We start from the raw sequence: 56,523 nt of genomic DNA on the forward strand, positions 1-56,523 counted from the left end.
GGCCGACATGGTGGCCGAGGTGGCGCAACAGGCACTGCGACCGGCCACGACCCGCGCCCCCGCACCACAACCACAGGCGGCCTGAAAACAGACGGTGCGGGACGTCATGCGGGACGTAACACAATTCGCTCAAAAAATTGTGTTACGTCCCGAATTGTCTTACGTATTGAATTTCCGGAATTCTCAGGTGGACGGGTCCGCCGCCGACCCGCAACGCCGCACCAGTTGCTCGAATTCGGCCAGCGGCAAGGGCCGGCCGAACAGATAGCCCTGGTAGTGCAGGCAGCCGGCCGCTTCCAGCCGCTGGCGCTGCACCTGCGTCTCCACCCCTTCCGCGATCACGTCCAGGTTCAGGCTGGTCGCCATCCCCGTGATGGTGCTGACGATGGCCTGGTCGCTGCCATCGGTGGCCAGGTCGCGCACGAACGATTGGTCGATCTTGAGCTGGTCCAGCGGCAGCCGCTTCAGGTATTGCAGCGACGAGTAGCCGGTGCCGAAATCGTCGAGCGAGAACTTGATGCCCAGCGCCTTCAATTCCTTCATGGTGGCGATGGTTTCCTCGATATTGTCGACCAGGATGCTCTCCGTCAGTTCCAGCTTGAGCACACCCGGCGGCAGATGGTAGCGTTGCAGCGCATGCCGCACATGCTCGACAAATTGATGCTGGCGGAACTGGCGCGCGCTCACGTTAATGGCTAAGACCAGCTCGCACATGGCGGGATCGCGCCGCCACGCGTGCAACTGGGCGCAAGCCTGCTCCAGCACCCAGTCGCCGATCGGCAGGATCAGGCCCGTTTCCTCGGCCAGCGGAATGAACTGGGCCGGCGACACGAAACCGCCATCGGCCTGCTCCCACCGGATCAGCGCCTCGGCGCCCAGCGCGCGGCCCTGCCGGTCCACCTGCACCTGGTAGTACAGGCGGAACTGGTCCTGCTCCAGCGCCAGGCACATCTGCTCCTCCAGCTGGGCGCGCGCCGTGATGTTATCCTGCATCTGCTGGTCGAAAAAGCGCATCGCGTTGCGGCCCGCCTTCTTGGCCTGGTACATGGCGATGTCGGCCTGCACCAGCACTTCATCCGGCATTTGCCGCTGGTCCGCGAACAGGGTGATGCCGATGCTGGGCGTGCTGCGGCAGTTGTGATGAGCCAGCTGGTACGGCAGATTCAGGCTGGCCAGGATCTTGTGCGCCACCATCTCGGCCTTGGTGGCCGCGCCCATCGGGTCGATGTCCAGTCCCTCGATCAGCACCACGAATTCGTCGCCGCCCAGGCGCGCCACCGTGTCGCCCTCGCGCAGGCACGCCTGCAGCCGTTCGGCCACCTGCTGCAGCAGCATGTCGCCCACGTTGTGGCCCAGCGTGTCGTTGAGGGTCTTGAAGTTATCGAGGTCGATGAACATCAGCGCGTTGATGCTGTGGCTGCGCGACAGCACATGCAAGGCTTGCTTGAGGCGCTCCAGCAGCAGGCGCCGGTTGGGCAGGCGCGTGAGCGGATCGTAGAAGGCGAGGTTCTTGATCTCGTCGGTGGCGGCCTTGCTGAGCGTGATGTCGCTCAGCGAGGCCACATAATGGGTGGCCAGTTGGTCGGCGTCGCGCACGGCCGTCACGGTCAGCCGCTCCGGATACACTTCGCCGTTCTTGCGGCGGTTCCATATCTCGCCATCCCAGCGGCCGCGCACACGCAAGCTTTGCCACATGGTCTTGTAGAACTCGGGGCCATGGCGGCCCGAGCTGAGCACGGCGGGAGTCTTGCCCGTCACCTCGTCCTGCGCGTAGCCGGTGATGGCCGTGAAGGCCTGGTTGACGCGCAGGATCACGCCATCGGCGTTCGTCACCAGCATGCCTTCCGTGGTTTCAAACGCGATGGTGGCGATGCGCAGCGCTTCCTCGTTGCGGCGCGCGTCCGTGATGTCGGCCACGGTGACGATGGCGCCAGGCCAGCCCTGCCCCACAGGCACGGCGTGCAGACGGAACCAACTGTCCGGCCGCGGCAGGTCGCAGCGGTACGCCAGGCTATAGCTGTCGCGCCGGCCCGCCAACACATCGCGGACGCCGTCATGGACGCCCTGCGCGCCAGCGCCGGCGCCGCCGTCCAGCTCCGCGAGGAACTGGACCAGGAAATCGCTGCCCACGGCGGCGCAGGCGGCGCCGGCAGCGCCGTCCGCCGCCACGTGGCGGCGCCAGGCCGCGTTGATGGCCACCACCATGCCACTGCTATCGAGCACGGCCACGCGCTCATCGAGCGCGTCCAGCACGGCCCAGGCGAAGCCGGGCCGGCCATCCGGTTGGTCGTGGGGAGCGCCACCGGGCAAGGCGCCGCCGGCCTGCAACAAGTCGCAATTGTGCGCATACGGCCCGAAATCGGGGTCGCATGGGTTATCGGCCATACTGTTGCGGCGCTGCAGCGCGCCATGGCCGGGCGAGGCATCCGCCAGCGGCGACAAGTCCGGTGGCAGCGGTGGTGTGGTCATGATGACAGCGATGAGGGTAGACTGGGGAAGATGAACAGTGTATTGACTCTAATCAAAAAATAACTTGATCTAGATCAAAACGGCCAAAATATTGCCATAAACAAATATTAACATGAGGAAAAAATCACACTTGCACGCCGTCTCTTGTAAAATCCGCCGCCACCCCTATCTGGTGCCCATCTCTCACGGAGGTTTTAACCATGACTGCACTTAAATTCGTCCGCACCACCCTGATCGCGTCCGCGCTGGCGCTGAGCGCCCCCGTGTTCGCGGCCGATCCCACCATGCACGAAGTGTATCTTGCCGCCGAGGCGGGTAAATACACGGAAGCGCAGGCCATGATGGACCAGGTGCTGCGCGATCACCCCAACAGCGGCAAAGCCCACTTCGTGGAAGCGGAACTGCTGGCCAAGCAAGGCAAGATGAGCCAGGCCCAGGCTGAACTGAGCAAGGCCGAACAACTGGCCCCCGGCCTGCCGTTCGCCAAACCAGGCACGGTGGAAAAACTGCGCCTGGTGCTGTCCCAGCCCACTCCCGCCCAGCGCGGCGCGGCCGCCACGGCCGCTGCGGCGCGCCCCAACTATGGCCAGCAGCAACCAGCGCCCCGCCCCGCCGATAGCGGCCTGCCTTGGGGCATGCTGCTGATCCTGGGCGCCGGCCTGGTGGGCTTCATCGTACTGGCCAGCCGCTTCATGTCGCGCCGCCAGGCCCAGGCACAAGGCCCGGCCGGCATGGCGCCTTATGCGCCCGGCGCGCCGCAGGGGTACAACCCCGGCTACGGCCAGCCGCAGGGCTGGGGCCAGCAAGGCGCCAATATGGGCCAGCCACAAGGTCCCGGCATGGGTTCGCGCATCATGGGCGGCCTGGCCACAGGTGCGGCGGTTGGCGCCGGCGTGGTGGCGGGCGAAGCGCTGATGCGCCACTTCACCGAGGGTGACAACGCCAACCGCGAACGCGGCCACGGCGACACCCGCAACGACATCGTCTACGATGACCCGGCCCAGCGCAACCAGGCCGGTAACGACATGGGCGGTAACGACTTCGGCGTCAGCGACAGCGGTTCGTGGGACGACAACAGCGGCGGCGGCGGTGGTGGCGGCAGCGACGACTGGTAATCCCCTCCCCGCCCCAACCGGCGGCCGCGCATAAAATCGGGACGTAACACGCTGCGCTCGCGTAATGTGTTACGTCCCGAATTGTTTATGGCAGGCCGATGACGGTGCCTTCCTTCGGATAGCTGATGGCGTAGCCGGCGCTGATCTTCAGCGTTTCATGCGGCGCCAGTTGCTGGTCCCAACCAACCACACCCTGGCGCTGCTCCCATCCCGTCACGGTGGGCTGCGGCGCGAACGTGGTACGCACCTTGATTTCGTCGGAGGTGCTGACGGGCGACGCTTCCAGCACCAGCAATCGCACCGGTGCGGTGTGGGCGCTGGTGATGGTGTACACGTCCGTCACCTCGCGTTCGCCGTGCTGGGATAACAGCCCGCCCGTGCCGGACTGCTGGCTGGCCCGGTCCACCGCCACCCGGATCAACTCGTCGCGCCCGAACGGCAGCACCAGCCGCTCCGACGCCTGCGGGTTCCAGTGCGTGGCGCCGACATAGCCGCCATCGCGGAACAACTGCACATTCCCCGCGAGCCACACGCCGGCCGGGCGCGCCGCTTCGGCCGTCACCACGGCGGCCTTGTCCTGGCGCGGCACCACGCGGATGCGCTGGGTAACCGCCACCGGCTGGCTCGATAGCGCCACCGTCACTTCGCGTCCATCAGCCGGCAAGGTGACGCGATTGGGCACGCTGAATTCCGTGTCGAACATGCCCTGCTCCTCGATCACGGGCGCGATGTAGTAGTCCGATGCCGCCGCACTTCTGGTCATCATGGCGATCGGCGCCGGGGCGGGCGCGGCCATCGGCGCATAGCCTGACGCCTCGGCCATCTTGTTCAGGGCCGCCGGCTTGTAATAGGACAGCAGGCGCGGTTGCGGGTCCGGCGCGTCCGGCGAGCGGCGTGGCTGGCCCGTCGACAGTTTCAGCGTAACGCCATTCCAATCCTCGCCCGTCTTTTGCGACACGCTGGCCAGCCGTTCCAGCTCCACCCGCGAGGCGGCCGCGTCCAGGCTGGCGCGGTAGGCCGGTTTCCAGCCCGCGCCGTTGACCTGGTAGGACAGCCGTACCGTACCCGCCTGGCGCACGGCCAGTTGCACGCTGATGCTGCGTTGTTCGCGCCCGCCGCCCCGTACCTTATCCAGCTCCCCCTGCAGCACGGCGATCTTGCGGTCAATCTCGCGCACCTGCACCTGGGTGCGCTGGATCTGGCTGAAGGCGTCATGCGCGCCGCGGCGGATGGTATCGAGCATGGCGCCCATGGCCTTGCCGTCGGCGGCCACCGGCGCGCGGTCGGCCGGCCCGGCGCCGTTCAAGTGTTCCAGGTAGTTCTGCACCAGCGCGGCCGACTTGGCGTCCACGTTGAGCACGTCCTTGCTGTCCTGCAGCGTCTGGATGCGCGCTTCCAGCTCAGCCTGGCGGACGTTGGCCGCCTCCTCTTTGCCCACGTCGCGCGTGACGATCTGGCCCACCTGGATACCAGCCGAAGCTTGCACCCGCAGCGTGCGCAAATCGAAACCGGCCGGCAGGCCGCTGACGTCGAGGTGCGTCGTGCCGGGCTGCACCTGGCCGCTGCGCTCCACCATGGCGCTGCCAGGGTACAAGGTCACGGTGGTGATGGGCGCGTCCACGTCGGCCCAAGCCGGTGCGGCGACGTTGAAACAGAGGGATAGCAAAGCGGCGATACGGGTCGGTGTCATGTCGGGGAGGCTGGATAAATGGTTGGGCAATACTGCTGGCCTTTTGGTGAAATGTCAATTTTGCCTTTGATGGCACGAAATAATAAAATCGGTCGCTTGACCTAATTTTGGAAATGGCCCACCATGGTCTTTTGGAGCCGGGGATCAGGCCATGCTCGTTCAAGCACTGCGCAGCGAGGTGCCCGCCCCATGCGGAACTGGACGGACTACGGCAAGCCACAACCATAAAAAAACGGAGACCCCAACCATGACCAACCCCGGCAACGCGCCGCCCAAGCGCAAACGCAGCGACATCTTCAGCGCTGACGAAATCGCCGCCCTCACGGCCCGTTCCGACCTGATGGGCTGGCGCGCCGTGTTGTTCACCTGGGGCGTGATCGCGCTGTGCTTCGTGGCGCTGGCGCGCTGGCCCCATCCGCTCACCTGGCTGCTGGTGATCCTGGTGCTGGGCGGACGCCAGCTGAGCCTGGCGATCCTGATGCACGATGCCTCCCACAGCACGCTGTTCAAGAGCCGCCGCCTGAACGAACTGGTGGGCGACTACGCCTGCGGCAGCGCCATCGGCGTGGACTTGCGGCGCTACCGGCGCCACCACCTGCAGCACCATGTCAAGACCGGCACGCCCGAGGACACCGACCGCAGCCTGGCCGCGCCCTTCCCCACCACGCCCGCCTCGCTGGCGCGCAAGCTGCTGCGCGACATGGCCGGCATCTCCGGCCTCAAGCGCGAATTGGGCCTGCTGCTGATGAACGCGGGCGTGCTGCGCTGGACCGTGGCCAGCGACGTGGAACGCCTGCCGCAGGCGGGCCGCACGTGGCGCAAGCGCTTGGGCGATCTGGTCCGCAACAGCTGGAAATACTGGCTGTTCCAGGCCCTGCTGCTGGGCGTGCTGGCCGCCAGCGGCCACGCCTGGCTCTACCTGGCCTGGCTGGCCGCCTACTTCACCACCTACAGCCTGTACATGCGCATCCGCTCCATGGCCGAACATGGCTGCACCGAGCAGAGCACGGACATGCTGCGCAACACCCGCACCACGCGCGCCGGCCTGCTGGCCCGCGCCACGGTGGCGCCGCTGCGGGTGAACTTCCACATCGAACATCACTTGATGCCGGCCGTGCCCTACTTCCGCCTGCAAGCGACGCACCGATTGTTGCGCGCCCGCGGCCTGTGCGCCGAACCGCCCGGCTACCTGGACGTGCTGGCCCTGATGTGCAAGGCCGCTGCCTGAATTTCTCCAACCTCCCCGCCATCAACATGGCACGAAAGGACCGCTATGACCTATGAAACCTTGACCGTACACCTGGAAGACCACATCGCCGTCGTCAGGCTGAACCGCGCCGACAAGGCCAACGCCATGAACCTGGCCATGTGGCACGAACTGCGCAAGGCATTCCAGTGGGTGGACGCCACGCCCGAGGCGCGCGTGGCCATCCTGGAAGCGGACGGCAAGCTGTTTACGGCCGGTATCGACCTGCAAATGATGATGGGCCTGGGCGGCCAGATCCGTAACGATTGTGATGGCCGCACCCGCGAAGCGCTGCGCCAGGTCATCCTCGACCTGCAGGACACCCTGACCAGCCTGGAACGCTGCCGCAAGCCCGTGCTGGCGGCCATCCATGGCGCCTGCGTAGGCGGCGGTATCGACCTGATCACCTGCGCCGACATGCGCTACTGCTCGGCCGACGCCTATTTCACCATCAAGGAGATCGACATCGGCATGACGGCCGACGTGGGCACGCTGCAGCGCCTGCCGCGCCTGATCGGCGAAGGCATCACGCGCGAACTGGCCTACACGGCGCGCAAGGTGGACGCAGCCGAGGCGCGCGAGATCCGCCTCGTCAACCGCGTGTTCGAATCGAAGGAAGCGCTGCACGCGGGCGTGCGCGAGATCGCCGCCGTGATCGCCAGCAAGTCGCCGCTGTCGGTGCGCGGCTGCAAGGAGATGATCAGCTACGCGCGCGACCACAGCGTGGCCGACGGCCTCAATTACGTGGCCACCTGGAACGCGGCCATGCTGATGTCCAATGATTTGCAGGAAGCGATGATGGCTGGCATGGCCAAGCGCGAAGCGAGCTTCAAGGACTAAGCCAGCATTGCAACGCCGGCGCTGAATGTGAAAGTGGCCGCGCAAGGCGGCCACGGTGCGATCTGGGTGGCGCGATGGTGGCCACGGTCGGGCGGGTCGCGCGTTGGCGGCCACGGTTGCGCATGGGCCGCGCGTTGGCGGCCTCGGCGTTGCTATCGGGACGGACGCGCCGTCAGGCCGCGATGGCTTGGGCCGCCACCTGGCCGTAGGCGCGATTAACTTCGGCCAGCGAGAAGGCGGACGGACTGTCAGTGAGCGCCGCCTGCCGATCGCTGCTGCGATAAGTGAGGGGCGCGACATAGCGCATGCGCTCATCGTCGCTGATCTTGCCGTCGTGATTGGTATCGGCCGCCATGTCGTCGCCGGTTTCTGCCAGCACTGGCGCGGGCGCCGGCTTGGCCGGCTTGGCCGCCTCGCTGTCATTGGCGGCCGGCGTGGACTGCGGGTCCGCCACCGGACGCACCTGGCCCGCCAGGCGCGCTTGCAGAATCTGGGTTTCAGGCCGGCTGGCCAGGCGTTGCAGGGCCGCGTCGAATTGCTCCCGGGCCTGGCGTGCGGCATCATCGGCAGTTTTGCGCGCCACATCGGTGCCCGTCTGCGAGGCGGCCGCATATTGCACCGGCACGACATTCGCCCCGTCCTGGGCCGGAATGGCCGGATGGGCGTGCGCCGCCGCCGTATGGCGGGACGCAATCTGATCCGTGGTAGGGGTACGCTCGGGGTATGTGCCAGTCGCGGTTACGGTGGCCGCGAAGGACGGTCCGTTCATCTGCATAGTCGGCTCCGGAAAAAGAGGCAAAACGCGCTGCGCGGCACGCTGATCGCGCCCGCGCCAGCTAGTGACCAATAAGAACACTAACTCACACACATTGTAACAGCGTTTTACCTCATATTTCCCAAAATCCAGACAAGTAGCACGAAGTTGCTTGCATGAACGCCACACTTATTTGCCGCACGGAAACTAACTAGCAACCGCCTTAACTATCGAACTACTAGCTGCCAGCTGCTAGCTGCTCAAGGCTTGCAGCAGTTTCTGCCCATCCGGGCAACCCCAGCCCGTGCAGGCATCCCAGCCGCTGGCCGCTTGCTGGTCACCATTGTTGCCCACCGTAATGTCGCGGGTGACGCCCTGACTGCGCAGCGATCCATACAACAGCGGGTTGATGAAGCCCACCGGGTGCCCCAGTTGCTGGTTGACCAGCGCCAGCAAGCCGGCCCACAGTGGCGATACGGCGCTGGTGCCGCCAAACACCAGCTCGCGCCCATCCACCCGCACCCGGTAACCGGTGGCCGGGTCGGCGTCACCAGCCACGTCCGGCACGCCGCGCATGGTCACCTCCTCGCCCAGCACGGTCTGGTAATCGGGACGGGGGAAGAACGCGCTGAAGCCGCCGCCGGTGGCGCTGTTAGGACCTTCGTTCCACACGGTTTCCGTGGTCGCGCCGTCGGGCGTCACGTCCAGGCGGGTGCCGCCGCAGGCCAGCGCGTGGGGCGCCGAGGCGGGAAAGTCCACATGCTGGCGGCCATCCGTCTCGCCGTCCGCGGAGCCGTTGTCGCCGGCCGCGCACAACACCGTCACGCCCATGGCAGCCGCTTCCGCGAACGCTTGTTCAAAGGCCGTCATGGCTTGCCCGGTCCAGCGCGACTCCGGCGCGCCCCAGCTGATCGACAGCACGGACGGCCGGTTCACCTTGTCGTGCACGGCCGCCGTGATGGCGTCCAAAAAGCCCCGCTCCGAGTTGGGCGCGAAATAGACGGCGATCACGGCTTTGGGCGCGATGGCGCCCGCCACTTCGATGTCGAGCATCACTTCGCCATCGGCGCCGTCGGCCGTGGTGGGACGGTTCTTGGCGTGGTCGACGGAAATGACCTTGACCACCGGCAGCGGCAAGCCCAGCTCCTGGAAATACGTCTTCAAATCGCGCGGCCGGCTGCCGCCGCCCAGCTCGATGATGCCGATGCATTGGCCCGTGCCATCCAGCCCCGGCGGGAAGTTATACAGCCTGGCCAGCTGGGGCGGCGTGAACGCGGTGCCGACGGCGGCGGCCTGCGCCATACCGTCCGGCACCATGCGCTGCAGCTTGGGCGTGGCCACGGGACGGTCGTCCAGCCCGAACACGCCCTCCACCACCCCGGCCAGCTCGGGCGGCACATGCAATTCGCCTTCGCGGCCCCGGTAGGTGCCGTCCGGGAATTCGTAGTCTTGCAATTGGACGCCGAACGCATGCTCCATGGCCGCGGCCTTGCCCGACAACACCACGCGGCGCTGCCCGGCATCGCTTTGGATCACGGCCATGCCGTGCTGGCGTGCGAACGTTTCCACGGTCACTACGTCACTATGGCTGGCGCCGTGCCGCTGGCTGTAGGCTTCGCGACTCAGGTAGCGCCGGCTGGTGGGCGCCTGGTCGGCGGCCAGCGCCTGGAGGTCGGGCGTCTGGCGATCCGGCGCCGCCCGCAGGCGCACGGTGATTTCGATGATCTGCTCGGGATCAACCGGCCCCAGTGCCACGGCGCCTGCCAGCGCCGTCTGCGTGCTGCCCGGAATGACATGGGTATGTGCGGTGGTAACCATCGAATTTCTCCTGTGCAGGGTCTCGTCACGCCGCCGCGGGCGGCGCCTCCATTGACGATACCGGCCGCGCCGAAGCGGCCATTGATACAGCGCAGAAGTACGCCGGGCGGGCGGCGCGGACTTGCGTCAAAAGCGCAACACAAAATGATCACAAACACAACATATGTTTGTTTATGGAAACTTTAGCCGTGAAATGGTCTATACTGGTTTGGCAGTCACCACGCCGCCTGGCGCGGGCCGCCGGCGATCGTCGCGATCGCGCCGAACCAAGAAAGTGAGCGCCACATTGACCACCGACCATGTGCTGATGCAGTCTGAACAAGCAGCCGTGCAAGCCCTGATGCAATTGCTGCCCGTGTGGTATGACGAAGCGGGCCTGCCCGGCATGCTGCGTGCGCTGGAAGCGGCGCTGTCCGAGTGCCTGGCCATTCGCGACGAGTTCGCCCAAGACAGCGACCCGCTGCGGCGCGCCGAACGGGGCGCCGTCAGCCAGCACCTGAATTTCCTGCACACCTTGTGCGTCAACTGAGCGCGCCGCGGTCGCGCGCCCTCGCAGCGCGGGACTTAGTGCGGCCGTAACGAAGCCATCGCCGCGCGCATAAAATCGCGCATCGCCGCAGTGACAAAGCCGGCATTGGTCAGTCCCGGTTCATTGGTGAGCGCGTCGCGGATTTTCTGCTGGGTTGACGGATTGTCGCCAGCGAAGGAGCGGAACAGCTCGAACCAGTGACGCGCCAGTACCTGCACTTCCGGGGCGTTCGGTGCGCAGCCCTTGTCCATCGCGCTCTGCACTTGGGCGATCAGCGATGGCCATTCCGAGGCGCGCTTGCCAATGTTGGCGCGTAGAAAAGTGAACTCCTCGTCCGACAGATACTTGCGGTAGATGGACAGCTTATGCTGGCCGGAGGCCGCAATGACGAACTGCATCAGCGCGGGCGTGATGCCGGTCTTGTTCTGCATTACCGGTTCCTGCTCGTGCATTGTGTTCAGTTTGGCGAACAGCACAGGGTTGGCGGCGGTATCGCGCACCACCATCGTCATCCACTGGTTTGCGAGTGCCTGTGCCTGCGGATGGTCCGGCCCGGCACCAGAGTCCATCAGCGCGCGCACCGACTCCACCAATGCGGCCCATTCCGCATTCACAGCGGCGGTGGCGTTATAGAGGGGCAATTGCTTGAGTTCGTCTTTCGAGAAATATTTATCGTACATCGTCATGAGCTCCAAAGTAGTTAGCCAATCGGCCAGCTCAGGCTCCTGCCCCTGTGTCAATTGCTGATGCAAATCGGACAGGCGCGCGCGCAAGGTGTTCGCCTGGTCGATTTGCCGCGTCAGCATGGCAATTTGCTGGGCAACGACGGTGGCGAGGGGCAGGTCAGGTCTGGCCAGGTAAGCCCCGATTTCGGCTAGCGACATGCCGAACTTGCGCAAGGCCTGGATGTGATGCAGCCGGGCGATATCGGTTCGGTTGTAGAGCCGGTAGCCGGCATCGGAGCGCGCAGAAGGCGTGAGCAGGCCAATGGCGTCATAGTGGTGTAGCGCGCGCACCGTCAAGCCTGTGTGCTTGGCAAGTTCACCAATTTTCAACAGCATCGGGATGCTCCTTTCTTCGTGCGTGCAGCTAGGTTGGAGCCTGACGTTGGGTGAGGGTCAAGAGGGAAATTCCAATAAATCTCCGTTTTGTCACTACTGGCGTTATGGCCGAGCCGCGCGGAGCTGGAGCGCACAGTGAGATATCACGGCATCAAGGTTGATTGTGCGTTGGGAATGGCCGGACCGACGCATGCTTAATTGGTGTAGGTGGTATAGGTGGTATATGGCGCGTCAGCCGTCGCCTGCTGATTCAACCGGTCGACGCAACACTATTTACTGCTTAGGCAGGAGGAGTGTTGCAATGAAACGCAAACCACAAATCTGTTAGCGGCAGCGGTGATGTCTACGTCACCGCTTGTGGCGGCATTGGAAAACAACCGATGTGCACAGCATAAGCGCGCCGAGGCTAAATAACTTCAATTTCATACTTGGTATCTCTATATCCGTGACAACCATCTGACTATTTTTTGAAATGGTCTGCTCCTCGCCGTGACACGACAAGACTGCTATCGCACAGCAGACACTTTCGCCCGCAGATTATTTCCAAGCTTCGCACCGAACCAAACAAGCACTGCAAAGGCGGCCAACAAGGGAAGCGCCAGTAAAGCAAATCCGTATGTGGCCATCACTACCGGCGACCATAATATCAGTGTGCCGATAAAAGTACCAATGCCGATAGTTCTATGCCACGGTCGTCCGATAAAGATCCCTTCCAACATCCCTGTTGACAGTCCAATCATGACGACAACGAGCCACTGAACTGAACCAGAAAAATCCTCAAAGGCAGTGTGTACGATAAAGGCGACGAGAGGATTTACCACAGCACTGAACACGCCTATTATCACTGTCTTGGGTATATTCATTGCTTTCGAACAGTCAGAATTATTAGGAAAGTTATAGGGCGGCTTCTGGCCGCTCTCAGCCAAGCCTGTCCAGATAGCATTTTCCCTATCTGGAAGATCCCCCATTGTCACCTTGGATGGATTTAAGCTAGTCATTGAAACGCATAAATGCCGTTGCGCGGAGTTGATTCCCCCTCCAGCGGCAGGGCAAGCCTAAAGTGCAGAGGGAAAAGGTCCTGTATCGCGAGAGATAGTTGCGCAGCCGCCTCCGCAGCGCTTTGCTTCGCGCCGCCATAGCCTGGCCAAGGTATGAAAACATAATCGCTATTTGTAAAAATAGCGCCGTGCACAGTCTCAAACTCTCCAACCGTATTTACGCTGATAAAACCGTGGAGCAGGTTTCCTGTTGGCGTCAGAAATTGCGCACGTATAGAAAGTGAATATGAATCCAAAGGTATCAAACTCGCCTTTGACGGTCGAACCCACGTCTCGTCACGGCCAGGATGACCTTCCTCGTCCGTGGCAAACTCCCAAATCGGAAATGCTTCGAGGTCTGCCCGCGTTAATGAAGCGATAGGCTTCCGAGTTAGAAAGGTAGTCATATTCGTCTATTCTTGTTTAATTATGCCGCCTTTTCCGGGCAACCCAACGTCAGCTAATGTCGTTAGCCGCGCCAGTCATGGCAAAGGTTTTCCAGCGATAAGAATACGCAGTCGCTCAGCGAAAAAACCCGCTCGCTGCGCTCCATAAATAGCTTTGCCAATAGCCTCGTAATGAGTGGAATCATCTTTTTCAATGGAAATAGTTGCATCTGGTTCTTGGTCTCTAATTTTTACCAGAGCTTCCGCAACCTCATTTGTTGATCGCAGTGTCACCCCATCCAAAAGCACACTGTCATCATCGGAAATTCGCAAAACGATTATCTCACTCAAAATCGTTGCTCCAAATTTTAGTAGTTTTATCAGCGAACGGCGGGTCTTGGCGAACACGGCCAAAGATAGTCAAAATCGCATCTTGCTTGTATAAAAATTTCACGGTTTGTCATGACACTGCAGAAGTCGCCCCTTATAGAGGACGCTTCTTGCTGCGCTACTCAGGCTTGTGGGCTACGCCCGAGCCGGTTCGCCGCTGATTGCTTGCGCCCAGTCGCCGCTTCCAGACTGCCGGCACGGCCCAGCCCAAAGGCAGGCATGTTGACATATACACTCTCGTAGGCCCCGGCAGCTACGGCGAAGGTTTCGTGCCAGATGCCGACTGTTCCATCAGTACCGACGGACTGATTGAACGCTTTCCACGCCGGCAGATGAGCCGCCTCCTTGCTGGTGGCATAGGCCATCAATTGGTCCATTGAGCGCCAGTACTGAACCATGATGAGCGTCCTTGAAAACCACATCTCCGCATGCAGCAAGCCCAATTCGGGCTGGCGCCGCAGCTCGCTAATCATCCCGGGCATCGCGGCGGCAACTGGCCACCACTTGTGCACCTTCCATGGCTGATTAAGACGCATGCCGATGAGGAAAACGACAAAGTCGCCGTCGATTGTTGCGGTGAGTCGTTCACGGTGAATCATGCTGCTCCTTACAAACGAGTTTAATGGTCCGCTGCTGCCCGGTTACGGTCCGCCTGCTGAACCATTTCTTTGATCTTCGTCGCTTTTTCAAAATGGTCCAGTTCATGCTCGCGTATCCACCATTCCGCGGCTTCCATCAGCAACTCAGGATTGTCATTTTTGTTAGCGAAAAAGGCGTAAAAAGACAGTCCGACACCTGGCCCCTTTTTGGCTATTTTCTCGTCGCAAACCGCAATCACCTTCTTCCTTAATGCATCTCTCATTTCCTCAACACCTACACGCATTACTCCAAGCTGGATGTACTCACCGAACGCCCGAAAGTGGCCGCGATACCGTTAATTGCTATGCCAACCACATCAGCTCAAGGCTGAACGCCGCCGTCGGCAGGATAGCAGCTTGCCAGATTGTAAAGTACACACTTTGTCACACCCAGACGATATCCATGGGCATTCCCGCTATTCGCGCAAAATCCACCTGAGCTCAGTGCGAGGCCGCGCCGGCCAGCTCCGGATGCTCACGCAAGATGCGACGGCGCTGCTGTTCGATGCGGCGTATCTTCTCCTCCACCTTGGCGATCTGTTCGGCCGGCACGCCGGCTGCGCGGCCCCGCTCCATGTCCGCCTGCAAGCGCGGCAGCTCGGCCGCCGCCGCTCCCGCGAACGCGCCCAGCACGCGCAATTGCTGCCCCTGCTGGTACTGTTGATAGGCTTGGGGATCGGCCAGTTCCGCCGCCGTGGGTGGCGTGCGGGCTTCGTCGCGCTGTATAGGGGGCGTGCGCGCGTCGCCATGTTCGCGCGCATCGGCCATGCTGAGCCACGCGGAACCGCTGCTGTCGACGGGCGTCAATGGCACCCGCTGCAACTGCGCATCGTGCTCCGGCACGGCTTCGAACCATTGCCGGCCGCCCGTGCCCGCGTCCGCGCCACCCGCGCGCGCGGGGGCGGCGCCGATGCCACCCACCATGCCGGCCTGCCGGGCGATGGACGGCCAGGCCACCCAGCCCGCCACTGCGGCGGCCACCACGGTCGCCACGATCACCGCGCGCCTCATGACCGCGACTCCAGCACACGCAGCGGCTGATCCAATATGCTGCGGTTGATGTCGATGCGGGCCGCGCCCAGCAGGCGCTGGCGCAGCGCGGCCAGCTGGGCCGCCGCCTTCTCACGCGCCACCGCGTTGCCGGCCACATAGCGCACCGTTTCGGACGCGGGGTCCTGATAACCCTCCACGCGCTGATCGACCAGCACGATCTCCCACACCGCCTTGTCGTTCGGCCCCACCGGGCTGCGGATCGGGCGCGAAGGCTGGCCCTCGGCCTGCGAGAACGCCAGCTGCGCCAGCCAGTCCGGCGCGCCGCTGTGCTGCAGCCATCCCAGTTCGCCGCCGGTCTGGCTATCCGGCGCGGACGAATAGCGGCGTGCCAGCGCGCCAAAATCGGCGCCGCCGCTCAACTGTCCGGCCACCGTCTGTGCCGTGCGCTCATCCAGCAGACGGATATGGCGCGCCTTCACTTTCTCGATGCGGCGGAATTCCTCGCGATGATGGCGGTAATACTGCTCGATCTCGCCCGCGCTCACCTGGGCCGACAATTGTTTGACGACGGGACTGGCCGCGTCGATATCGTTGCCGATGCCGTGCAACTGCTGCAAGGCCTGCACCGTGTCCTGCTCGTCCAGCACGCGCCGCAGGTCGGCCATGGCGGCGGCGCCAAAGCGCTGCGCGCTCCAGTGCTGCACATACAACGCCGCCAGCGCCAGCATGGCCTGCTGTTGCAGGTGGGAGGACTGGCGCCCGAACAGCGCCACCCTGCCCTGCACGTTCTGGCGCCGGTACACGTCGGCCAGGGTGATGGTGCCGGCAGGCCCTTGCGGCAGCTGGTAACGCAGCACGATCACGTCCTGCGCGCGCGCCAGCTGCCCGGCATCGAGCGTGTACTCCAGTCGCAACTGGCCGGGGCGCCCGAACACGACGTCCAGCATGGCCGGCGTGATGGCCGGTTGCGCCGTCACCAATCCGGCCAGGCTGGCGCCCGGCAGGCGCTGCATGGCCTGCTCCAGCTCCTTGCCGTACAGGCCACGCAAGGTGGCGACCAACTGGTCGTCCACCATCACGTTATGCGCGAACGCCACGCGCTGGCTGGCGAACAGCGTCGCCTCGCCATAGGTCGCGCGCGCCGATCCGGCCAACAGGCGGTTGACGACGGCCTGCTCCAGCACTGCACTGCGGCTGGCCTTGGCGTCGCCCTGGCGCGCCGTGCGCCACAACGCGTCCACGCTGAACGCGAGCAGCGGCGCTCCATCTATCCGCGCGGCCAGCACGGGGTCATTGAGGCGGTAGGCCACGGCCGCCTGCGCGCTGCATGGCACCAGTACGGGCGCGAACGACAACGCGGCTGTGAGTGTGGCCGTCAGCGCACGACGGCGCCAGCCTGTAGTCCGGATCATCATGGCGCTTAGTTCGCCAAACGCTCGGCGGCGCGGTTCAGAACATGCACCACCATCGCGATCGAGTGCGGAATCATCTGCTGGCCCACGCGGCGGCGGTCATTCTGGTCGGTGGACGACAGCACGATGCCGCCATTGGCGTACGAGTAGGTGCCGCCCTGGGTCAGCAACGGACGGATATCGACGGCCGCTGGCGCCACCGGCGTAAAGTCGGCCATCGCCGCCGCCACCAGCGCCGGATCGTTCAGGTGCTCGCTGTCGTAGTAGTCCTGCACCCACTGCTCCCACGACGAGTGGTTGTTGGCCGAGGTGGTCCAGGTGTGGTGCGGCTGCAGCAGGTCGGTGGTGTGCAGCGTGAAGCCCAGGCTTTGCGCCGTCGGCTGTGCCAGGAATTGCTGGAACCAGTACTGGCCCAGATTGTCGATCGGCTGGAACGGCATGGTTTCGAAATCGGCGTACTGGCTGTTGCTGGACACGCCGCCAAAGCGGTAGTGCGCTTCCGTCAGACCATAGCTGTTGTACTTGGTGCCGTCGCCGAACCAGCCGCCGTTGCCGCCGGCGCCGTCATCGAGGTAGTCGCCATACAGCCAGCTGGCGGCCATGTTGTCGATATCGCCGGCCACCGTCAGCTTGGCGTAGTTGTAGCCGCCGAACGGATTGCCATGCACGTCCTTGCCGGAAGTGTGGTTCTGGAAGTGCCAGTACGAGGTGTACTTGACGATGCCCGAGCCCAGGCCCCACACGGGCGCCATCTGGCAATTGCCGGTGGTGGCGCCGCAGATGTAGGTGTCGGCAAAGTCGTCCACATCGTAGGCGCCCTGGCCCAGCGCCTGCGCGAACTGGTCGACGCTGTAGCCGGCCCGGGTCACGCCCGCCACCAGCTTGTTGTAGTTGGTGCTGCCCGGATTGTTCTTCATGAAGGTCACCGCGTCCAGTACGATGCGGCGGTGGGTTTCTTGCTGCCATGCGTGCGCGGGTGCGCTCACGAGCGTTGCCATAGTTGCCAGAGCCAGGCTAGTGGCCATCAGTCCAGTCTTTTTCATTATTTCCCCATTTAACAAATCGCACGGGTGTGCGTTTTTTGTTAAAACAGTTTAACAATGGAATATGACAATATTGCGATTTCAGTATTAGAATTGTTGCTCGATTGAAACAAGGTGAAGCTTTCCATGTCACGGAATTGTCATTTCCATCCTGTACGCTGCAGCAGCGCGCGCTCAACGTCGCGGCATCTTCTCCACTCCTTCCAACCACGAACACACACATGAAAAATCGGTCCACTCCCCTGCCCCTGCTGCGTACCCTGGTGCTGGCCTGCTGCCTGACCGGCGCCGGCGCGCACGCGGCCACGCCCGCCGCGCCGCCTGTCGCCGCGTCCGCGCAACCCAAGCTGGTGGTGGTGCTGGTGGTGGATGGCCTGCCCAACGAGCAGGTGCAGCGCTACCGCGAGCAATTTGGCCAGGGCGGCCTGCGCCGCCTCATGGACCAGGGCGCCTACTACAGCAACGCCCACCAGGCCCACGGCGTGACGGTGACGGCTGTCGGCCACAGCGCCGTGCTGACCGGCGCCTATCCCTACCAGCATGGCATCATCGGCAACAACTGGATCGATCCCGTCACCAAGCAATCCATCTACTGCACGGAAGACCACGACTACCACTACATCGGCGCCCCCACCAAGGCCGACGACGGCACTTCCCCCGCACGCCTGCATGTAAGCACGGTGGGCGACGAACTGCGCTACGCTACCGGCAACCGCGCCAAGGTGGTGGCCGTGTCGGGCAAGGACCGGGGCGCGATCCTGCTGGCTGGTAAAACGGGCACCGCCTACATGTACATGGAAAGCACGGGCGACTTCGCCAGCAGCACCTATTACATGCGGAACCACCCGGCCTGGGTCCAACGCTACGACGCCGGCAAGCCGCAGAACCGCTACTACGGCAAATCGTGGACCCCGCTGCTGGCCGACGCGGCCTACGCGGGCGACGCCGCCGACAGCCTGACGCCGTCCAAGCCGGGCGTGCGCAACACCTTCCCCTTCGCCTACTACAGCGAGAGCGGCGAACTGGATGGGAACTACTACAAGCGATTGAAGAGCGGCCCCTTCCTCGACGAGCTGACGCTGGACTTCGCGCGCGCCGCCATCGAAGGCGAACAGCTGGGCGCCAACCCGGCCGGTGTACCGGATCTGCTGGCCGTGAGCCTGTCGGCACACGACTATGTGAACCACGCGTTCGGCCCCGAAAGCAAGATGTCGCACGACCACCTGCAGCGTCTGGACCGCATGCTGGCCGGCTTCTTCGGCTATCTGGACCAGCGTATCGGCCTCGATAACGTGCTGGTGGTGCTCACGGCCGACCATGGCTTTGCCAACGTGCCCGAATTCGCCCAGGGCCAGCACCTGGACGCCCAGCGCCTGGACGGCGACAAGCTGATCGCCGCACTGAACCAGCACCTGGAGTCGAAATACGGCCAGGCCAAGCTGGTGAACGCCTGGTCGCTGCCCAATGTGCACCTGGACTATATGCTGATCGACAAGAGCGGTTTGCGCCGCGAAGACGTGGAGAATACAGCCGCCCGCTACCTCGAACAGCAGGCAGGCGTGGCCGACGTCTACACCCGCACCCAGTTCGAACATGGCGCCGTGGCCGGCACCCGCATCGCCACCTTGATGCGCCGCGCCTGGAACCGCGAAGCGTCGGGCGACCTGATGGTGGTCACCAGGCCGTACTGGTATTTCGGCACCGGCACCACCGGCACCTCGCACGGCTCGCCATACGCCTACGACACCAACGTGCCGCTGATGATCATGGGTAAGCGCTGGATCAAGCCCGGCTACTATGGCCAGTATGCGGAAGTGGTGGACCTGGCGCCCACCCTGGCCAACCTGCTGCACGTGCGTCCGCCAGCGGCCGCCGAAGGCCGCGTGTTGACGGAAACGCTGCGCTAACACCAAGAAAAATCGGGGACGTAACACCATATTCCCAGCGGGGAAAACCGTGTTACGTCCCGGGTTCTGTCAATCCGTCACCTCGAACGCGGCCGGGTCGAGCGCGGCCAGCGGGCGGGCGCCGCCCAGCGCCGGTCGGCCGGCCTGGTGCTCCAGCCGCTCGCGCAGCTTGGCCAGGTAGTCGGCGCGGCAGCGGCGCAAGGCGAAATCGCGGAAGTTGTCGTGCTCCAGGTCATGCCAGGCTTGCTCGCGCGCGGCGTCCGAATGGACTTTCGCCTGCAATACCATGGCCGGCGTGATGACGGTGGCGCCCGGCGTCATCGGCGTGTAGCCATAGCGCCGCATGTATTCACCCGTCACCGTCTCGATCACGCCGATCTCCTCCTGCGACAACTGCTGCTTGAACTTGTCCGCATGGGCCGGTATCGGCGCGTAGCAGTTCGACGACCACAGCGCCGACAACTGCGATATCTGGCGCGCTTCCTGCGAATGCGCCACATCCAGCATGCCCGGCTGGTAGTCGATCTCCATGAAGCGGCACAGCGCCTGCAGCGTGGCCTGCTGTTGCGACAGGAAGTCCTCGTAGCGGATGGTCAGCACGCGCTGCGGGAAGCGCTGCATCACGGCATCGGCGGCGCGGTGCGCGGCCAGCCAGGTGCGGGCGTTAAGCAAGGTGTCGAAGTCGTGGATGATGGCGCGGTTCATCGACGCCACCTGCGCGCGCGGGTCGCGCACCACGTTCACGAACAGCATGTCGGGCAACAGCGCCATCAGCTCGGCGGCGTAGTGCACGCTGTCGAGCGATTTATCCATCACCACGCTGGCGCCTTGCGCCTCGCCCGAGCGCAGCAGCAGTTCCCACACCACGCGGTGCACGCTGCGCGGCTGGTGGCGCAAAGTCTCGAAGATTTCCACCGGATCGAACACCAGTTGCGGCCATTTGACCATGCTCACCGCCTGCAAGCCCACCACATCGACCACCAGCCGGAAATAGGCCCGGTCGTCGGCCAGGTCGCCATACAGCGGCAGCATCGGCATGAAATCGACGATGTGCAAGGGATACGGTGAATAGAACTGCGGCGACATGTTCAGGCGCAGACGCAGCGCGTGGCTGCCGCAACGGCGCAGCGGGATCATCATGACGGGACGCGGACGCTTGCCTGGCTGGACTGCTTGTGATTCGGGACTCATTGCGCTCTCCATACGGACTGACGGTGTGTCGGAAAAATCGGTACTAGCCGGCCTGGCAGGCCATGCCTTCCAGCTCGAAGTGCTGGCGGAATTCGTCGATGAAATGGTCCAGCCGCGCGCCCGGCAGGCGGTTGATGCCGGCCGCCGCCATGCGCCCGCCGCCCGTCTCGAAGCGGCGGCACAGGTCGCAGGCGCTGTACGCGCCCGGCATGCCCGAACGCACGCTGACCATGTAGCTGCCATCGGCACGCTCGCCCAGGATGGCGAACGAGGCGCCCGGATGCTGCACCGCCAGCCGGTTGGCCAGCACCCCACTGATGCGGCGTGCCCAGGGCGCGTCCGGCAACAGGTAGACGGCGCCGCCGTTGCGCTCCCAGTGCGGCCGCAGCGCCTGCAGGCGCGCGCAGTCGTCATGGTAGCCGGCACACAGCAGGCGGTATTCCTCGCTGTCGGCGATGAACTGGAGCGGGTCGGCATACGGCGCCAGCGCGCGGTACAGGGCGGCCGGCGCCACATGCAGGTCGGCCACGCAGTCGCCGTAGGCGTTGTAATTGATGACCTGGCCCAGTTGCGCCAGCGCGGCCGCGTCCCGCTCGCGCACGCCGGCGCCGCGCGCCAAGGTACTGGCCACGCCCATCAGGTTGTCGCCAAAGGCGCCCACCACGGCCCAGCGCCGGTAACGCCCGCCCAAGCGGCGGTCGACCAGGATGCTGGTGCACACATCGGGCGTCGGGTCCCAGTGCAGGCGCAGGCCGGGATGGGGAAAAGCGTCGTCGGCCGCGTGGTGGTCGTAGTAGTCGACGGTGGCGCCGCCGTCCAGCACGCGCCTCAGCTCGGGCGTGTTGGCGTCCAGCGAAATATCGAGCACCACCACATGGCGGGCGCCGGCGGGCACCTGGCGCAGCAGCGCGATGTCGCGCTTGACGCCGGTCACCAGCACGGCGTCGTCGGCCGGGCGCACCAGCCGCAACTGGTGCAGCGCGCAGATGCCATCGGCGTCGCCGTTGAAAACGTCATAGCGCGCGGCGGGAGTGAGGGTCGCGTGCATGGCGTCAGATGTAGCGTTTGGCCAGGTGTTCAAACAGCAGTTCGCAGGCGTGCGCCAGCGGCATGCCGCCCGTGTCGATGGTCAGGGCCGGATGCTCGGGCGCCTCGTACGGCGCCGAGATGCCGGTGAATTCCGGTATCAGCCCGGCCCTGGCCTTGCGGTACAGGCCCTTGGGATCGCGCTCCTCGCACACGCCGCACGGGGTGCTGATGTGGGTTTCGATGAAATCGTCGGCGCCGATGATGCCGCGCGCCAGTTCGCGGTCGCGCCGCAGCGGCGAGATGAAGGCGGCGATCACGATCAGGCCCGCGTCGTTCATCAGCCGCGCCACTTCAGCGCTGCGGCGGATGTTCTCCTGCCGGTCCTCCGGCGTGAAGCCCAGGTCCCGGTTCAGGCCATGGCGCAGGTTGTCACCGTCGAGCACATAGGCCGGGCGGCCCGCCTCCACCAGCATCTTCTCCAGCGCGCAGGCCAGCGTCGATTTGCCGGCCCCGCTCAATCCCGTCAGCCACACGGTGGCCGCGCGCCGGCCCACGCCGCCCATGCGCGCCTGGGCCGTGACCTGGCCCGCATGCCAGTAGATATGGGGCGTCTGGCCGGGGGCCGGTTCGGGCTTGCGCAGCAGCGCATCCAGCTTCTCCAACTTGCTCATCGCGTTCTCCTGGCCGGCCCCGTGGCCGGCATGATTGCCTTGCCTGGACCGCCATGGTCCGGATCAGAACTGCTCCCACTCGGCGTCGGCCGGCGCGGCGGCGCCATGGGCACGGCGCGCACCGCTGGCGGCCAGCGCCTTCCTGGCCGGCGCGGGTTTGGATGGCGCCACCCTGGCCGGCGCCGCCCGTTGCGGCAGCACTTGCAACGCCGGCGCCGGCGGCAACAGCGGCCGTCCCGACTCGGCCTCCAGCCGGAAGATACCCACCACCTCGGTCAGGCTGTTGGCCTGGTCGCGCATGGCCTGGGCGGCGGCGGCCGCCTCCTCCACCAGCGCCGCGTTCTGCTGGGTCACTGAATCCATCTGCATCACGGCCTGGTTGATCTGTTCGATGCCGCTGGACTGTTCCTGGCTGGCGGCCATGATCTCGGACATGATCTCCGTCACGCGCCGCACGCTGTCGACCACCTCGTGCATGGTCGATCCGGCCTGCTCCACCAGCCGGTTGCCCGCCTCCACCTTGTTGACCGAGTCGCCCACCAGCTCCTTGATCTCCTTGGCGGCGGCAGCCGAGCGCTGGGCCAGGTTGCGCACTTCCGTGGCCACCACGGCGAAGCCGCGGCCCTGTTCCCCGGCGCGTGCCGCCTCCACGGCCGCGTTCAAGGCCAGGATATTGGTCTGGAACGCGATGCCGTCAATGACGGCGATGATGTCGCCGATCTTGTGCGCCGACAGGTCGATGGCGGCCATGGTGTCGACCACCTGGGCCACCACGGCGCCGCCACGCACGGCCACGTCGGAGGCTGACACGGCCAGCCCGTTGGCGGCGCGCGCATGGTCGCTGTTGATGCGCACGGTGCTGGTCAGTTCCTCCATCGAGGACGCCGTCTCCTCCAGCGTGCCGGCCTGCTGCTCGGTGCGCGAGGACAGGTCCAGGTTGCCCGACGCGATCTGCCCGGCCGCCGTGGCGATGGTCTCTGTGCTGCTGTGCACCTGGGTGACGATCAGCGCCAGGCTGTCGCGCATGGATTTCATGGCGTGCAGCAGGCTGTCGGTGTCGCCGTCACGCGTCTCGATGGTGATGGCCAGGTTGCCGGCCGCGATCTGGCCGGCGATGGCGGCCGCTTCGGCCGGTTCGCAGCCCAGCTGGCGCACCACGCCACGGGTGATCAACAGGGCCGCCGCCGCGCTGGCCAGCAGCGCCAGCGCGCCGATCACCAGCATCTGCGTGCGGGCCGCCGTGTAGGCGCCGGCCGCTTCGGCGGTGGCCAGGTCGTTCTGCTTCTCCTCCACGGCGATCAAGCGGCGCAGCAGTTCCCACCAGGCTTTCTGCACGGGCCGGAACTGGTAGCGCAGCAGCTGGAAGGCCTCATCCTGCTTCTGTTCCAGCGCCAACGCGGCCGCCTTGTCGATGAAGGGCAAGGCCAACTGGCCCTGCTTGCGGATCTGCTCGAGCAAGTCCTTTTCCTCGGCCGAAGTGCCGGGCATGGCGAACATCTGGCCCAGCTTGTCCTGCGCCGCCGCGTACTTCTTGCCTTGCGCGGCGAGGCGGTCCACCTCGATCTGGATTTCCTTGGCTTCCTTCAGCAGGATCAGGTTGCGCAAGGCCAGCGCGCGCTCCGTCACCGTCAAGTCCATGGCCGCGGCGAGCTTGGTTTCCACGTCGTTGACCTTGGTGATATCGTCCAGCCGCTGCTGGATCTGGCCCATGCTCGACAAGCCCAGCGCGATCACCACCAGCAGCAGCAGCGACACCACCCCGAAGCCCAGGCCAAGCCGCTTGGCGACCCCCATGTTACGCATCTTCATGCTCACCTCCTGAACACTGCGATCCACGTCCCGGCAGCTATGCGGCCAGCGCATATGAGACGACATGCAACGATCTTAGACGATTCCGTACGGCAAAATTGTCTCGAAAAATCACCCACGAGCACGCCAGCAACGGCATCACGACAGGCATTGACCTTGATCGAATTTATGCTTGTTCCCGCGCAGCAATAGCTCACATACGGGCGTTCCGCTTGCGACCGATCAAGTGCCTTGCCGGATGCAAGGCCACGAGGGGAAATAAATATTTTGCGTTAGAGAAATTTTGTAGCATGAAGATCAACGCGGACGCCCGGCCCAGCTTGCCAGCCCCCCACGCCACCCGCGATTGGCCAGGCACGGCTTGACTTGGATCACATTCATTTGCCGTGCAGGGGCCTATAGTCCTTGTGTACTCAAGTATTGTTGCGAAGGAAAACGCATGTACACCAATCAGCCGCCCCGGGAAAACGTGGTCCGCATCATCCAGCAGGAACATACCAACCTGACCGCCGTGATCCACTGCATGCAGCAGTTCGTGCGCACCCTGGGCCAGGGCAACGCGCAACACGACTTGAAGATCATGCGCGCCATGCTGCTGTATGTGATCGACTATCCGGAGCGGGTGCACCACCCCAAGGAAGAGGAGCACCTGTTCGCGCGCCTGCGCCAGCGCACCCACGACGTCGACAGCACGCTGCTTGAACTCACGCGCCAGCACCTGCGCGGCACCGCGCTCACGCGCGAGCTGGAACATGCGCTGACGCGCTACGAATTCCAGGGCGCCCCCGCGCTGCCGGCGCTGCAGCTGCTGGTGGAGGAATACGGCAAATTCTTCTTCGATCATATGAAGCTGGAAGAGGACGTGGTGATGCCGGCCGCGCTGCACCACCTGACGGAATCGGACTGGATCGTGATCGACCTGGCGTTTTCCGCCAACGGCGACCCGCTCACGGGCGCGCCGATCCAGAACAACTTCTCCCGCCTGTACCAATTGATCGTGCAGGCCCAGCCCGGCCAGGGCTGAGCACCGGCGGAAGCGGAAGCGAAAGCGGCACTGGAACCGGCACCGGCTGGCGTCAATTGTCAAGCGTCACATGCGCGCGCGCGACTATTTCGCTTGCGCTGTCGCGTCACGCGTACACCGCATTGCATGACGAAACGTAAGCCCCTACAATCAGTGGCGGCCCCGCAGGGTCCGCGCGCGCCGCCGGCACGCCGTCCCATACAAGGAATCGCACGACAATGCCCACCCTGGTTCGCGCCGCCGTATTGACCAACTACCTGGAAGTGGCCCAGCATCTGGGCCTGAACCCGCAGACCGAACTGGCCAAGGTCGGGTTGAACCGCAAGATGCTGCAAGACCCCGAGCAGCCCATCCCCATCAGCAGCGCCGTGCAATTGCTGGAAAATTCCGCCGCCAGCAGCGGTTGCCAGACCCTGGGCCTGCGCATGGCTGAATCGCGCCAATTCTCCGACCTGGGCGCCGTCAGCCTGCTGCTCACGCACCAGCCCACGCTGCGCGACGCGCTGCACGTGCTGGTGCAGTACCGCCACCTGCTGAACCGGTCCTTGGCCTTGTATGTGGAGGAGGCGGGCGACCTGGTGATCATCCGCGAGGAAGTGGTCAACGATGAACCGGTGCCATGCCGCCAGTCCAACGAACTGGCCATCGGTGTAATGGCGCGCTTGTGCGCCACGCTGCTGGGCCAGCACTGGCGGCCCGTCAGCGTCAACTTCACGCACGACGCGCCGGAAGACCTGCGCCTGCACCGCCGCCTGTTCGCCTGCCAGGTGCAGTTCGGCGCCGAATTCAACGGCATCGCCTGCCCCGCCGCCAACTTCGACGCGCCCAATCCGAACGCTGATCCGGCCATGGCGCGCTACGCGCAGCGCTTTGTCGACACGCTGCAGGACCAGGGCGAACCGTCCATCTCGCACGAGGTGCGCAAGGCGATTTATTTGCTGCTGCCCATGGGGCGGGCGACGATAGAACAGATTTCGCAGGCGCTGGGCATGAACGTGCGCACGCTGCAGCGCCGGCTGGGCGAATGCGACGCCAATTTCAGCGACTTGATCAACGAAGTGCGGCGCGAACTGGTGCAGCGCTACATGAACAACCCCAGCTACTCGCTGGCCCGCATCGGCGACCTGCTGGGCTACTCGCTGCCCAGCAGCTTCACGCGCTGGTTCGCCAGCCAGTTCGGCGTAACCCCCGCCGCCTGGCGCGGCCAGCACGGCAAGCCCTACCAGCAGCCCGTCTGATGCAATTAGGGACGTAACACGATCCTCACAGCGTGAGCGTGTTACGTCCCCAATTATGCCGGCCTCGTTTTTTTCAGGTGGCCCAGCGCATCAACACCATCACCAGCGCGGCCAGGAACACGGTCTCGCCCACCATCAAGGCGATCGGCTTGATGCCGACGGCGGCCAGTTCCTTCAATTGCGTCTTCATGCCCAGCGCGCTGATGGCGATCACCAGCGCCCAGCGCGACATCTCATTGCCCGCATGCTGCACGGCGGCCGGCACCCAGCCCGTGCTGTTGATGCAGGCCAGTACGAAGAAGCCCACCGCGAAACTGGGTAGCAGCGGCGGACGCACGCTGCCGGCCTGCGCGCCCTGGGCCCGGGTGATGAGGGCCGCGCACAGGATCACGGGCAGCAGCATGGCGACCCGCATCAGCTTGACGACGGTGGCCGCGTCGCCCGTCTCGCGCGACATGCTGTAGCCGGCGCCCACCACTTGCGCCACGTCGTGGATGGTCCCACCCAGGAACACGCCGGCCTGCAACGGCGACAGCGCGAAGAAACTGGCGATCATCGGGTAAGCGATCATGGCCGTCGTCGACAGCGCCGACACGCAGATGACCGTGAACAGCGTGGCCTTCTCCTTCTGTTCGTGGGCCGGCAGCGCGGCCGCCAGCGCCAGCGCGGCGGAGGCGCCGCAGATGGCCGTGGCGCCGCCCGTCAGCATGCCAAACAACTGGTTGAAGCCGAGCAGCCTGGCCACCAGCACCGACACCAGGATCGTCACCGTCACGACGACCACCACCAGCACCACCGGCTTCCAGCCCAGCGCCGCGATCTGCGCCAGCGTGAGCCGCAATCCCAGCAGCGCCACGCCCAGCCGCAAAATGGTACGGGCCGTGTATTCGATGCCCGGCTTGCACTGCCCTTCGCCGGACAGGAAGTTGAGCGCCATGCCCAACAGCAGCGCGAACAGCATCACGGGCGCGCCGTAATGCTCGGACAGGAAGCTGGCCGCGGCCGCCACCATGGCGCTGACGATGAAGCCGGGTGCCAGCACGCGCACACGCGCGTTCAGGCCCGAAAAGAAGGTGGGATTCATGCGGTTTCCTCATCGGGCAGCGTCAGGTAGACGCCATCCGTCTCAATGGTGATGGGATAAACGGCCACCTTCATCTGCGGCACATTGGCCAGGCAGCCGGTGCCCAGGTGGAAGCGCAGGCCGTGCGCCGGGCATTGCAGGTACAGGCCATCGAGCTTGCCGCCAGCCAGCGAGGCGCCCTGGTGCGGGCAGCCATCCTCGATGGCGTGATAGGCCCCGTCCACATGGAACAGCGCCAGGCAATGGCCGCCGATGCGCAGCACGGCCCGCCCGCCGTCCGGCGGCAGTTGGGCCGCCGTCAGCGCCAGCCGCCGGCTCATGGCGTCACCGCGTCGGCCTGTTCCAGCGCGGCCAGCATGGCCGCCAGCAGCACTTCGGGCGGCTGGGCGCCACTGGCCACCAGCTTGCCGTTGACGACGTAGTACGGCACGCCACCGCCGCCGTGGCCCACGCCCTCGGCCTGGAACGGCACGGCCGCGCCCAGCATCAGCGGCGCGATGTCGGCGCGCTCCATGCCGCAGGCCAGACCGTGCGTCAGCAATACGGCCGGGTCGCCCACGTCCTCGCCGCGCTGGAAATAGCCAGTGAACAGGCGCTCCAGCAGCGCGTCGCGCTGGGCCGCGCTGCCATTGTTGGCCGCGTGTTGCAGCAGACGGTGCGCGTCGGCCGTGTTGGGCATGTTGCGGATGCGTTGGTAGTCGATCTGGATGCCGGCGGCGGCCGCCGCCTCGCTGACCTGGGCCTGGCGCCGGCGCACGGCCGTGTCGCCGCCCAGGCGCTGGCGGTAGAACTCCATGAAGGGCCAGCCAGCGGCGGGCACATTGGGCAGCAACTGCACGCCGCGCCAGTGCACATGCAGCGCCACCTCGGGCGCGCACGCGCGCAGGCGCGCGATGGCGGCCTGCAGGTTACGCATGCCGATCAGGCACCAGGGGCAGATCACGTCGAAGCCCACTTCAATGTGCAGCACGCGCTTCATGCCGGCACCTCCACGGCGGGTGCACGGGCCGCCACCGCGGCAGCGGCAGCGGCGGCGCAACTGGCGTCGTGCGCATAGTGGCGGCGCGCGTACCAGAACACGCCGGCCGCAGCGATGCTCACCAACGGCACCAGCTGGAACGCCGTGGCCAGGCCCAGGCGGTCTGCCAGCACGCCCGTCAGGAACGGGCCTGGCGCGAGGCCCAGCAGGTTATTGGCCAAGGTCAGCGTGGCGAAGGCCGTGCCGTGGATCGAGCGGTGCGTGAGGTTGGCCACCATGGCGCCAGCCGGCCCCGTGGTGCCGGCGGCCAGGAACATGCCGGCGCCGATCAGGGCCAATTGCAGTGCGCCCGGCGCCATGGCGAAGGCCGCCGACAACAGCACGCAGCTGCCCAGGCAGTAGGCGATGGCCAGCGTGATCTTGCGCGGTGGCGAATGGCGGCACAAACGGTCGCTCAACATGCCGCACAGGACCATGCCGGCGCCGCTGGCCAGCACCACCGCCGCCGCACCGGCGCCGGCGCGGTCGGCGCCCATGGCGTAATAGCGGTTCATGAAGCTGGGCATCCAGACGATGAAGGTGCCGCCCACGAACAACTGCAAGCCGCTGCCCACATAGGCGGCGCGCACGGAACGGCTGCCAAACAGGCTGCCCAGCGGCAGGCGGACCGGTTTGCCGTCCGCCCCGCCCTGCCCGCGCGCGGCACCTTGCGCGCCCTGTGGCGCAATACGGCCTTCCTTGACGATGATGGGGTACAGCACGGCCAGCGCCAGCCCGAACAAGGCCATGCCGGCGAAGGCCCAGCGCCAGCCGATATGGGCCGCGATGCCGCCGCCGAGCGCCATGCCCAGCACGGAACCAAACATGCCGCCCGCCATGAAGGCGCCCGTCAGCGTGGCCCGCATATGCTTGGGGAACACGGACAGCACCACGGCGATACCCACGCTGCCGTAGGCCGCCTCGCCCACGCCCACCAGGAAGCGGGCGGCGAACATCTGGTTGTAGTCCTGCGCCAGGCCGCAGCCCAGCGTGGCCAGGCTCCACAGCACGGCCATCAGGGCCAGGCTGCGTACCCGCCCCCAGCGGTCGGCCAGCAGCGACAGGGGGAAGGTGAGCAAGCCCACCATCAAGGCCACGATGCCGCTCAAGAGTCCGAGGCGAGCGTCGCTCAGTTGCCATTCCACTTTCAACAGGGGGAATACGGCGTTGAGCACCTGGCGCGACATGTAGTCGGAGATCAGCAAGCCAAAGCTCAGCGCGAATACGATCCACGCGTAATAGCGCGGAACGTTGGGGTTGTCGTCGGCCAGGCCGTCGTCGGAGGGAGTGTGATATGCCATGATCTGCCTTCAATCCGTTTCACGAGATGAAAAAAAAGCCGGCACTGGCATTATGCTCCAGCGCCGGCCCCGGTTGCGGGATCAGGTCCGCAACGGCACGTTTTTCTGGCCGGGCCGGCGGTTGGGCGCCATGCCGTTCATGCGCAGCGTCTCCTCGGCATCCTTGTACTGCACGCCGATCTTGTAGATGGCGCGCGCCTCCTTGCCATTGGCCACCTCGCGCCCCAGTTCGCGCGCCACGCGCACGCACTGCTCGATCTGCTGCACGGAAGTCATGCGCTGGCCGTGCTGGTCGATCAGCGTGTCTTCGATGCCGCAACGGGGATGGAAGCCCATCGCCATCGACATCATGTTAAACGGCAGCACGTTCTTGAGCAGCGATTCGGCCGTGATGCAAGCGCCTTCCGGTGCGCGGCGGATGAAGTCCATGAAGTTGAACGGATTGGGGCCGTCGAAGCCGCCGCCGATACCGATCCAGGTCAGGTTCAGCGGGCCGTGGTAGACGCCGCGGCGCACCAGGCGGTCCAGCGTTTCCAGCGCATGCATGCCGGTCAGCTGGAAGTGCGGTTGAATGTTGGCCGCCTGCAGGCGGCGCAGGTGTTCCTCCACCCACGCCGGGCCGGCCGGCACCGTCATTTCGCTGTAGGCCGCGTGCATCATGGGCGAAGCCAGCGAAGTGCCAGCCAGGTACTCGGGATAGAGCAGCTCCATGATGTTCATCTGGGTGGTGTTGATGGCCACCGTCACCTGGTCCGGCTTGGGGTCCAGGTCGGCCAGCATGTGGCGGGTGTCGTCGCTCAGCCATTTGGCGGCCTGGCCGTCGTCTTCCGGCGCGAACGAGATCGAGCCGCCCACCTGGATGATCATGTCCGGCACGCGGGCGCGCACGCCGGCGATCAGCTCATTGAACTTGGACAGGCGCTTGGAGCCCTTGCCATCGAGTTCGCGCACATGCAGGTGCAGCACGGTGGCGCCGGCGTTGTAGCAGTCCACCGCCTTCTGGATCTGTTCCTCCATCGTCACCGGAACGTCTTCCGGAAAATCCTCCGGCGCCCACTCCGGGCCGTACGGGGCCACGGTGATGACTACTTTGTCCTGGTTCTCGGGGTGCAGGGAATCGTCGAGAAATTGCATGCTTGTCTCCTGTTGAATTGGTGCGGTATTTTTTTGTCAATTGGTGTTCAGACCGGTACGTCGCCGATGATGCCGGCCCGCTCCATCTTGCGGTGGCAGGGCGGATAGTCCATCACGGCGTAGTGCTGGGTCGAGCGGTTATCCCAGATGGCCACGCTGTTCGGTTTCCAGCGCCAGCGCACCTGGAACTCCGGCACGTAGGCCTGGCTGATCAGGTAGCTGAGCAGGTTGCCGGCGCCTGGATTGGCGTCCTGGCCAAAGCGCACCCGGCCCGGCGTGTGGTAGTTGGTGATGTGGGTGGTGAAGGCGTTCACGAACAGGATCTTCTCGCCCGTCTCGGGATGGATCCGCACCACGGGATGTTCGGCGTCCGGAAATTGGGCCTTGAGGGCCAGCCGGCGCTCGATCGGCATGGCCGCGCCGAAGCTGGCTTCAATGCTGTGGCGGGCGCGCAGGCCTTCAATGCGCTGCTTGACGTCGTCAGGCAAACGCTCGTAGGCCAGCGCCATGTTGGCCCACATGGTGTCGCCCCCCACGGGCGGGCATTCGACGCAGCGCAGCACGGCCCCGAACTGGGGCGCGGCGCGCCAGGTGGTGTCGGCGTGCCAGGCGTTCTCGTAGCGGTCGTTGGGCTGGTCCGGGTTCTTGTAGATGCGCACCAGACCGGGGTTTTCCGGATCGCTGCCGGCCACCGGATGGTCTTCCAGCTCGCCGAAGCGGCGCGCGAAGGCCACGTGTTCGGCACGGCTGAAATCCTGGTCGCGCAGGAACAGCACGCGGTGCTTGAGCAGCAGCGCCCGCAGTTCGGCGAACAGGCCGTCGTCATGGATGGCCTGTTCCAGCTTCACGTCCAGCAGCTCGGCGCCGATGGCGCAAGTCAGTTGTTCCACTCGCATGGCGTTCTCCTCAGATCACGAAAATGGATGAACCGGTGGTCTTGCGTGATTCCAGGTCGCGGTGCGCCTGGACCGCGTCGGCCAGCGGGTAGTACTGGTTGATCTCGATCTTGATGCGGCCAGCGCCCACGTGGTCGAACAGTTCGCCCGCCAGGTCGGCTTTCTCGGCTGGATCGGCAATGTAGTCGGCCAGCGCGGGACGGGTCAGGAACAGCGAGCCTTTCATGGCCAGCAGCACCGGATCGAACGGTGGAATCGGGCCGGAAGCCGTGCCCACGCACACCATCAGGCCGCGCTTGCGCAGCGAATCGAGCGAGGACATGAAGGTGTTCTTACCCACACTGTCGAACACCACGTCCACGCCACGCCCGCCGGTGATCTCGCGCACCCGCTTGGCCACGTCCTCGGTGCTGTAGTTGATCACATGGTCGCAGCCATGCGCCATCGCCATCTCGGCCTTGGCGGCAGTCGATACGGTGCCGATCACGGTCAGGCCCAGCAGCTTGGCCCATTGCGACACGATCAGGCCCACGCCACCGGCGGCGGCGTGCAGCAGCACCGTGTCGCCGGCGCGGAAGTCGTGGATGCGGCGCATCAGGTAAGCCGAGGTCAGGCCGCGCATGGTCATGGCGGCCGCCGTCTCGAAGGCGATGGTTTCGGGCAGCTTGATCAGCGGCGCGGCCGAAATCACGCGCTCGGTGCTGTAGGCGCCCAGGGTGTTGAGGAAGCCGGTGTAGGTCACGCGGTCGCCCAGCGCCAGACCCGTCACGCCCTCGCCCAGCGCCACCACCACACCAGCCGCCTCCACGCCGATACCGTTCGGCAGCGGGACCGGATAGGTGCCATTGCGGAAGTAGGTGTCGGCGTAGTTCAGGCCCACGGCCACATGGCGCACGCGCACTTCACCGGGACCCGGCTGGCCCACTTCCACCTCTTCCAGGTACAGTACTTCCGGCCCGCCGGTCGCATTGAAACGCACTGCCTTTGCCATGCTTGTTCTCCTCAGATTTGTTGGTACGCCGGCAGCGCATGCCGGCCTGTCCTGCCTTGCTTAGAGACTGTTTCAAAATGAGCGCGGCGACGAAGACAGTGCGCTTGCACGGCGAGGAGCCGCAACGACGCTGCGATCTTTTTGAAACGGTCTCTTACTGTGAATTCAGTATAGACGGGGCTCATTGCCCCAACCATGCATCCCGCGACAGTGACTTTTCATTTCGCGACAGTGGCGGCCAAAACCTGCACTTGTGCGATCAGCGCTTCGGCCCGCGGCCATGGCCCATAGCCGGCGGCCGGGTTCAGGTGGCCCACGGCGCCCAGTTCCACCACCTGGCTGCCCCAATCAACGGCCATGCGGTGCACCGCCTCCAGGCTGGCCAGGTGGTCGTTGCTGCTGGCGGCCACGATGCTGGGGAACGGCAGCCGGGTGCGCGGCAGCGGCGACCAGCCGTGTTCGCGCAGCGTGTCCGGTTGCGGGTAATTGGCCGGCCAGCTGGCCTCCAGGTCCGGCGGCGTGACCAGCAGCGCGCCCAGGATGGGGCGGTTGTGGCGCGCCGCCCAGTGGGCCACCATCAACACGCCGGCGCTGTGGGCCACCAGGATCACCGGGCCGTCGATGGCGGCCAGGGCACGCTCGATGGCTTCCACCCGGGCCGCGCAGCTGAGGCCATTTTCCGTCAACGGCGGCACCGAGCGCGCACCCGGCGTGCCCGCCTGGAGCAGGGTTTGCCAGTGTTCCGGCACGTGGTCGCGCAGGCCGGGGACGATCAGCAAGGTTGGTTTGGTTGTCATATCGGTTCTCTCGTCGGCGGTGGTGTCAGTGCTGGCCCGGCAGGCGGTAGTCGCGGAACATCTCGCGCAGCTTCATCTTCTGCAGTTTGCCGGTGGCCGTATGCGGCAACTCCTCCACGAACACCACGTCGTCCGGCCGCCACCACTTGGCGACCCGGCTTTCCAGGTGGGCCAGCAGTTCATCGCGCGTCACTTCACGGCCGGCCTTGCGCACGGCCACCAGCAGCGGACGTTCCTGCCACGTCGGATGGGCGATGCCGATCACGGCCGCCTCGGCCACGTCCGGATGGTCCATGGCCGCGTTTTCCAGGTCGATCGACGAGATCCACTCGCCGCCGGACTTGATCACGTCCTTGGCGCGGTCGGTGATGAGCATGTAGCCGTCCGCGTCGATGGTGGCCACGTCGCCCGTGTCAAAGTAGCCGTCCGCGTCCAGCACCTGGCCGCCTTCGCCGCCGAAGTAGCCGCTGGCGATCCAGGGGCCGCGCACTTTCAGGTGGCCGAACGCCACGCCGTCATGGGGCAGCGCCTTGCCGTCGTCGTCCGTAATCTTCAGCGTCACGCCGAACACCGCCCTGCCCTGCTTCATCTGCAGCTTGTGGCGCTCGGCGGCTGGCAGCGACGCGTGCTTGGGCAGCAGTTTGCACACCGTGCCCAGTGGCGACATCTCCGTCATGCCCCAGGCGTGGATCACGGTGGCGCCGAAACCTTGTTCGAAGCGCTCGATCATGGACAGCGGCGCGGCCGCGCCGCCGATCACGCAGCGCGTCATGCACAGTTCCGCGCGCGGGTCCAGCTGCTGCGTCTCCACATGGCGGAACAGCATCAGCCACACGGTGGGCACGCCCAGCGACAGCGTCACGCGCTCCTCGCGCATCAGCTCATAGATGCTCTTGCCGTCCATCTGTGGGCCGGGCAGCACCAGCTTGGCGCCGCACAGCGCGCCCGCGTACGGCATACCCCATGCGTTCACGTGGAACATGGGCACCACCACCAGCGCCGAATCGGCGGCCGACACGGCCAGGCCGTCCGTGCTGCACACTGCCATCGCGTGCAGCACCGTCGAGCGGTGCGAGTACAGCACGCCCTTGGGGTGGCCCGTGGTGCCGGAGGTGTAGCACAGGGTGGCGGCGCTGTTCTCGTCGAATTCAGGCCAAGCGTATTGTTCGCTCTCCGGCGCGATCAGGTCCTCGTAGCACAGCAGATTGGGGATGCTCGCGGCCGGCATGTGGGCACGGTCCGTCATGGCGATGAAACCCTTCACGCCCGTCATGGCGGGCGCCAGCTGTTCGATCAGGGCGGCGAAACCGATGTCGAAGAACAGGTACTGGTCCTGCGCATGGTTGACGATGTAGGTGATCTGCTCGGCGAACAGGCGTGGATTGATGGTATGCAGCACGGCGCCCATGCCGGACACGGCGTAGTACAACTCCATGTGGCGGTAGCCGTTCCAGGCCAGCGTGGCCACCCGTTCCCCGGGCTGCACGCCCAGGCGGGTCAGCGCGTTGGCCATCTGGCGCGAACGCCGGGCCACCGAGCCGTAAGTGCTGCGCTGCAGCGGCCCCTCACTGGAGCGCGAGACGATCTCCCGTTCTGGGTGGTTGAGGCAGGCGTGTTCGATCAGCGAAGACACCAGCAACGATTGATGTTGCATCAGGCCTAGCATTGCAGACTCCTTCTGTTTTATTTGACTGAATTTTTTGGCGACGACTTGGGCACGGGCTTGGACGGCAGCAGGCATAGTCGCACGGTGGCGGCGAACCAGCGCCCGCCCATGCGCCCGCGCAGGCCGCGCCGGTTCATGGCGGCGGCGATGGCGCCGAACGAGGCGCCGGCCGCCCGCAACCGACGCAGCTCGGCCACCAGGGCCGGCTCCGGCGGCTGCCAGGCGCCACAAGTACTTGGGGTATCAGGCGGCATTACGCCTTGCGCAGCAGGAAGTGCGACAGCGCGGGCACCAGCACCAGCGCGCCGATCATGTTCAGCGTGAACATGAAGGTGAGCAGGATGCCCATGTCAGCCTGGAACTTGATCGGCGACCAGGCCCAGCACACCACGCCGGCGGCCAGGGTCACGCCCACCAGCGCCACCACCTTGCCCGTGAACTGCAGCGCGTGGCGATAGGCTTCCGCCAGCGACTGGCCCTGGCGCTGCTGCACCAGTTGCACCGACACCAGATACAGCGCGTAGTCGACGCCGATGCCGACACCGAGCGCGATCACCGGCAGCGTGGCCACTTTCACACCCATGCCCAGCATGACCATCAACGCCTCGCACAGGATGGAGGTGAGTACCAGCGGCAGCACGGCCACCAGCACGGCGCGCCAGCTGCGGAAGGTGACGAAGCACAGCACGATCACGGCCGCGTACACATACAGCAGCATCTTGTGGTTGGCCTCGCGCACCACGATGTTGGTGGCGGCCTCGATACCGGCGCTGCCGGCCGCCAGCAGGAACTGGCGTTCCGGCGCGTTGTGGGCTTTCGCGAACGCGTCGGCCGCCTGCACCACGCGCTCCAGCGTTTCGGCCTTGTGGTCGGCCAGGTAGGCGATCACCGGCATCAGCGAACAGCCGCGGTCGAACAGGTCGGGGTTGTTGACGGACGCCTGCTGGGCGCCGTAATTGAGCACGTCCTGGTTGCGCGACAGCGTCAGCCATTTCGGGCTGCCCTCGGAAGTGCCGGCCGTGACCTGGCGCACGGCGTCGGCCAGCGACACCGTGGTCTGCACGCCCGGCACCTGCTGCAGGGCCCACGCCAGGCGGTCCGCCTCGACCAGGGTTTCGTATTTCAGGCAGCCTTCGGGCGGAGTCTTGATCATCACCGCGAACTGGTCGGACGAGAGCGAGTAATTGGCCGTGATGTAGGCGTTGTCGCGGTTATAGCGCGATTCGGCGCGCAGTTCCGGCGCGCCAGGATCGAGGTCGCCGATCTTCAGGTTGGTGCTGACGATGAAGCCGCCGACGGCCAGCGCCAAGGCCACGGCCACGGTGGCCCCGGCCCAGCGGGGTTCCGTGAAGCGGTCCAGCATCAGCCACAGCTTGCCCAGGCCGTGGCCCGTTTCCTCGTCATGCTCCTCGCGGATGCAGCGTTTGGCGGCGGCGGCGGAAACTCCCACATAGGACAGCAGCACCGGCAGCAGCAGCAAATTGGTGAAGATCAGCACGGCCACGCCGATCGAAGCCGTCATGGCCAGGTCGCGGATCACGGGTATGTCGATCGTCATCAGCACGGCGAAACCGACGGCGTCGGCCAGCAGCGCCGTCAGGCCGGCCAGGAACAGGCGGCGGAAGGTGTAGCGGGCCGCCACCAGCAAGTGGGTGCCACGGCCCACGTCCTGCATGATGCCGTTCATCTTCTGGGCGCCGTGCGAGACGCCGATGGCGAACACCAGGAATGGCACCAGGATGGAGAACGGGTCCAGTTCGAAGCCGAAGGCCGCCACCAGCCCCAGTTGCCACAGCACGGCCACCAGCGAGCAGGCAACCACCAGCACGGTGGAGCGCACGCAGCGGGTGTAGGCGAAGATGACGGCGGTGGCCACCAGCGCGGCCACGCCGAAGTACATGATGACCTTGGCCATGCCAGCCAACAGTTCGGCGATCAGCTCCGCGAAGCCGATCACGTGGATCCGCACGGGATAGGCGCCGCCTTGGCGCGCCTGCACCGTCTTGTCGATGGCGTGCGCCAGTGCCGAATAGTCGATCGCCTTGCCGGTGGCCGGATCCTTGTCCAGCAGCGGCACGAAGATCATGGTGGACTTGAAGTTATTGCCCACCAGGCTGCCCACGATGCCGGAACGGGCGATGTTGATCTTGAGCTGTTCCACGCTGCGCGGCGAGCCATCATACCCGTCCGGCATCACGGGGCCGCCCTGGAAGCCCTCCTCCGTCACCTCGTTCCAGCGCACGGACGGGGTCCACATGGACTTCATCCAGGCCCTGTCCACGCCAGGCGTGAGGAACAGTTCATCGTTGACCTGCTTGAGCGCCTCCAGGTAGCGCGGATCGAAGATGTCGCCCTGCGGGTTCTCCACCACCACCCGCAGCGAATTACCGAGGCCGCGCAAGGCGTCCTTGTTGTGCAGATAGTTCTGGATGTAGGGCTGGCCCTGCGGCAGCATCTTCTCGAAGCTGGCGTTCAGGTGCAGCCGGGTGGCCGCCAGCGCGCCCAGCACCAGCGTGACGACCGCGCACAGCACGATCATCCACAGCCGGTTGTTGAACACCAGCCGTTCCAGCAGGTTGCCGGAGCGCTGGTCGAAATGCGCCAGATCGCGTACCACCGGCATGGCGTCGATCCCGTCGGTTGACATATCCATTGTCTCGTTCCTCGTTGAATTGGTCGGCCAGGTAATCCCGGCTCTGATCTGCTTGTTGTTTTGGTGGTGAATACGGTACGTCTATTTGGCCGCCGCCGTCGCGGCCAGCGCCTGCAGCCGCGCGCCGCGCGCGCCCGCGATCAGCAACTGGCCCGGCGCGGCCACCAGCACGGCCGACGCCGGCCCCGGCTTGACCTGGGGCTGGGCGTGGAAGGTGGCGCCGCCATCTGCGCTGCGCAGCAACTGGCCGGACTGGCTCACCAGCAGCAGCGCGCCGTCACCCAGCGCCAGGCCGGCCGTCAAGCCGGTCTGGGTGCCGGTGTCGGCGCGCGCCCAGTGCTGGCCGCCGTCGGCGCTATGCAGGGCCGTGCCGCGCAGGCCGAACACCAGCAGGCTGTCGCCGGTGCCGGTCACGCCGAAAAAGCTGCCTTGATAAGGCGATGGCACGGCCTCGAAGCGTTCGCCGTTGGTACTGCGCTTGAGGATCAGGCCCTGCTCGCCCACGATATACAGTGTGCCGCCCACTTCGCGGATCGCGTTCAGGTGCAGCGCCTTGGGGTTGTCCAGATGGCTTTCCCAGTGCTGCCACGTTTTGCCGCCATCGTCGCTGCGCAAGGCCAGGCCGAACGCGCCCACCGCCATGCCATGGCCATGCGCGTCGAACCAGACGTCCAGCAAGGGCTTGTCGCCCACGTCGGCGTCCTTGCGGCCGTCGAACTGGCGCACCCACGTGGCGCCGGCGTCGGCGCTGTGCAGCACCACGCCGTCATGGCCCACGGCCCAGCCATCACGGGCCGTCGGGAACACCAGCGCCACCAGGTCGGTCGATACCGGCACGGCGGCCTGATGCCAGTGGCCGCCCTGGTCATCCGAAAACAGCACGTGGCCGCGCTGGCCGACGGCCACGATGCGGGTGCCGGCATGGGCCAGGCCGTTGAGCAGCGCGCGCGGCGCCAGCGTGCTGGCGACGGCCGGCGTGTCGAGCGGATCGGCGAACGGGGCCGCCTGGGCCGGGGACGCCGTCAGCAGCGTGAGGGTGACCCCCGCCAGTACGCCGGCGGCGGCGCGAGAAAATCGGTTCATATGAAACTCTCAAAAAAAGACTGCCAGCCCACTACGGCGAAGGGAGTCGCGCGCCGGCAGTCAAACGAGAAATCGTTACAGGCAAGGTCGCGGGTGGCCGCGCACGCGGCGCAGCCACCCGGATGGTCAGCGCACGCCGGCGCCGGCCAGCGCTTCAGGCGACCACTGGGTCGGCTTGAGCGCGTCGATGTACTTCAGGCCACCGTAAGGTCCGGACATGCCGGTCAGGTTGTAGGCGCCGCTCACGAAGTCGTAGATCACATGGTTGCCCGTGTACGTCGCTTGCGCGTCGTAGGCGTAGATCAGGTGATCGAACGAGGAGCGGTACAACTGGCCGCGCGCATCGTACTGGTCCGAAGCCAGCGCCACCCAGCTGTCCTCGTCGATGTAGAAAGTCCGCTTGCCGTAGATGTGGCGCTTGCCCTGCTTGAGCGAAGCTTCCACCACCCACACGCGGTGCAGCTCCCAGCGCACGAAATCCGGATTCAGGTGATTGGGCTTGGTGACGTCGGCCGCCACCTTGGCGGCGAACAGCTTGTACTCGCCGTAAGGGACGATCATCTCCTTCTTGCCGATCAGCTTGAAGTCGAAACGGTCCAACGCGCCGTTGAAGACCCAGGCGTCGTCGTAGGTCGAGGCGCCGGCCGAACCGGGGTTGGGCGTGTCGTAAGCCACGTCCGGGGCCAGCTTGACGCGGCGCTGGCCTGGCAGGTACTGCCATACCTTGCGCGGCTGGGCCACCGGGTTGACGGCGTCGAACGCCATCAAGCCTTCACCGGCGCGCCGGGCCGGCGCCAGGTAGGTCAGCTTGGTGCGGAAGAACACGTCGGTCTGCTTGGCCACTTCCGTGTTCTTGGGGTCCGACAGGGGAAATTCCTCGTAGATCTCGCCGGCCGTGGCCAGGCTGGGCACGCCCGAGGCGTCCACGTTCCACGATTCATACTTGGTGGTCAGCGCGTGGCCCTGGTAGCGCAGCAGGTGGTTCCACATCACTTCGTAGCCGCTCTTGGGGATGGGGAAAGGCACGCCGGCCAGCGCGTTTTCCACGCCCACGCCGCCGTCGACGGCCTTGGCGCTGGTGGCGTTCTTGGCCGTGTTGTCCAGCAGCGCCTTGGGCAAGGTGACGGGACGGTGGGTCGGATAAACGTCCACCCGGAAGGTCGGGAAGCGCTTGAGCAGCTCGCGGGTGCCGGCCGTCAGCTTGTCTTCCTGGCCGGCCAGGTTCTTGCCGGTGATGACCAGGCGCGGTTTGTCGGCGGCGTAGGGGTCGGGACGCACGCCGCTGCCCTTGACGAAACCGGCCGGCGCGGCCGTCAAACCGCCCGTGTATTCAGGGATGGTGCCGTCCTTGTTGGCGGCTTTCTCGGCGCCCACGGCCGTCAGGGTGGTGCCCAGCTGCTTGGCTTCGTCCGGCGATACGCTGGCCTGCGCGGCCGCTGCCGCCGCCAGCGCGGCGGCCATGATGGTGAGTTTGAACATGTTGTTGTCTCCTGTCTGTGATCAGAACGTGGTCTTGAAGGTGGCGGCGAGGAAGCCGCGGTCCTTCAGCAGCGAGGTGACGCCGCCGAACGAAGTGACGGCGCCGCTGGCCGGGTCGGTGACCAGGGGCCCGAAGAAATTGACGTACTTGATGTCGAAGCGGTATTTCTGGCGCACGTCGAACGCCACGCCGAGCGCGTAGTTGCCGGCGCCCTTGTTGCCGCCTGCCTGCACGCCGGAGTTGCCCTTCAAGCCCACCGAGTAGCTGAGCGGAGCGGACATGTCCACGCCCGGCAGCACCTGGAACCAGGTCGGGGTCAAAGTCAGGGCCAGGCCGAAGTAGTCGTGGCTGACCTTGTCCACGCCTTTGTAGTCGTCGCGGCCGCGGTAGAACTGGGCGCCCTGGGTAACGCTGGCCACGCGGTTCCACACCAGTTCCGTGGCCCAGGTGGCGGAATCGGACAACGGCGTCTTGGCCACCGTACCGAGGAAATTCAGCACGCCGTGGATGGTGTTGCCGCGCGCGCCGCTCACTTCACCCTGCTGCGGCAGGTCGGCCGCCTTCACCACCAGCGTGGGATTGACCTTGGCGTTGAGCGCGGCCACGATGGCCGGGCTGGTCCCCACCGGCATCAGGAGCGCCGGGGTGCTGTAGATCGGCATATCGCGGCGGTAGGACAAGTCGGCGCCCACGGCGATGCCGGCCACGCTCTTGGACAGCGAGAAGCCCAGCACGTCGATGTGGTTGGCGTATTCGAACTGGTACTGGCTGGTGGCGCCCAGGGTGCTCGGGTAGAACAGGCAGTTGTTGCCCACCACGGCAGCGCCCGGAATGGCGGCCTTGCAGACGGCGGCGCCGTTGGCACCGAACAGCGCGGCCGGCAGGCCGGCCAGGCGTACGTTCGCTTGCGGCAGCAGGTCCGACGTGCGGCGCAGGTAGACGCCGGCCGTGCCGTCCAGCCAATCGGGGCTCCAGCGCGCGGCCACGCCAAAGTCGCCCGTGTTCGGCGCCTTGCTGTCGGCGCGGCGGATGGCCGGCGCGCCCAGTGGGCCCAGGTAGAACGATTCAGCGCCCTGGAAGGCGTAGTCGTAGAAGCCCAGGAAGGAACCCGATTCAGGCAGGCGGGCCGGCTTCCAGTTGAAGAAGTACTGGGCCGCGATGCCCAGTTCCGGCGTGAGCGAGGACTGGACCGAGAGGGCCTGGCGCGGCAGGAACAGTTCCTTGGCGTCCGTGCCGGGCACGGAATAACCTTTCAGCAGGTCGATCGGCGACTGGCCGTAGTTGACGCCATGGATGGGCGACAGCAGGCTCTCGCCCCAGTACAGCGTGTGCTGGCCCAGCTTGACGTTGACCGGCTTGTCGGCCACTTCGAAGTTGGAGAACACGAAGGCGTCCAGGATCTCGCCCGAGCCGCGGTGATAGCGCTTGGCGTAGTCCGACATGCCCAGCGCCGCCTTGCCGTTTTCACGGTGGTTGGAGCTGGCCACGTTGGTGTTGTCCAGGTGGTCGTAAGCCCGGTCGTACCAGGCGGCGGCCGACACCCGCATACCCATCTTCTGCTGGAATACGATATCCAGTTCCGACAGCCAGTCGATGCGCTGGGAGACGTTGCCCTTGTTGAAGTTGCGGTCACCATCGTCGTAGTTGGCCGACTTGAGCAAGGCCGCTTCCTGGCCGTTCACGCGCTGGCCATAATTGAGCTTGATGGTGTTGTCGAAGCGGATGGCGACGTCGGGGTTGCCCGTCTCCAGTTCGGCCGCGTGGGCCACGCCGATCGCGCACAAGGCCGCTGCCAGTGCTTTCAGTGCCAGGGGATGGGTGGATTGTGCTGGTTTCATGCTGCGCCTGCTCCTCTATTTGTTGTAATGAACGCTGCTGGTACGGTGCTGCTTGCTTGCCGCGCGGGCGGCAACTCCGTGGCTGAAGGCGGGTGCGTCATCTGGTGAGGGGGCATGGGCATGATGCTGTCTCCTCATCGTCTGGGCCCCGCTGTCCTGGCCGGGCTATGTTGTCCGGTCCGGGTCAGCGATGAGTCATCATAGGATTCAAAGCGAAAATTCCCGTTTCCATTTCACGACGTGCGCTTCGCATTTCGTGACAATGCGTGTGTATGTGGCGCGTGGTGCACAACGGCCGGCGGCGGCAAGCGGCAAGCGGCGAGCGGCGGGCGGTGGGCGGCGGGCGAATGGCGGGCGGCGGCTGGCCTGCCCGGCAGCGTCCCCCCCTCTTACGCTGAAACCAGCCGCTGGGCGCGCGCGGCCCGCCGCATGGCCGGCGCGTCCGCGTCCGCCACCGTGGCCTCGCCGGCCTTGAGGCGGAAGATGCGCACCGAATCGTTCACGTTATCGGCCTGCTCGCACAGCGCGCCGGCGGCCGCCAACTGCTGCTCCACCAGGGCCGCGTTCTGCTGCGTCATGGCGTCGATATGGCCGACGGCCGCATGCACTTCGGCCATGCTGGCCTGCTGCAGCTGGGCCGCGTCGCTGATGCCGTCCAGGACCGAGGCCAGTTCCGTCACCGAGCGCACCGCGTCGCGCATGCGGGCGCGCGCCTCGTCCGTGCGGCCCGCCCCCTGGCGCACGTGACCGGCCGATTCGGCCACCAGTTGCTTGATCTCCTGGGTGGCGGCCGAAGTGCGCTGGGCCAGCGTGCGCACTTCAGTGGCCACCACGGCGAAGCCGCGACCGGCCGGGCCGGCGCGGGCCGCTTCCACCGCCGCGTTCAAGGCCAGCAGGTTGGTCTGGAACGCCACCGACTCGATCAGGTGAATGATTTCGCCGATGTGGCTGGAGGAGGCCGAAATATCCGTCATGGCGTGGGCCGCAGCGTCCACCGCCTCGTCGCTGCGGCGCGCCACGGCACCCGTCTGCCCGGCCAGGCCGGTGGCATCGCTGACGGCCTGCGCGCCCTGCCGCGCCTTGTCGTTGATGGCCGCCAGCGCGGCGGCCATCTGTTCCAGGCTGCCCGCCTGGGCTTCCGTGCGGGCCGACAGGTCCGCGTTGCCGGCCGCGATGTCGTGCGCGCTCCTGCGCAGGTGATCGACCTCGTCGCGCACGTCGCGCACCACGGCGCGCAGGTTGACCGACATTTGCAGCAAGGCCCGTTGCAACTGGCCCACCGTGCCGCTGGCGCCCGTGCTGACCGGGTGTGCCAGGTCGCCTGCGGCCAGCTGGTTGGCGTCGCGCAGCACGTCGCGCAGCGGCGCCACGTTCAGATGCCACATGCGTGCCGTGACCGCCACCGCCACCAGCGCGCCGCCGGCCAATTGCAACCACAGGGGCAAGCCGCTGCGCGCCAGGGCCAGCAGGCCGGTCGCCGCCAGCAATTGCAGCGCCAGCATGCGGCCCCGCGTGGAGGGCGTGAGCCGGCGCCGCAGCGCGTTCCACAGGCCGGCGCGCAGCACGCGGCCATGGCGCAGCGTGATGGTGGGATGGCCGCTGGCCGCGTCGGCCCGCATCTCCGCATACAGTTGTTCGGCCATGGCCACGGACGCCGGGTCGGGCGCCGTGCGCACCGACAGGTAGCCGGTGACGCGGCCGCCGTCCATCATGGGCGCGGCGTGCGCCAGCACCCAATAATGGTCGCCGTTCTTGCGGCGGTTCTTGACCAGGCCACTCCAGGCGCGGCCCTCGTTGAGCGTATCCCACAGGTCGCGGAAGCCCTCGGCCGGCATGTCCGGGTGGCGCACGATGTTGTGGGGCTGTCCCATCAACTCCTCGCGCGTGAAGCCGCTGATCTCGACGAAGGTGGGGTTGCAATACACGATACGGCCTTTTGTATCGGTCACGGACACGATGGTCTGGTCGGCGGGAAAGGTGTAAGCGCGCTGGCTTACCGGTAGATTGGTGCGCATGATCGTCCTGATGGTGATCGGGCCGGAGCGCGGCAGTGGCGGCGCTCGGTGTGCGCGGCTGCGCGACGGTGGCAGCACGGGCGATGAATGGCGGCGGCGCGGCCTGGCCCAAACCGGCCGCAGCGCCGGCCACGTGGCTATTTGCTTTGAGATGTTATTTTCCACGCAGCAAATGCAGTGTCCGCCCGCTGGTGGCGCACTGTCAACGGCCACTGTGGCGTAGCGGTCACCGTGTCAGCAAGTGACAAATGGCTGTCATGGGAAGCGAATTAACCATACTCTAAGTATTGGTATTCCCGCCTGCAGGCATCATCTGCTGCCATCGCCTTGCGCCAGGCCTGCCCCGTCTCCACCAACTCTTGCCGTAGACGCTATAATGGAAAGTTGAACCCAGCCCGGTGGCCAGCTTGTGCCCAGCGCCGCGCCGTTCCGCTGTTCGCGCCGTTCCCGTTTGCCGTTCTCGCCGCGCGTTTTTAACACTGCTCCGTTTTTTGGTCCGCCACGTGAATCCACATCTCGACAAACTGCAATCCTACCCGTTCGAAAAACTGCGCCAGCTGTTCGGCCAGGTCCAGCCCAATACCCAGCACACGCCCATCAGCCTGGGCATGGGCGAACCCAAGCACCCCACGCCGCCGTTCATCCAGCAAGCCCTGATCGACAACATCGCCGGCCTGGCCAACTACCCCACCACCATCGGTTCGGAAGCGCTGCGCGGCGCCATCGCCAGCTGGCTGGAACGGCGCTACGGCATCCCGGCGCTGGACCGCGCCACCCAGGTGCTGCCCGTGAACGGCTCGCGCGAGGCGCTGTTCGCGCTGGCCCAGACCGTGATCGACCCGGCCGCCGACTCGCTGGTGGTGTGCCCCAATCCGTTCTACCAGATCTATGAAGGCGCGGCCTACCTGGCCGGCGCCACGCCCTACTTCGTCAATTCCGACCCGGCCCGCAACTTCGGCTGCGATTACGACAGCGTGCCGGCCGAAGTGTGGCAACGGGTGCGCCTGCTGTACGTCTGCTCGCCCGGCAACCCGACCGGCGCCATGCTCACGCTGACGGACTGGGAACACCTGTTCGCCCTGTCCGAGCGCTACGACTTCATCATCGCCGCCGACGAGTGCTATTCCGAGATTTACCAGGGCGACGAACCGCCGCTGGGCGCCCTGCAGGCGGCCCACACGCTGGGCCTGTCCACCGTGGAGCGCCCGTACGCGCGCCTGGTGGTGTTCTCCAGCCTGTCCAAGCGTTCCAACGTGCCGGGCATGCGTTCCGGCTTCGTGGCCGGCGACGCTGAAGTGCTGAAAAAATTCCTGTTGTACCGCACCTATCACGGCAGCGCCATGAGCGCCACCGTGCAGGCTGCGTCGGTCGCGGCCTGGAACGACGAAACCCACGTCGAACAGAACCGCGCCCAATACCGCGCCAAATTCGACGCCATCACCCCGCTGCTGCGCGAAGTGATGGACGTCGAACTGCCCGACGCCGGCTTCTACCTGTGGGCCGACGTCAGCCGCACCGGCCTGTCGGACACCGAATTCGCGCAGCGCCTGTACGCCGAATATAATGTCACGGTACTGCCGGGCAGCTTCCTCGCGCGCGAGGCGCACGGCCTCAATCCGGGCCGCAACCGCATCCGCATGGCGCTCGTGTCCAGCACCGAGGAAGGCCTGGAAGCGGCCCGGCGCATCGTCCAATTCTGCAAAACCCTGAATCCATAAAGCGAGTCACATCATGAGCCAACAACTCCAGAACATCATCGACCAGGCATGGGAAGACCGCGCCAACATCAACCCATCCAACGGTAGCGCCGAACTGCGCGACGCCGTGGGCCACGTGATCGCGGGCCTGGACGCGGGCACCATCCGCGTGGCCGAGAAGACCGGCGCCGACTGGATCGTCAACCAGTGGGTCAAGAAGGCCGTGCTGCTGTCGTTCCGCCTGGAGAACAACGTGGCCATGCCGTCCGACGGCACCATGCAGTTCTACGACAAGGTGCCCACCAAGTTCGCCAACTACACGGCCGACGATTTCGCCAAGGGCGGTTTCCGCGTGGTGCCGCCAGCCGTGGCGCGCCGCGGTTCGTTCATCGCCAAGAACGTGGTGCTGATGCCGTCCTACGTCAACATCGGCGCCTACGTCGATGAAGGCGCCATGGTCGACACCTGGGCCACCGTGGGCTCCTGCGCCCAGATCGGCAAGAACGTCCACCTGTCGGGTGGCGTGGGCATCGGCGGCGTGCTGGAACCGATGCAAGCCAACCCCACCATCATCGAGGACAACTGCTTCATCGGCGCCCGTTCCGAGATCGTGGAAGGCGTGATCGTGGAAGAGAACTCGGTGATCTCGATGGGCGTCTACATCGGCCAGTCGACCAAGATCTACGACCGCGCCACGGGCGAAGTGAGCTACGGCCGCGTGCCGGCCGGCTCGGTGGTGGTATCGGGCAACCTGCCTTCGGACGACGGCAAGTACTCGCTGTACTGCGCCGTGATCGTCAAGCGCGTGGACGCCAAGACCCGCGCCAAGACCGGCATCAACGAACTGCTGCGCGGTATCTAAGTCACCCTGAGTTCCGCACCTGCCCGCGCGCGCTGTCGCCCACAGTGACGCGCGCGCGGCGCCCGACCGCACCACACGAGGAGAACGCCATGGCCATGGAGCGTCTGTTCCAGCTGATGAAGGAAAAAAACGCGTCGGACATGTTCTTCGCGGTCAATTCCCCGGTCCACATCAAGATCAACGGCAACCTGATCCCCATCAACCAGCAGAAGCTGGAGCCGGACAACATCACGGCGCTGCTGGCGGAAGTGTGCAGCCCGGCCCAGATGGCGGAACTGGAACAGGACAATGAGCTCAACATGGGCATCTCCGTGCCCAACCTGGGACGTTTCCGGCTGTCGGCGTTCCGCCAGCGCGGCAGCATTTCAGCCGTGTTCCGCTTCGTGCCGGCCACCATCCCCGTGCTGGGCGAACTGGCGCTGCCGCCCGTGCTGTCGGACCTGATCATGGAAAAGCGCGGCCTGCTGCTGCTGGTCGGCTCCACCGGATCGGGCAAGTCCACCACCATCGCCTCCATGCTGGACCACCGCAACGAACTGCGGCCGGGCCACATCCTGACGCTGGAAGACCCGATCGAGTACCTGTTCAAGAATAAGAAATCCATCGTCAACCAGCGCGAGATCGGCAGCGACGCCAAGGACTTCGCCACGGCGCTGCGCAATTCGCTGCGCCAGGCGCCCGACGCCATCCTGATCGGCGAGATCCGCGACAAGGAAACCATGGCCGCCGCGCTGGCCTACGCCCAGTCCGGCCACCTGGTGCTGGCCACCCTGCACGCCAACAACAGCTACAACGCCCTGAACCGCATCATCTCGTTCTACCCGATCGAGAACCGCCCCGCCCTGCTGCAGGATCTGTCCTCCACCGTCAAGGCCATCGTCTCGCAGCGCCTGGTGCGCTCGATCAACGGCGGCATGCGCACGGCCGCCGTGGAAGTGATGCTCAACACCCGCCACATCGCGGACCTGATCGAAAAAGGCGAAATCGGCCAGATCAAGGAAGCGATGGACAACAGCATGTCGCCCGGCTCGCAATCGTTCGAGCACGCGCTGCTCAAGCTGGTGCAGGATGGCGCCATCAGCCAGGAGGAGGCATTGGCCAACGCTGATTCGGCCACCAACCTGCTTTGGCTGCTCAATAATGGCCCTGACAGCAAACTGGCCCAGGCGGCCAGCGAACCGGAAGCGCCCGCCAAGCCAGCCTCCGACACCTCGTTCACGGAATTCACCCTCAACACCTGAGGCGCCGGGCGGCCCCTTAATCCAGATTATTTCACCTCGCGCGCCAGCTTGAGCATCTGGTAGCTGAGCGCCAAGCCGCGCCGGCGCGCCTCCGTTTGGTTGATGCGGAACGCCAGCCCGGTCGGCTCGATCACCAGCCCGATCACGGCGCCATTGCGGAACGCTTCCGCGCTGTCTCCCACCACCAGCACCGGATCATCGCCCAGCGCCTCCTGCCAGCGCCGCAGCTGGCCGCGCTCACTGCCGCCCAACACCAGCAACTGGCACTGCGACGCCCGCTGCGGTTCGCCCAGCGCCTGCAGCCGGGCCGGGATGGCGCCGCCGGCCCGCTGCACCATGGCCCGCAACGCTTCCTGCAGCGCCGCATCGCCCGCCACGCAGTAGGTGAATTCGCGCATTGGCGGTGGCGGCCACTGGGTCAGCTGGGCGAAACGGTAGATGAAGGCGGCCTTCAATTCCGCCTCGTCCTGCCCGGCCCGCGCGGCCGTGGGCGCCAGCGCCAGTGTTGTCGCCAGCACGGTAGCCAGCGCGCGCTTCATGATCCGAAGCGCCGTGTCAGCGAGAAGCGCAACACTCGCCCCTCCTGCCGCAGCGGTATGGTCGACCCGGTCGGCATATCGTAGTAGCGCACGTTGCCTATGTTGTACAAGCCCAGCGACACGTCCGTACCCAGGCTGGGCCGCCACAGCAGCGTGGCGTTCAGCAGCGCGTAGCCGGGCAAATCCTGCGCGTACGCGCTGCGCCGGCTCACGCTGAGCGCCTGCCACGACAACTGCAGCGCGTCGCCCCGCAGCGGCTGGGAGTACAGCAGCTTGACCAGCGTGCGCGGCGAATTGTCCAATCGCTGGCCCGCGCTGTCGCGGGTGTCCTGCAGCGAGACGGTCGCGCGCAGGCGCTGCCCGCCATCCCAGCGCCGCTCCAGCCCCAGCTCCGCGCCCCGATTGCGGATCGGGGCACTGTTTTCGTACACGGCGATGTCCTGGTTGGTGCTGATCAGGTCACGCAACTGCGAGCCATACAACGACACCTGATATTGCAGCCGGGGGGTGAGCCGGTGGTCCCACGCCAGCTCCAGCGTGCGCACCCGCTCCGGGGTAGGCACCGGCGCGTCGAGCGGCACGTTGACCTGGTATTCGTACAGGTTGGCCTCGCGGAACGCGCTGCCGTACATCAGCTTGAGCGTGGCGTCCGGCACGCCGCTCCAGAGCCACGCCAGGCGCGGATTGGTGCTGCCGCCGCCCACCTTGGCCTGGTCGCGGCGCAGTCCCAGGATCAGGCGGTGCGCCTTGCCCAGCCGCCAGGCGTCCTGCACGAACAGGCCATGGCGGCGGTTGCGGCCCGAGAAAATGGCGTCCGGTTCCTCGCCCACCGTGCCCGTGTTTATCTCCTGGCGCAGGTCGCTCTGGTATTCGGCGCCAGCCATCAGATCGTGGTCGCGCCAGCGGTGCGTGCTCACGCGCAGGTCCACATTGATCCAACGCCCCGTCGCCACCTTGTCGAACTCGCGCTCCGCGCCATCCTCGCGCAGGTAGGGAAGCGTGTTGCGGTACTGGCTGTGCTTGAGCGCGACGACGCCGTACAGATTCCAGTCCTCGGCCACCGTGCGCTCCCACGCCAGCGATGCAAACGCGGCGTCGAACACATTGCGTTGCCGGGCCAGCCGGCTGGCGTCGGCCAGCGAGAGAGGGTAGGGAAAATCACGTTCGCGCTGGGCCACGCCGGCACGCATGGTCCAGTCGCCCGCGCTGGCCATGCCCAGCAGCCGCTGGCCCCGGTCCCAGCTGCGCCGCAACAGCGCGTCGCGCAAGGCGGGCGCAATGTCGAACGGGGCCGCGATCCGGTCCTGCTCGAACGCGCTCGCGGCCAGCCAGCCTTCCCACTGGCCGGGCACGCGCTGGCCCCAGCTGGCGCGCACTTCGCGCCGCCGGTCGCTGTCAACCGCGGCCCGCAGCTGCACGCCGCGCAGTTTATCGGCGCCCTTGGTGATGACGTTGACCACGCCGAGGAAGGCGTTATTGCCGTACAGGGCGGAGCCGGGGCCGGGCGCGTATTCGACCCGGTCGATCACGTCCACGTCCACGAAAAATTCCGCACCCAGCGAACCGGCGTCGTAGATGTTTTCATTCACCCGCATGCCGTCGACCAGGAACAGCAGCCGCGCGTTGAAGTCGCCCGGTCGCCCCAGTCCGCGCGCGCCCACGAAGGTGAAGTTGCCGTCGCCCGTCACGTACAGGCCCGGCATGCTGCGCAGGATGTCGGCCATGTTGCGCAGGCCGTGGCGGGCGATGTCGGCGTCCGTCAGCACGTAGGTGACGGAGGGCGCGTCCGCCGCGCTTTGCGCATAGCGCGACGAGGTTGATTCCTCGACGCCGCGCGGCACGTCGTTCAGGGTCTGGCGCAGCAATTCCTCCAGCGCGGCGTCGCCAGCCGGCTGCCCCTGGCGCTGCTCCTGCTGCTCCTGCTGCTCCTGCTGCGCCGCTTGCGCCAGCGCCGGACCAGCCGGCCAACTGGCCGCCACGGCCAGCGCCAGCAACGCCTTAGTGCAGATCCGTGGCCGCATCGCCCGCCCTCCGGTAAGTGTTCTTGCCGGCCCGCTTGGCGGCGTACATGGCCTGGTCCGAGGCGTTGAGCAGGTCTGCGGACTCGCGCGCGTCGAGCGGACTGAAAGCCAGGCCGACGGTGGCGCCGATCGGCATCACCTTGCCATCGATCAGCAACGGCGCCCGCACAGCTTCGACCAGGCGCAGCGCCAGTTGCTCGGCCGCGTGCTCGTCCGGCAGGGCCGGCAGGATCAGCGCGAATTCGTCGCCGCCCAGCCGGCACAGCACATCGTCGGCCCGTACCACGTCGGCCATGCGGCGCGCCACTTCGCGCAGCACGGCATCGCCCGCGTCGTGGCCATACAGGTCATTGACGGTCTTGAAGTTGTCCAGGTCGATGAACATGAGCGCCATCAGCTCGCCGCGCTCGTCGTTGAGCGCCAGGCAGCGCTGCAATTCGCCCTGGAAGAACAGGCGGTTGGGCAGTTCCGTCAAGCTGTCGTGGTGCGCCATCTGGTGCAACTGCTGGCCCGCCACCTGTTCCTGCGCCAGCTTGTGGCGCAAGTCCTCCTGCGAAATCTGTATGCGCCGCAGCATGTCGTTGAAGCGCTCCGTCAGGCGCCCCACCTCGTCGGAACGGCGCACGGCGGCGCGCCGGCTGTAGTCATGGTCGTGGGCCACGCGTTCGGCCAGGTCCGACAACTCCACCAGCGGCGCCAGCGCACGCCGCTGCACCGCGCCCAGCCCGCGGGCGGCGATGCCGATGGCGGCGGCGATCAGGAGCGCGGCCACGCCCGTCAACAGCAGCACGGCGCGATGCAGGCTTTGCAGGCTTTCGCGCAGCAGCAACGCGCCCACCATCTCGCCCTTGAGCCGCACCGGCGCCCAGACTTCCAGCGTACTGGCGCTGGCCGCGCCGCGCGCGTCGAGCTTGGCCAGCCCGGCCGGTACCCGTGCCGCCCCCTCCGCCGGCTGGCCGTCGGCCCGCCATTGCACGAACACGCCGCCACGTTCATCCAATACCTGCACCAGCAGCAGGTCGCTGCGGCGCGAGAAGGCGGCCAGCTCGTTGCGGGCCGCGTCGGCGTCGGCGAACACCAACATGGGCGCCACGCTGTTGGCCAGCAGCTGGGCACTCAACTGCGCGCCTTGCATCTGGCGCGCGCGCGCCACCCACCAGGTGGCCGTGGCCAGCAGGACGAACGTGAGCAGCATGGTCACGCTCAGCACCAGCAAATTCATCCTGGTCAGGCGGCGCACCAGCGAACTGCGGGGCGCCGGCGCGGTGGGAGAGGTGTCGGTCATGTCGGCGTGGACGATGCGGGCGCGATGGATGTAGGCCCATCGTCCCGCCGTGCTCGTTTCCAAGAGGAATTAGTCTGCCTGAAATTGTAAGCGTAAAGCCCGCCCCGGTGGCGCAAATGCGCGGGCACCGTGGCGGGGCCGCCACCACCGCCGCGCCCGTCGCAGCACCCCCTGCCGGGCCGCCGGGCATGGTATCCTAACGGGTTGCACGGCGGCCGCATGGCCCGCCCCCATCCCGGGTTTGCTCCCAGCGCCGCGCCTCCGCCGCGACCAAAAACGTAAGTGACTGATTTATAATGACAATTACCCTCTACGGCATCCCCAACTGCGACACCGTCAAGAAAGCCCGCGTGTGGCTGGGCGAGCAGCGCCACGATTTCGCCTTCCACGACTTCAAGAAGCAGGGCCTGACGGCCGACGTCGTGGCCGGCTGGCTGCGCCACGTCCCGCGCGACGTGCTGGTCAACCGCAAGGGCACCACCTGGCGCGCCCTGTCGGACGAGCGGAAAGCGGCCGTGGTGGACGACGCCAGCGCCATCGCGCTGGTGCTGGAGTTCCCGTCCATCGTCAAGCGCCCCGTGCTGGACCGCGATGGCCAGGTGGCCATCGGCTTCTCGGCCGCGCAATACGCACAGATTTTCAATTCTTAATACGAACACCCCCATGATGACTTCCAAGACCCTGGCGCTGACGGAAAAACTGATCGCCCTCTCCTCTGTTACCCCTGACGACAAGGGCTGCCAGCGGCACCTGATCGACCTGCTGTCGCCACTGGGCTTCGCCTGCGAAGTGATCGAATCGAACGGCGTGACCAACCTGTGGGCCCGCCGTGGCACCACGGCGCCGCTGCTGGTGTTCGCCGGCCACACGGACGTGGTGCCCACCGGTCCCGTCGAACAGTGGCGCTCGGAACCGTTCAACCCCACCCACCGCGACGGCAAGCTGTATGGCCGTGGCGCGGCCGACATGAAAACGTCGATCGCCGGCATGGTGGTGGCGTGCGAGGAGTTCATCGCCGCCCATCCCGACCACAAGGGCTCGATCGGCTTTTTGATCACCAGCGACGAGGAAGGCCCGGCCATCGACGGCACCGTCGTCGTGTGCAACCTGCTGCGCGAACGGGGCGAACAGCTCGACTACTGCATCGTGGGCGAACCCACCTCCGACGAGACGCTGGGCGACATGATCAAGAACGGCCGCCGCGGCTCGCTGTCGGCCAAGCTGACCATCAAGGGCGTGCAAGGCCACATCGCCTACCCGCAACTGGCGCGCAACCCCATCCACCTGGCCGCGCCCGCGCTGGCCGAACTGGTGGCCGAGCGCTGGGACGAGGGCAATGAATACTACCTGCCCACGTCGTGGCAGATGTCCAACATCAACGCCGGCACGGGCGCCAACAACGTGATCCCGGGCGAGATGGTGGTCGACTTCAACTTCCGCTTCTCCACCGCCAGCACCCACGAATCGCTCAAGCAGCGCGTGCACGCCATCCTCGACAAGCACAATCTGCACTACGACATCAAATGGACGCTGGGCGGCCTGCCCTTCCTGACCCCGCGCGGCACGCTGAGTGACGCGCTGTCGGCCGCCATCCGCGCCGAGACGGGCGTGGAGACGGAACTGTCGACCACCGGCGGTACGTCGGACGGCCGCTTTATCGCGCAGATCTGCCCCCAGGTGATAGAATTCGGCCCTCCCAACGCCAGCATCCACAAGATCGACGAGCACATCGAACTGCGCTTTGTCGATCCGCTGAAGAATATCTACCGCCGCACGCTGGAAAACCTGCTGCGCTGATGCCTGGCCCGGGGCGCCCCACGGCGCCCGGCCCCGCCCGATAAAGACCGTTTACCGAGATAGCCATGACCACGACTCCCTTCACCACGCCGCGCGACCTGCTGCGCTACGCCGTCACCCGCTTCAACACCGCCCAGCTGTTCTTCGGCCATGGCAGCGCCGAGGCGCTCGACGAGGCGGCCTACCTGATCCTGCACACGCTCAAGCTCCCGCTCGACAAGCTCGATCCCTTCCTGGACGCACGCCTGCTGCCCGAGGAAGTGGCGGCCGTGCTGGCCGTGATCGAACGGCGCGCGGTGGACCGCGTGCCGGCCGCCTACATCACCAACGAAGCGTGGCTGGGCACCTACAATTTCTATGTCGACGAGCGCACCATCGTGCCGCGCTCCTTCATCGCCGAACTGATTCCCGACTACTTCGCGCCGTGGGTCAATGAGCCGGATAATATCGCCAACGTGCTGGAACTGTGCACGGGTTCCGGCTGCCTGGCCATCATGCTGGCCGACGCCTTCCCGGACGCGCAAGTGGACGCGGTCGACATTTCGGCCGACGCGCTGGAAGTGGCGCGCCGCAACGTGGCCACCTACAAGCTGGAAGACCGCGTCAACCTGATCCAGTCCGACCTGTACACCAACGTGCCGGCCAAGAAGTATGACCTGATCATCACCAACCCGCCGTACGTAAACTCCGGCTCGATGGCCAAGCTGCCCAAGGAATACCTGGCCGAACCGCAGATCGCCCTCGACGGCGGCAGCGACGGCATGGACCTGGTGCGCAAGATCGTGGCCGGCGCGGCCGAACGCCTGACGGAGGACGGCATCCTGATCGTCGAAATCGGCAACGAGCGCGAATTCGCGGAAGCGGCCTTCGGCCACCTGGGCCTGACCTGGCTCACCACCAGCGCCGGCGACGACATGGTGTTCCTGCTCACCGCCGACCAGCTCAAACTGTAAAGAACCACCAGATGATCCGCTTTATCAATGTAAGCCTGATGCGCGGCGTGAAGCCGCTGCTGGAAAACGTCGACCTCACCCTCAACCCCGGCGACAAGATCGGCCTGATCGGCGCCAACGGCGCGGGCAAATCGAGCCTGTTCGCCATGCTGCGCAATGAGCTGCACCCCGACCAGGGCGAAATCGACTTCCCCGCCAAGTGGCGCATGGCCTACGTGGCCCAGGAAACCCCGCCGCTGGAACGGGCCGCGCTCGACTACGCGATCGACGGCGACGTCACGCTGCGCAAGCTGGAAGCGGAACTGGCACGGCTGGAAGCGGAGCCGGAGTCGCACGACAACGGCATCGCCATCGGTGAAATCTACAGCGCGCTGGCCGACGCCGACGCCTACACCGTGCAGTCGCGCGGCGAACAGCTGCTGCTGGGCCTCGGCTTCTCGCTGGACCAGATGCAGCAGCCGGTGGCCAGCTTCTCGGGCGGCTGGCGTATGCGCCTGAACCTGGCGCAGGCGCTGATGTGCCCATCCGACCTGCTGCTGCTCGATGAACCGACCAACCACCTGGATTTGGACGCCATCATATGGCTGGAGGACTGGCTCAAGCGCTACCCCGGCACCCTGATCATCATCTCCCACGACCGCGACTTCCTCGATGAAGTGGTGAACGTGGTGGTGCACATCGACGAGCGCAAGTTGAAGCGCTACTCGGGCAACTACTCGGCCTTCGAACGCCAGCGGGCCGCGCAGATGGCGCTGGCCGCCGGCGCGATGGAAAAGCAGCAGCGCAAGCGCGCCCACCTCGAATCGTTCATCGAACGCTTCAAGGCCAAGGCATCCAAGGCCCGCCAGGCGCAAAGCCGCATGAAGGCGTTGGCCAAGATGGAGGAACTGGCGCCGCTGCGCGCGGCGGCCGAATTCTCGTTCGAATTCCGCGAACCGCTCAACGCCCCCAACCCGCTGCTGGTGATGGAGGACGTCAACGCCGGCTACCGCATCGAGGACGACAAGACGGGCGACGTGAGCACCAAGAGCATCGTCCACGGCATCAACTTCTCGCTGCAGATCGGCCAGCGCATCGGCCTGCTGGGTGTGAACGGCGCCGGCAAATCGACGCTGATCAAGACCATCGCCGGCGACCTGTCGCCGCTGACGGGCGAAGCCACGGTCGGCAAGGGCCTGACCATCGGCTACTTCGCCCAGCACCAGGTGGAAATGCTGCGCCACGACGAATCGCCGCTGTGGCACCTTGCCAAGATCGCACCCACCACGCGCGAGCAGGAGCTGCGCAACTTCCTGGGCGGCTTCAACTTCCCCGGCACCATGGTGACCAGCTCCATCGCCCCGTTCTCGGGCGGCGAGAAGGCCCGTCTGGCGCTGGCCATGATCGTGTGGCAGCGCCCCAACCTGCTGCTGCTCGATGAACCGACCAACCACCTGGACCTGGAAACGCGCGAAGCGCTGACGGAAGCGCTGGCCCAGTTCGAAGGCACGCTGGTGGTGGTATCGCACGATCGCCACCTGCTGCGCGCCACCACCGACCAGTTCATCATCGTGGCCGACGGCAAGCTGCAACCGTTCGACGGCGACCTGGACGACTACAAGGATTGGCTGTTCCAGACCAAGCTGGGTAAAGGCACCGACGTGCTGCCGGCCGCCGGCAAGGCCAACAAGACCGACTTCCCTGTCGCCTCGCCCGTGGCGCCGCCGTCCGCTCCCGCGCCTGACCGCAAGGACCAGAAGCGCCAGGCGGCCGAAGACCGCCAGCGCCTGGCCGCGCTGCGCAAGCCGCTGGAACAGAAGATCAAGCGCCTGGACGACCAGATCGCCAAGCGCAGCACGCAGAAAGCGGAAGTGGATGGCCTCCTGGCCGATCCCGCCATCTA

50 protein-coding genes (2 of these 50 running past the window's edge) are annotated in these 56,523 nt (G+C 65.9%); 15 read left to right on the top strand and 35 right to left on the bottom strand.

The window, feature by feature from the left end; genetic code table 11:
* On the top strand, window positions 1-85 hold the final stretch of the coding sequence (locus tag H3H39_RS19410) for a D-amino acid dehydrogenase (protein WP_182155590.1). It extends 1,178 nt beyond the left edge of the window; 85 of the gene's 1,263 nt are visible here — the last part of the coding sequence; the start codon falls outside the window, past its left edge; its stop codon occupies window positions 83-85.
* 98 nt (window positions 86-183) lie between these two features.
* Here H3H39_RS19410 and H3H39_RS19415 read toward each other — a convergent pair whose 3' ends face one another.
* Window positions 184-2,469 (bottom strand): putative bifunctional diguanylate cyclase/phosphodiesterase, encoded by a 2,286-nt coding sequence (locus H3H39_RS19415; RefSeq protein ID WP_229218138.1) that lies wholly within the window; start codon window positions 2,467-2,469, stop codon window positions 184-186.
* Between the two features lie 200 nt (window positions 2,470-2,669).
* On the opposite strand from H3H39_RS19415, the gene H3H39_RS19420 reads away from it, so the two are divergent.
* Window positions 2,670-3,584, top strand: a complete 915-nt coding sequence (locus tag H3H39_RS19420; protein WP_182155592.1) for a tetratricopeptide repeat protein — start codon at window positions 2,670-2,672, stop codon at window positions 3,582-3,584.
* A gap of 85 nt (window positions 3,585-3,669) precedes the next feature.
* Here H3H39_RS19420 and H3H39_RS19425 read toward each other — a convergent pair whose 3' ends face one another.
* Entirely contained in the window at window positions 3,670-5,274 is a 1,605-nt protein-coding gene (locus tag H3H39_RS19425; protein ID WP_182155594.1) for a DUF4139 domain-containing protein, read from the bottom strand.
* 247 nt (window positions 5,275-5,521) lie between these two features.
* Between H3H39_RS19425 and H3H39_RS19430 the strand changes: the two genes are divergently transcribed.
* Window positions 5,522-6,502: a fatty acid desaturase family protein gene (locus H3H39_RS19430; protein ID WP_182155596.1), complete on the top strand. Its 981-nt coding sequence runs from the start codon at window positions 5,522-5,524 to the stop codon at window positions 6,500-6,502.
* Window positions 6,503-6,547: 45 nt separating this feature from the next.
* The gene (locus tag H3H39_RS19435) at window positions 6,548-7,360 is read left to right on the top strand and encodes a crotonase/enoyl-CoA hydratase family protein (protein WP_182155598.1); all 813 of its coding nucleotides are present in this window, start codon (window positions 6,548-6,550) and stop codon (window positions 7,358-7,360) included.
* A 172-nt stretch (window positions 7,361-7,532) separates the two neighbouring features.
* On the opposite strand, the gene H3H39_RS19440 is transcribed toward H3H39_RS19435, so the two are convergent.
* Both H3H39_RS19440 and H3H39_RS19445 read right to left on the bottom strand, forming a co-directional pair.
* Window positions 7,533-8,135 carry a hypothetical protein gene (locus H3H39_RS19440; RefSeq protein ID WP_182155600.1) on the bottom strand — a complete coding sequence of 201 codons (603 nt, stop codon included), beginning with the start codon at window positions 8,133-8,135 and terminating at the stop codon, window positions 7,533-7,535.
* A 231-nt stretch (window positions 8,136-8,366) separates the two neighbouring features.
* Window positions 8,367-9,932 carry a S53 family peptidase gene (locus H3H39_RS19445; RefSeq protein WP_182155602.1) on the bottom strand — a complete coding sequence of 522 codons (1,566 nt, stop codon included), beginning with the start codon at window positions 9,930-9,932 and terminating at the stop codon, window positions 8,367-8,369.
* Between the two features lie 274 nt (window positions 9,933-10,206).
* Here H3H39_RS19445 and H3H39_RS19450 point away from each other — a divergent pair, with 274 nt between their 5' ends.
* The gene (locus H3H39_RS19450; protein WP_182155604.1) at window positions 10,207-10,461 is read left to right on the top strand and encodes a hypothetical protein; all 255 of its coding nucleotides are present in this window, start codon (window positions 10,207-10,209) and stop codon (window positions 10,459-10,461) included.
* Between the two features lie 35 nt (window positions 10,462-10,496).
* Here the strand turns inward: H3H39_RS19450 and H3H39_RS19455 are convergent, their stop codons facing one another.
* The 9 genes from H3H39_RS19455 to H3H39_RS19495 all read right to left on the bottom strand — a co-directional run bounded on the left by H3H39_RS19455 (window position 10,497) and on the right by H3H39_RS19495 (window position 17,364).
* Entirely contained in the window at window positions 10,497-11,522 is a 1,026-nt protein-coding gene (locus tag H3H39_RS19455; protein WP_182155606.1) for a MerR family transcriptional regulator, read from the bottom strand.
* A gap of 506 nt (window positions 11,523-12,028) precedes the next feature.
* Complete coding sequence (locus H3H39_RS19460) at window positions 12,029-12,520, bottom strand: hypothetical protein (RefSeq protein WP_182155608.1); 492 nt, start codon at window positions 12,518-12,520, stop codon at window positions 12,029-12,031.
* A complete protein-coding gene (locus H3H39_RS19465; RefSeq protein ID WP_182155610.1) occupies window positions 12,517-12,966 on the bottom strand; it encodes a hypothetical protein in 450 nt (149 codons plus the stop codon). Before H3H39_RS19465 ends, H3H39_RS19460 begins: the two co-directional genes overlap by 4 nt.
* A gap of 75 nt (window positions 12,967-13,041) precedes the next feature.
* Complete coding sequence (locus H3H39_RS19470; protein ID WP_182155612.1) at window positions 13,042-13,353, bottom strand: biopolymer transporter ExbD; 312 nt, start codon at window positions 13,351-13,353, stop codon at window positions 13,042-13,044.
* Between the two features lie 104 nt (window positions 13,354-13,457).
* On the bottom strand, window positions 13,458-13,934 hold the full coding sequence (locus H3H39_RS19475; protein WP_182155614.1) for a DUF4188 domain-containing protein: 477 nt from the start codon (window positions 13,932-13,934) through the stop codon (window positions 13,458-13,460).
* A gap of 20 nt (window positions 13,935-13,954) precedes the next feature.
* Entirely contained in the window at window positions 13,955-14,197 is a 243-nt protein-coding gene (locus H3H39_RS19480; RefSeq protein WP_182155616.1) for a DUF6500 family protein, read from the bottom strand.
* Between the two features lie 217 nt (window positions 14,198-14,414).
* Complete coding sequence (locus H3H39_RS19485; RefSeq protein WP_182155618.1) at window positions 14,415-14,984, bottom strand: hypothetical protein; 570 nt, start codon at window positions 14,982-14,984, stop codon at window positions 14,415-14,417.
* The gene (locus H3H39_RS19490; protein WP_229218139.1) at window positions 14,981-16,381 is read right to left on the bottom strand and encodes a peptidylprolyl isomerase; all 1,401 of its coding nucleotides are present in this window, start codon (window positions 16,379-16,381) and stop codon (window positions 14,981-14,983) included. The genes H3H39_RS19485 and H3H39_RS19490 overlap by 4 nt, the downstream gene beginning before the upstream one ends.
* A gap of 5 nt (window positions 16,382-16,386) precedes the next feature.
* The gene (locus H3H39_RS19495) at window positions 16,387-17,364 is read right to left on the bottom strand and encodes a phospholipase C/P1 nuclease family protein (RefSeq protein ID WP_311196943.1); all 978 of its coding nucleotides are present in this window, start codon (window positions 17,362-17,364) and stop codon (window positions 16,387-16,389) included.
* Between the two features lie 278 nt (window positions 17,365-17,642).
* Here H3H39_RS19495 and H3H39_RS19500 point away from each other — a divergent pair, with 278 nt between their 5' ends.
* Entirely contained in the window at window positions 17,643-19,328 is a 1,686-nt protein-coding gene (locus H3H39_RS19500; protein WP_182155622.1) for an alkaline phosphatase family protein, read from the top strand.
* Between the two features lie 69 nt (window positions 19,329-19,397).
* Here the strand turns inward: H3H39_RS19500 and H3H39_RS19505 are convergent, their stop codons facing one another.
* From H3H39_RS19505 to H3H39_RS19520, 4 genes are all read right to left on the bottom strand, one after another.
* A complete protein-coding gene (locus tag H3H39_RS19505) occupies window positions 19,398-20,519 on the bottom strand; it encodes a sulfotransferase family protein (RefSeq protein WP_229218140.1) in 1,122 nt (373 codons plus the stop codon).
* A 43-nt stretch (window positions 20,520-20,562) separates the two neighbouring features.
* Window positions 20,563-21,567, bottom strand: coding sequence for a DHH family phosphoesterase (locus H3H39_RS19510; protein WP_182155626.1), 1,005 nt, complete (start codon window positions 21,565-21,567; stop codon window positions 20,563-20,565).
* Window positions 21,568-21,571: 4 nt separating this feature from the next.
* Window positions 21,572-22,219 carry an adenylyl-sulfate kinase gene (gene cysC, locus H3H39_RS19515; protein WP_182155628.1) on the bottom strand — a complete coding sequence of 216 codons (648 nt, stop codon included), beginning with the start codon at window positions 22,217-22,219 and terminating at the stop codon, window positions 21,572-21,574.
* A 63-nt stretch (window positions 22,220-22,282) separates the two neighbouring features.
* Window positions 22,283-24,028, bottom strand: a complete 1,746-nt coding sequence (locus H3H39_RS19520; protein ID WP_182155630.1) for a methyl-accepting chemotaxis protein — start codon at window positions 24,026-24,028, stop codon at window positions 22,283-22,285.
* A 439-nt stretch (window positions 24,029-24,467) separates the two neighbouring features.
* Here H3H39_RS19520 and H3H39_RS19525 point away from each other — a divergent pair, with 439 nt between their 5' ends.
* Entirely contained in the window at window positions 24,468-25,052 is a 585-nt protein-coding gene (locus tag H3H39_RS19525) for a hemerythrin domain-containing protein (RefSeq protein WP_182155632.1), read from the top strand.
* Window positions 25,053-25,270: 218 nt separating this feature from the next.
* On the top strand, window positions 25,271-26,290 hold the full coding sequence (locus tag H3H39_RS19530; RefSeq protein ID WP_182155634.1) for an AraC family transcriptional regulator: 1,020 nt from the start codon (window positions 25,271-25,273) through the stop codon (window positions 26,288-26,290).
* A gap of 73 nt (window positions 26,291-26,363) precedes the next feature.
* On the opposite strand, the gene H3H39_RS19535 is transcribed toward H3H39_RS19530, so the two are convergent.
* The 15 genes from H3H39_RS19535 to H3H39_RS19605 form a co-directional block, all read right to left on the bottom strand.
* A complete protein-coding gene (locus H3H39_RS19535) occupies window positions 26,364-27,374 on the bottom strand; it encodes a YeiH family protein (RefSeq protein WP_182155636.1) in 1,011 nt (336 codons plus the stop codon).
* On the bottom strand, window positions 27,371-27,694 hold the full coding sequence (locus H3H39_RS19540; RefSeq protein WP_182155638.1) for a Rieske (2Fe-2S) protein: 324 nt from the start codon (window positions 27,692-27,694) through the stop codon (window positions 27,371-27,373). The genes H3H39_RS19535 and H3H39_RS19540 overlap by 4 nt, the downstream gene beginning before the upstream one ends.
* Window positions 27,691-28,353, bottom strand: a complete 663-nt coding sequence (locus H3H39_RS19545; RefSeq protein WP_182155640.1) for a DsbA family oxidoreductase — start codon at window positions 28,351-28,353, stop codon at window positions 27,691-27,693. Before H3H39_RS19545 ends, H3H39_RS19540 begins: the two co-directional genes overlap by 4 nt.
* The gene (locus tag H3H39_RS19550; RefSeq protein WP_182155642.1) at window positions 28,350-29,693 is read right to left on the bottom strand and encodes an MFS transporter; all 1,344 of its coding nucleotides are present in this window, start codon (window positions 29,691-29,693) and stop codon (window positions 28,350-28,352) included. Before H3H39_RS19550 ends, H3H39_RS19545 begins: the two co-directional genes overlap by 4 nt.
* Window positions 29,694-29,774: 81 nt before the next feature.
* A complete protein-coding gene (locus H3H39_RS19555; protein WP_182155644.1) occupies window positions 29,775-30,827 on the bottom strand; it encodes a beta-keto acid cleavage family enzyme in 1,053 nt (350 codons plus the stop codon).
* 47 nt (window positions 30,828-30,874) lie between these two features.
* Window positions 30,875-31,723, bottom strand: a complete 849-nt coding sequence (locus H3H39_RS19560; RefSeq protein WP_182155646.1) for a TauD/TfdA dioxygenase family protein — start codon at window positions 31,721-31,723, stop codon at window positions 30,875-30,877.
* Between the two features lie 10 nt (window positions 31,724-31,733).
* On the bottom strand, window positions 31,734-32,714 hold the full coding sequence (locus tag H3H39_RS19565; protein ID WP_182155648.1) for a quinone oxidoreductase family protein: 981 nt from the start codon (window positions 32,712-32,714) through the stop codon (window positions 31,734-31,736).
* 218 nt (window positions 32,715-32,932) lie between these two features.
* Window positions 32,933-33,511 (bottom strand): RBBP9/YdeN family alpha/beta hydrolase, encoded by a 579-nt coding sequence (locus H3H39_RS19570; protein WP_182155650.1) that lies wholly within the window; start codon window positions 33,509-33,511, stop codon window positions 32,933-32,935.
* A gap of 25 nt (window positions 33,512-33,536) precedes the next feature.
* A complete protein-coding gene (locus H3H39_RS19575) occupies window positions 33,537-35,177 on the bottom strand; it encodes a 3-(methylthio)propionyl-CoA ligase (protein WP_182155652.1) in 1,641 nt (546 codons plus the stop codon).
* Window positions 35,178-35,194: 17 nt separating this feature from the next.
* The gene (locus tag H3H39_RS19580) at window positions 35,195-35,431 is read right to left on the bottom strand and encodes a recombinase family protein (RefSeq protein WP_182155654.1); all 237 of its coding nucleotides are present in this window, start codon (window positions 35,429-35,431) and stop codon (window positions 35,195-35,197) included.
* Window positions 35,431-37,830, bottom strand: coding sequence for an efflux RND transporter permease subunit (locus tag H3H39_RS19585; RefSeq protein WP_182155656.1), 2,400 nt, complete (start codon window positions 37,828-37,830; stop codon window positions 35,431-35,433). Before H3H39_RS19585 ends, H3H39_RS19580 begins: the two co-directional genes overlap by 1 nt.
* A gap of 81 nt (window positions 37,831-37,911) precedes the next feature.
* Window positions 37,912-38,913, bottom strand: a complete 1,002-nt coding sequence (locus tag H3H39_RS19590; RefSeq protein ID WP_182155658.1) for a WD40/YVTN/BNR-like repeat-containing protein — start codon at window positions 38,911-38,913, stop codon at window positions 37,912-37,914.
* A 126-nt stretch (window positions 38,914-39,039) separates the two neighbouring features.
* Window positions 39,040-40,392, bottom strand: a complete 1,353-nt coding sequence (locus H3H39_RS19595) for a DUF1329 domain-containing protein (protein WP_182155660.1) — start codon at window positions 40,390-40,392, stop codon at window positions 39,040-39,042.
* A 21-nt stretch (window positions 40,393-40,413) separates the two neighbouring features.
* Window positions 40,414-42,231, bottom strand: a complete 1,818-nt coding sequence (locus tag H3H39_RS19600; RefSeq protein ID WP_182155662.1) for a DUF1302 domain-containing protein — start codon at window positions 42,229-42,231, stop codon at window positions 40,414-40,416.
* A gap of 389 nt (window positions 42,232-42,620) precedes the next feature.
* Window positions 42,621-44,246 carry a methyl-accepting chemotaxis protein gene (locus H3H39_RS19605; RefSeq protein ID WP_182155664.1) on the bottom strand — a complete coding sequence of 542 codons (1,626 nt, stop codon included), beginning with the start codon at window positions 44,244-44,246 and terminating at the stop codon, window positions 42,621-42,623.
* 503 nt (window positions 44,247-44,749) lie between these two features.
* Between H3H39_RS19605 and dapC the strand changes: the two genes are divergently transcribed.
* The 3 genes from dapC (at window position 44,750) to H3H39_RS19620 (ending at window position 48,046) form a co-directional block, all read left to right on the top strand.
* The gene (gene dapC / locus H3H39_RS19610) at window positions 44,750-45,964 is read left to right on the top strand and encodes a succinyldiaminopimelate transaminase (protein WP_182155666.1); all 1,215 of its coding nucleotides are present in this window, start codon (window positions 44,750-44,752) and stop codon (window positions 45,962-45,964) included.
* A 13-nt stretch (window positions 45,965-45,977) separates the two neighbouring features.
* Entirely contained in the window at window positions 45,978-46,805 is an 828-nt protein-coding gene (gene dapD / locus H3H39_RS19615; RefSeq protein WP_182155668.1) for a 2,3,4,5-tetrahydropyridine-2,6-dicarboxylate N-succinyltransferase, read from the top strand.
* A gap of 89 nt (window positions 46,806-46,894) precedes the next feature.
* On the top strand, window positions 46,895-48,046 hold the full coding sequence (locus H3H39_RS19620; protein ID WP_182155670.1) for a PilT/PilU family type 4a pilus ATPase: 1,152 nt from the start codon (window positions 46,895-46,897) through the stop codon (window positions 48,044-48,046).
* Window positions 48,047-48,072: 26 nt separating this feature from the next.
* Here H3H39_RS19620 and H3H39_RS19625 read toward each other — a convergent pair whose 3' ends face one another.
* From H3H39_RS19625 to H3H39_RS19635, 3 genes are read right to left on the bottom strand one after another with little or no spacing between them, the layout of a single operon-like run.
* Window positions 48,073-48,585, bottom strand: coding sequence for a YfiR family protein (locus H3H39_RS19625; RefSeq protein ID WP_182155672.1), 513 nt, complete (start codon window positions 48,583-48,585; stop codon window positions 48,073-48,075).
* Entirely contained in the window at window positions 48,582-50,606 is a 2,025-nt protein-coding gene (locus H3H39_RS19630) for a TonB-dependent receptor plug domain-containing protein (RefSeq protein ID WP_182155674.1), read from the bottom strand. The genes H3H39_RS19625 and H3H39_RS19630 overlap by 4 nt, the downstream gene beginning before the upstream one ends.
* Window positions 50,584-51,954 carry a sensor domain-containing diguanylate cyclase gene (locus H3H39_RS19635; RefSeq protein WP_229218141.1) on the bottom strand — a complete coding sequence of 457 codons (1,371 nt, stop codon included), beginning with the start codon at window positions 51,952-51,954 and terminating at the stop codon, window positions 50,584-50,586. The genes H3H39_RS19630 and H3H39_RS19635 overlap by 23 nt, the downstream gene beginning before the upstream one ends.
* A gap of 233 nt (window positions 51,955-52,187) precedes the next feature.
* Between H3H39_RS19635 and H3H39_RS19640 the strand changes: the two genes are divergently transcribed.
* From H3H39_RS19640 to H3H39_RS19655, 4 genes are all read left to right on the top strand, one after another.
* The gene (locus H3H39_RS19640) at window positions 52,188-52,541 is read left to right on the top strand and encodes an arsenate reductase (protein ID WP_182155676.1); all 354 of its coding nucleotides are present in this window, start codon (window positions 52,188-52,190) and stop codon (window positions 52,539-52,541) included.
* A gap of 13 nt (window positions 52,542-52,554) precedes the next feature.
* On the top strand, window positions 52,555-53,688 hold the full coding sequence (gene dapE / locus H3H39_RS19645) for a succinyl-diaminopimelate desuccinylase (protein ID WP_182155678.1): 1,134 nt from the start codon (window positions 52,555-52,557) through the stop codon (window positions 53,686-53,688).
* A gap of 65 nt (window positions 53,689-53,753) precedes the next feature.
* Window positions 53,754-54,641 carry a 50S ribosomal protein L3 N(5)-glutamine methyltransferase gene (prmB, locus tag H3H39_RS19650; RefSeq protein WP_182155680.1) on the top strand — a complete coding sequence of 296 codons (888 nt, stop codon included), beginning with the start codon at window positions 53,754-53,756 and terminating at the stop codon, window positions 54,639-54,641.
* 11 nt (window positions 54,642-54,652) lie between these two features.
* Window positions 54,653-56,523: the 5' portion of an ATP-binding cassette domain-containing protein gene (locus H3H39_RS19655; RefSeq protein WP_182155682.1), read on the top strand. Its footprint extends 124 nt past the window's final position; the window shows 1,871 of its 1,995 coding nt (coding positions 1-1,871); the start codon lies at window positions 54,653-54,655; its stop codon lies beyond the right edge, outside the window.

Source organism: Rugamonas apoptosis (genome assembly GCF_014042355.1).
Lineage (GTDB): Bacteria > Pseudomonadota > Gammaproteobacteria > Burkholderiales > Burkholderiaceae_D > Rugamonas > Rugamonas apoptosis.

What these genes read in the sequence shown, in the direction of transcription:
- H3H39_RS19415 (WP_229218138.1), bottom strand. Translation starts at nt 2,469, where the DNA reads ATGACCACACCACCGCTGCCACCGGACTTGTCGCCGCTGGCGGATGCC.
- H3H39_RS19420 (WP_182155592.1), top strand. Translation starts at nt 2,670, where the DNA reads ATGACTGCACTTAAATTCGTCCGCACCACCCTGATCGCGTCCGCGCTG.
- H3H39_RS19425 (WP_182155594.1), bottom strand. Translation starts at nt 5,274, where the DNA reads ATGACACCGACCCGTATCGCCGCTTTGCTATCCCTCTGTTTCAACGTC.
- H3H39_RS19430 (WP_182155596.1), top strand. Translation starts at nt 5,522, where the DNA reads ATGACCAACCCCGGCAACGCGCCGCCCAAGCGCAAACGCAGCGACATC.
- H3H39_RS19435 (WP_182155598.1), top strand. Translation starts at nt 6,548, where the DNA reads ATGACCTATGAAACCTTGACCGTACACCTGGAAGACCACATCGCCGTC.
- H3H39_RS19440 (WP_182155600.1), bottom strand. Translation starts at nt 8,135, where the DNA reads ATGCAGATGAACGGACCGTCCTTCGCGGCCACCGTAACCGCGACTGGC.
- H3H39_RS19445 (WP_182155602.1), bottom strand. Translation starts at nt 9,932, where the DNA reads ATGGTTACCACCGCACATACCCATGTCATTCCGGGCAGCACGCAGACG.
- H3H39_RS19455 (WP_182155606.1), bottom strand. Translation starts at nt 11,522, where the DNA reads ATGCTGTTGAAAATTGGTGAACTTGCCAAGCACACAGGCTTGACGGTG.
- H3H39_RS19460 (WP_182155608.1), bottom strand. Translation starts at nt 12,520, where the DNA reads ATGACTAGCTTAAATCCATCCAAGGTGACAATGGGGGATCTTCCAGAT.
- H3H39_RS19465 (WP_182155610.1), bottom strand. Translation starts at nt 12,966, where the DNA reads ATGACTACCTTTCTAACTCGGAAGCCTATCGCTTCATTAACGCGGGCA.
- H3H39_RS19475 (WP_182155614.1), bottom strand. Translation starts at nt 13,934, where the DNA reads ATGATTCACCGTGAACGACTCACCGCAACAATCGACGGCGACTTTGTC.
- H3H39_RS19480 (WP_182155616.1), bottom strand. Translation starts at nt 14,197, where the DNA reads ATGAGAGATGCATTAAGGAAGAAGGTGATTGCGGTTTGCGACGAGAAA.
- H3H39_RS19485 (WP_182155618.1), bottom strand. Translation starts at nt 14,984, where the DNA reads ATGAGGCGCGCGGTGATCGTGGCGACCGTGGTGGCCGCCGCAGTGGCG.
- H3H39_RS19490 (WP_229218139.1), bottom strand. Translation starts at nt 16,381, where the DNA reads ATGATGATCCGGACTACAGGCTGGCGCCGTCGTGCGCTGACGGCCACA.
- H3H39_RS19500 (WP_182155622.1), top strand. Translation starts at nt 17,643, where the DNA reads ATGAAAAATCGGTCCACTCCCCTGCCCCTGCTGCGTACCCTGGTGCTG.
- H3H39_RS19505 (WP_229218140.1), bottom strand. Translation starts at nt 20,519, where the DNA reads ATGAGTCCCGAATCACAAGCAGTCCAGCCAGGCAAGCGTCCGCGTCCC.
- H3H39_RS19510 (WP_182155626.1), bottom strand. Translation starts at nt 21,567, where the DNA reads ATGCACGCGACCCTCACTCCCGCCGCGCGCTATGACGTTTTCAACGGC.
- cysC (WP_182155628.1), bottom strand. Translation starts at nt 22,219, where the DNA reads ATGAGCAAGTTGGAGAAGCTGGATGCGCTGCTGCGCAAGCCCGAACCG.
- H3H39_RS19520 (WP_182155630.1), bottom strand. Translation starts at nt 24,028, where the DNA reads ATGAAGATGCGTAACATGGGGGTCGCCAAGCGGCTTGGCCTGGGCTTC.
- H3H39_RS19525 (WP_182155632.1), top strand. Translation starts at nt 24,468, where the DNA reads ATGTACACCAATCAGCCGCCCCGGGAAAACGTGGTCCGCATCATCCAG.
- H3H39_RS19530 (WP_182155634.1), top strand. Translation starts at nt 25,271, where the DNA reads ATGCCCACCCTGGTTCGCGCCGCCGTATTGACCAACTACCTGGAAGTG.
- H3H39_RS19535 (WP_182155636.1), bottom strand. Translation starts at nt 27,374, where the DNA reads ATGAATCCCACCTTCTTTTCGGGCCTGAACGCGCGTGTGCGCGTGCTG.
- H3H39_RS19540 (WP_182155638.1), bottom strand. Translation starts at nt 27,694, where the DNA reads ATGAGCCGGCGGCTGGCGCTGACGGCGGCCCAACTGCCGCCGGACGGC.
- H3H39_RS19545 (WP_182155640.1), bottom strand. Translation starts at nt 28,353, where the DNA reads ATGAAGCGCGTGCTGCACATTGAAGTGGGCTTCGACGTGATCTGCCCC.
- H3H39_RS19550 (WP_182155642.1), bottom strand. Translation starts at nt 29,693, where the DNA reads ATGGCATATCACACTCCCTCCGACGACGGCCTGGCCGACGACAACCCC.
- H3H39_RS19555 (WP_182155644.1), bottom strand. Translation starts at nt 30,827, where the DNA reads ATGCAATTTCTCGACGATTCCCTGCACCCCGAGAACCAGGACAAAGTA.
- H3H39_RS19560 (WP_182155646.1), bottom strand. Translation starts at nt 31,723, where the DNA reads ATGCGAGTGGAACAACTGACTTGCGCCATCGGCGCCGAGCTGCTGGAC.
- H3H39_RS19565 (WP_182155648.1), bottom strand. Translation starts at nt 32,714, where the DNA reads ATGGCAAAGGCAGTGCGTTTCAATGCGACCGGCGGGCCGGAAGTACTG.
- H3H39_RS19570 (WP_182155650.1), bottom strand. Translation starts at nt 33,511, where the DNA reads ATGACAACCAAACCAACCTTGCTGATCGTCCCCGGCCTGCGCGACCAC.
- H3H39_RS19575 (WP_182155652.1), bottom strand. Translation starts at nt 35,177, where the DNA reads ATGCTAGGCCTGATGCAACATCAATCGTTGCTGGTGTCTTCGCTGATC.
- H3H39_RS19580 (WP_182155654.1), bottom strand. Translation starts at nt 35,431, where the DNA reads ATGCCGCCTGATACCCCAAGTACTTGTGGCGCCTGGCAGCCGCCGGAG.
- H3H39_RS19585 (WP_182155656.1), bottom strand. Translation starts at nt 37,830, where the DNA reads ATGGATATGTCAACCGACGGGATCGACGCCATGCCGGTGGTACGCGAT.
- H3H39_RS19590 (WP_182155658.1), bottom strand. Translation starts at nt 38,913, where the DNA reads ATGAACCGATTTTCTCGCGCCGCCGCCGGCGTACTGGCGGGGGTCACC.
- H3H39_RS19595 (WP_182155660.1), bottom strand. Translation starts at nt 40,392, where the DNA reads ATGTTCAAACTCACCATCATGGCCGCCGCGCTGGCGGCGGCAGCGGCC.
- H3H39_RS19600 (WP_182155662.1), bottom strand. Translation starts at nt 42,231, where the DNA reads ATGAAACCAGCACAATCCACCCATCCCCTGGCACTGAAAGCACTGGCA.
- H3H39_RS19605 (WP_182155664.1), bottom strand. Translation starts at nt 44,246, where the DNA reads ATGCGCACCAATCTACCGGTAAGCCAGCGCGCTTACACCTTTCCCGCC.
- dapD (WP_182155668.1), top strand. Translation starts at nt 45,978, where the DNA reads ATGAGCCAACAACTCCAGAACATCATCGACCAGGCATGGGAAGACCGC.
- H3H39_RS19620 (WP_182155670.1), top strand. Translation starts at nt 46,895, where the DNA reads ATGGCCATGGAGCGTCTGTTCCAGCTGATGAAGGAAAAAAACGCGTCG.
- H3H39_RS19625 (WP_182155672.1), bottom strand. Translation starts at nt 48,585, where the DNA reads ATGAAGCGCGCGCTGGCTACCGTGCTGGCGACAACACTGGCGCTGGCG.
- H3H39_RS19630 (WP_182155674.1), bottom strand. Translation starts at nt 50,606, where the DNA reads ATGCGGCCACGGATCTGCACTAAGGCGTTGCTGGCGCTGGCCGTGGCG.
- H3H39_RS19640 (WP_182155676.1), top strand. Translation starts at nt 52,188, where the DNA reads ATGACAATTACCCTCTACGGCATCCCCAACTGCGACACCGTCAAGAAA.
- dapE (WP_182155678.1), top strand. Translation starts at nt 52,555, where the DNA reads ATGATGACTTCCAAGACCCTGGCGCTGACGGAAAAACTGATCGCCCTC.
- prmB (WP_182155680.1), top strand. Translation starts at nt 53,754, where the DNA reads ATGACCACGACTCCCTTCACCACGCCGCGCGACCTGCTGCGCTACGCC.